Raw genomic sequence first — 56,206 nt, forward strand, 5'->3', positions numbered from 1 at the left:
GGTGCGGAACCTGTTGGCCCTGACGATGGCAATTTTTGCGGTCGGGCCCATCGTGACCGCTGCAGCAAAGAGCCCATCGGGTCCGCTGGCTTTGCTTAGGGACGTTATCCTCAACCCCATCCCAACGTTGGGCCAGCTTGAGAGCAATTGCGGGGGCAGCATCGATGTCTCCTGCCTGGAAGTCGGCCGGCAGGGCTACACAGGTCCCTTCGGCTTGGCACTGGCCATTGTGCCTGTGGTTCTGCTCCTGATTTGCGCCGACGGCATGAGGAGGGGACGACGACTCGCTGTCGGGATCGCCATCGGCGTGCAATTGGTGGTGGTGGCGCTTTCTGCCATATACCTCGGGCTCTTTGCCGCCATCCCGAGGCCCCAGGGGCGCGGCCATGTGGGAATGATGAACCCAGCGGTAGTCCACCTCATCCCGCTGGTACTGGTGCCCTTGATACTGGCGATCCTTCTGTTCGCCTATCGGGGACACTTCCGCGTTGTCTCCTCGGAGCGCCTCCGGCGCAGGGTGTTCTGGTTGGTTGGACTCACGGGCGCGGGACTCGGCCTCGCCTACAGCATCGTATGGTTCTCTTCCGGAGGAATGTCCAGGGACGGTGGACTGCTCGGTTTGGCCGCTGAGCTGGCCAGGCAATATCTGCCGGTTCCGCTGCCGGGTTCTTACCGGAAGGTCTTTGCCGAGCGTGATGTCCTGGAAGTCTTCCTCTTCTCCTATTCAGGCACTGTCTTCTGGCTTGTTGCATTGGTGGGGGTGTGGGTACTTTTCATCCGCGGGCACCACATCGGGGGACGCGACCACCAGGCGCGCGAGCAAGCGCGGAGCCTGGTCAAAGCCGGTGGCGATTCGTTGTCGTGGATGGCGTTGTGGGAGCCAAACAAATACTGGTTCACATCGGACGGCACCGGGGGAGTGGCCTACCAGCAACACGGACATGTGGCGCTGACAATGGCCGGACCGTTTGGGCCAGCCCGGAACCACGTGGCTACGGCCGCGGACTTCCTGGGCTACTGCTCCCGGAATGCGCTGATCCCGTGCCTGTACTCCTGTACCGATGAGTTGTGGCCGATGCTGCAGGCCCGGGGTTTCCGTCGGGTGGCTGTGGCACAGGAGACGCGCTTGCGCATCCGTGGCTTGGAATTTCGGGGCAAGGAGTGGCAAAACGTCAGAACGTCCCTGAACCGTGCGGCGAAGTTGGGCGTCACGGCGCGGTGGAGCAGGTTCTCGGAGCTGCCCCACGGGATACGTGCCCAGATCAGCGAGGTCTCCGAGGAATGGGCTGCGCAGAAGAAGATCCCCGAGATGGGCTTCACGTTGGGGGGCCTTGACGAGCTCGAGGATGACGAGGTTTTGTGCGGTGTGGCCGTCGATGACGCCGGTTTTGTCCATGGCGTGACCAGTTGGCTGCCTGTCTTCGAAGACGGGAAGGTGGTCAGCTGGACGCTGGACTTCATGCGCCGACGCGGCGATGCCTTCCCCGGGGTTATGGAGTTCCTGATCGCCTCTGCTGTTCTCCATCTTCGGGAATCGGTTGAAGTCATTTCCTTGTCCGGTTCTCCGCTGGCCCGGGAGAAGGGGGAGATCGAACAGCAGGCCCAAGGCCTGGCAGGTTTGTTGGATGTGGTTGGACAAGCTTTGGAACCCGTTTATGGATTTAGGTCCCTGGCTTCCTTTAAGTCAAGATTCCAACCCGAGTACCGGACGTTGTACATGTATTACCAAGACCCGCTGCACTTGCCTGCAATGGGGCGCGCACTCAGCCGGGCGTACCTGCCTGGGTTGTCGGTTCGCCATTCCGCCAGGTTGCTGCGGACTTTGGTTGGTTGAATTGACAACGCCTTTATCGCGGCGCATTCTTTGCTTTCTTCATACTTAGTAACGCTTGCTGTTGAAATGGCGGCAAGGCCCCTATTGGCTTCCTAAACGACGTTGACCCCGGCTCGAAAGCCGGGGTCAACGTTTTGTGGTTTCTGCGCTGGCAGAATCCAACGGTTAAGGCTAGACGACGGTAACGCCGGTGGCCTGGGGGCCCTTGGCGCCCTGGCCGATCTCGAACTGAACGCGCTGGTTCTCATCGAGGGTCTTGAATCCACCGGTCTGGATCTCGGAGTAGTGAACGAAAACGTCGCCGTCCGAGTCATCCGGGGTGATGAAGCCGAAGCCCTTTTCAGCGTTGAACCACTTTACGGTTCCCAGTGCCATGTATATCTCCTCATTATGGAACTTCAGTCCGATACACTTCGTACCGGCTTTGTTACTCCGCGAGAAGACCTGAATTCCCTCCAGGCGGGCCTGGTTGGATTCGCAGGAGCTTCACGCTCGCAACTCGTCTTGCGAGCATGAAAACCACCTACACAAAGACTGCTACAACACTTTCATGTGCTCTGCCGGAGGTCAACGGTGTTTTGGGCAATTCTGGAAAAATTTAGGTAAAAAGAAGGTAACGCGGTGCCCCGTGCAATTCACCGGAAGCGCTTCCCTAGGACAACCATTGTCCGTTGCGCATCACGCCGGTAAGTTCGAGGTCCCCATTGGTGACAACGACGTCGGCACGTAGTCCGCGTCGAAGGCCGCCTATTTCATCGGAAAGGCCCAGGACAGCTGCCGGCACTGCAGTTGCGGAACAAATGACGTCGGGAAGTGCGACGCCGGCGGCTGCCGTTTTGCGGACAACGTCCAGAAGGGTGTCGGTGCCGCCCGCGATCGAACCCGTGGCATCCAGCGTGGCCACGCCATTGCTGACGGTCACCGGAGAGGGCCCGAGCATGTAGCTGCCATCGGACAGGCCGGCTGCAGCCATGGAATCAGTGACCAGGACGATGTTGCTTGCCCCCACCAGCTGGAATACGGTGGCCACCGTGCTGGGAGCCAGGTGCGTCCCATCCGCGATGAGTTCCACCACGGCCTTTCCTTCCTGCGCCATGCGCAAGCAAGCGGCGACAGGCCCCGGCGAGCGGTGGTGCATCGGAGGCATCCCATTGAAAAGGTGCGTGACGGTCGGAAGTGAGCTCACGCCGTCGAACCCTGCTGACTCAAGCCCTTCGCGTGCCGCCGCCAGGGACGCCGTCGCAGTGGCGTCGTCGCAGTCGGTGTGGCCCAGGGAGGGCGTCACGCCGTGGGAGGTCATGAGGTCCACCAAGCCTGCGGCTCCCGGGAGCTCGGGGGCGTACGTCATGGTGGCGAGCTTGCCGGACGCAGCGCCCACGAGCTCGTCCATGAGTTGCAGGTCAGGATCAAGCAGGTACTCGGGATTCTGGGCACCGCAGCGTGCATGGGAGAGGAACGGGCCCTCAAGGTGGATCCCCGCCACGAGCCCTTCGTCGACGAGCTTCACGAAAAGCCTTATTCCGCGCAGGAGGTCCTCCCGCGGCGCGGTGACCATGCTGGCAAGGAAGGTGGTGGTTCCGGAGCGGTGCAGGAAGTCGACAGCCTTGCGCGCGGACGCTTCCTCGCCTCCCGGGAAATCGCCGCCGTTGCCGCCATGGCAGTGGACATCCACGAGTCCGGGGATGAGGTAGCTCCCGCTTGGAACGCCGAGCCGAACAGCTCCTTCGAAGCCGTCGAAGGCTTCAGGATCAAAGTCACCGGCCGGACCGGCATACGCAATCCGGTCGCCGTCGATGGCCAGCAAGCCGTCTTCCACCACCTCGCCGTCGCTGACGATGGTTCCCTTGATGATCTGATGGCTTGGCGCGGACGATGTTGCAAAACGGGTTGCGGCAGTCATGTCTTTGATTCTAGTGGCCTGCGGCACACCCGCCCGAGGGGTCCTCAGAACAGGCGTGACTCGCTGTCATCCACTCCGCGCATGGCGTCATAATCCAAGGTGACGCAATCGATGCCACGATCGTTGGCCAGGACCTTGGCCTGGGGCTTGATTTGCTGCGCGGCGAAGATGCCGCGTACCGGTGCCAGGAGGGGGTCGCGGTTGAGCAACTCCAGGTAGCGGGTCAGCTGCTCGACGCCGTCGATGTCGCCGCGGCGCTTAAGTTCGACGGCGACGGTGGAGCCATTGGCGTCGCGGGCCAGGATGTCCACCGGACCGATGGCGGTGAAGTACTCGCGGCGGATCAGGGAGTACCCAGGACCCAGGGTCTCGATCTGCTCAGCCAGCAGGCGCTGGAGGTCCGCCTCGACGCCGTCCTTGATCAGGCCGGGATCGACGCCGAGATCATGTGAAGTGTCATGAAGTTGTTCGTAGATGTTGATGATGAGCCGGTCATCGGTCTTGGCCGACTGCACCGTCCACTGCTCCACCACGCCTTCTTCCACTTCGGTTTCCTCCGGGGAGGTCACACGGAGGGTGGCTGGCGGGCTCATCCAGTTCAGCGGCTTGTAAGAGCCGCCGTCGGAGTGCACCAGCACCGAGCCGTCCGCCTTGACCAGCAGCAGCCTGGTGGCGAGGGGGAGGTGGGCCTTGAGGCGGCCGACATAATCAACAGAACAACGGGCTATCACGAGTCGCACCCGCCCCACATTACCGCCTGGCTCCGGTTCCCTGGGGCAGAATGGAAGTATGCCCCGCTCCAACCGTCCCCGTCGCAACGCCTCCGGCGCACGCTCCGGCAGCGCTGGAGGCAAATGGACCGAACCGGTGCCGGAGCTTGACCTGGAACGGGCGCGGGCAGGGATCGCCAGGCGTGAGAGCGCTCCTGACGGTGACTGGATGGTCCGGACAATGACGGCGAAGAAGGCGGAAAAGCAGTACATCTGCCCGGGCTGCTCCACGGCGATCCTGCCGGGCATCGCCCATCTCGTGGTGTGGTCCGACAACCATCTGTTCGGCCAGGCGGCGGGCTTGGCGGAACGCCGGCATTGGCACAGCAACTGCTGGACGTCACGGACTTACCGCTACCGCTGATGCGGACTTACCGCCACGGCTGATGCCTTTAGGCTTGGATGCATGACTTTCGATCCCGCCTCGTTCGTTTTCACCCCTCAGGACGCGCCATCGGAGATCCGTGCTTCAACGGTGCTTCCCGCCAAGCGCGAAAATGTGGAATTCACCACGGAGGACGGCAAGGTCCTGCTGGGGGAGCTTGCCCTCCCGGAATCAGGAGAGATCACCGCTACCCTCATCACGCTCCACCCACTGCCGACCCACGGCGGCTTCATGGACTCCCATGTCTACCGCAAGGCGTCCTACCGGCTCCCGGCGCTGGCTGGCGTCGCCGTGCTGCGCTTCAACACCCGTGGCACATCATCGCCGCGCGGGACAAGCGACGGGCAGTTCGAAGAAGGCGTGGGTGAGCGCTACGACGTCGAGGCAGCGGTACGTTTCGCCGTTGAACGCGGCCTGCCGAACCGCTGGCTGGTGGGCTGGTCCTTCGGGACGGAACTGGCACTGATGTACGGCGCGGTTGAGCCGGTGGCCAGTGAAATCGAAGGAGCCGTGCTGCTCTCCCCACCGTTGCACCGTGCCACGGACGTCCACCTTAAGGAATGGGCGGAGTCCGGGAAGACGCTCACCGTCCTGGTGCCCGAACATGACGACTACCTGCAGCCGGCCGAAGCCGCCCAGCGGTTCAGCCAGGTCCCACAGGCGCGGGTTGTCGGCGTCGACGGCGCCAAGCACCTCTGGGTGGGTGAGAAGTACGCGGCGCGCGTCCTGGATGAAATCGTCGACGACGTTACTCCGGCGGGTGCCGGGGCGGAAGGCCTGCCGCGTGTATGGGCAGGCCCGGTAGCCAGCGCCTGACCGAACCCGTTGGAGTTTTTGTACAGATAATGCCCCTAAACGACGCGTTTAGGGGCATTATCTGTACAAAAACTCCCTAGAGGGGGAGGGGTTGGTCGGGTGGGTCAGTGCCTGTCTTGCCGGACGATGAAGACTTCCTTGATCAGCAGCATGATGGCCGCCGCGGTGGGGATGGCGATCAGCGCACCCAGGACGCCCAGCAGGCTGCCACCGGCGATGACCGAGATGACGGCCACCGCACCGGGCACTGCCACTGCCCGCTGCATGATGCGCGGGGAGATGAAGTAGGCCTCGAACTGCAGGTAGGCGAAATAGGCAATAGCGTAGATCACAGCTGTCTGCCAGCCTGCGGTGAGGGCGACGAGGATAACCACCACGGCCGCGATCATTCCGCCCACCAAGGGGATGAAGGCGAGCAAGGCCACAACGAAGGCGAGCAGGACGCTGAACGGAATGCCAAGGATGGTCATGACGATGAAGGCGAAAATTGCGTTCAGGAGGGCGACGCAGGCCTGGCCGATCACGTAGTTGCCCACGGAATCGGTGATGGCCTCGGAAAGTGCTTCCACCCTTGGGCGGCGTGAACGGGGTGCCAGCCTGTAGGCCCATTTCTTCATGGAGGGCAGTGCTGCCAGGAAGTACAGGCTGAGGACCAGGACGATCAGTGACCCGAAAAGGCCGTTGGCCACGGTGGATCCGAATCCGACAACACCGCCGAAGATGCCACCCATCGCTTCGGGATCCTTCACGAACTTGTCCAGTTCCGTGGTGATCCGGTCGCGCACGCCGAACTGGCTGTCCACGTTGCGGAAGAAATCCGAGTCGAGGAATCCACGGATCCAATCCGGGGCTTGCCGTACGATTTCGGACACCTGTTCGACGATGGTGGGGATCAGGGTGGCGAAGAAACCGGCCACGGCAAGTACCAGGGCTGAGACTGAGATCAGGATGCCGGCGGGACGCGGGACCTTGTGGGACTCGAGCCAACGGACCACGGGATCAAGTCCCAGGGCAATGAAGAGGGCGGCCACGATCCACAAAATGAGCTGGGTGGTGTTGCTCGCGATGTAGAACACCGCCAGCGCAACTCCGACGCCGGCCGTTCCCATGAAGCCGACATAAAGCGGGTGCTGCGAAGACATCCGGGGGCCGGGTGCTCCGAAGCCATGATCGTCTTCGGGCCGGAAACCGTCGGGGTCGCCGTCGCCGTCGTTTTCCGGGGGCATTTCGAAGCGGACGCGGTTGCGGGCACCTGGGATGGGTTGCCTGAGCCGGCGGCTGATGGCGGCGAGTCGTCCGGTGCGGACGGGAACGGCAGCAGCCGGGCCGTCAGGCGAAGCATCCACCGCAGCTGACCCGGGCTCATCGACGGGACGGGACTCCATGTGGTCTTTCACGCGGTTGTACAGCCTTTTCATTGGTCGTGCAGGGTCAATTCAGGCCATAACTGCCCGGATATCATGATCATCGCCACACTATCAGGAGCGCGGAATCGGGCCACAGCGGCGCCACGGCAGGCTTTTCCGGGTGTCACCGGGATCACCCCGATCTGACTCCTTGATAACAAAACGGTTACCCTTGAAGTTCAACGACCGCTGATGATAGGTGATCCTGTGCGTTTGAAGACTGCAGCCTTGCTGGTGCTGCTGGGCCTGCTGACGATGCTGGCCGGCATTGGCCAGCTGACATTCTGGGCCCCCGCTGAGACCGTAACGGCTTCGGTTCCCAGCGATACGAAAGCCGCCCCGCTGACCGTAATCGACCAAAAATTGATTGCCCTCCACGACGGGCCGGTGAAGATCAAGATCCAAGGTGAAGGCGACTACACCATTTCCACTGGCCGCCCTGACGATGTCAACGCCTGGGTGGGTAAGACGGCCCACACCACGCTGACTGGCGTATCGGAAGACCAGAAGTCACTCGAAGCTGCCTCTGCCGACGGTGAAGCTACTGCGCCTTCCCCGAAGGGTTCGGATCTTTGGGTCAGCACTGAAGACGCGAGTGGAGACTTTGAGTACACCTGGAACCCTCCCGCTGATGGCGAGTGGTCGCTCCTGGTGGCTGCGGACGGAACCAAGCCCGCGCCGTCGGCCATCTCCATGACTTTCCCGAACAAGGCAACCACGCCGTGGGCTGTGCCGCTGATCGTTTTGGGCATCATCATCATCCTGGTCGGTGCGGCGCTGCCGTTCATCGCCAAGGCGCTGAGCAGCCGTCGCAAGGACGGCGAAGGGGACGGACCGCACGACGGCGGGGCAACCACCGCGCTGCCTGTCCAGTCGCCCGCCGGCGATGAGGGTCGTCGTCGTACCGGGGGAGCCGAGGGTCCCGCGCTGCGCGTCACTGCCGTTGCTGCCGCGCTTGCTGCCGTAATGGTGGGCGGGTCCGCCGTGGCTGCCCAAGCCACGTCGTCGCCAAGTGGCTCCTCTACCGCTTCGTCATCTGCCCCTGCCGAGGGCGACGCCGGAACGCCGGTCATGCTCGAATCGCAGCTGCAGCGCATCCTGGAGCAGGTGGCCAGCACTGTTGACGCCGCCGACGCCGCGAAGGACGCAGCCAAGCTGGCGCCGCGCGTCGACAAAATGGAACTTCAGATCCGGACGCAGAACTACAAGATCCGGTCGACTGTCTCGGCGTACGAACCCCGTATGCCGGTCCGCGCCACCAAGCTCCAGAGCAGTGTCATCAGCACCAAGAAGGACTGGCCAAGGACCGTTTATGCCCTGACCCAGGGTGAAGGAAACGTGGTTCCGCAGGTCCTCACGCTGGTTCAGCTCTCGCCCCGCGAGAACTACAAGCTGTGGGGCACCGCGCCTCTGCAGCCGGGCACCAACTTCCCGTCCTTCCCGGTCCCGCGCAAGGGGACCGAACCTGTACCTGCCAGCGATAGCACCGGACTGGCTTACAGCGGAAACCAGGCGTTGGAAATCCTGAGCGAGATGCTGACCAATCCGGACTCGCCGAACCGGAGCAAGCTGGCCGATGGCCAGTCGTCTCCGTACATCGCCGGTGCCCTTGCCTACCAGGCCGACACCGTAAAGAACGGAACCAGCGCCAACTTCAAGTTCACGCACACTCCGGTCACCAACCAGACCGTGGTGCTGAAGACGGCCGATGGTGGCGCTTTGGTAGTGGGTCGCCTGGACTTCTCCTTCGAAGGGACGCCCAAAGCAGCAGGAGACAAGCTCCTGCTTGAGGACGACTCAGCTGTCTTTGCCGGCGGGAAGGAAACAACAACCGGCATGGTCCTGAACTTCGCTGAGTCGGTGGCCGTGTACATCCCGCCAGCGGGATCGTCTGATCCCATGAAGCTGGTGGCCGCCACCCGCGGCCTGGTCGGAGCAAGCTTCAAGTAGCCCAACCAGCAGGTAGGCAGCGGCTAGAGTGGACGGTATGAGTTCGCCCGGATACCGACCCACTCCAGCCGCTGCCAGCCAGCTCAACCTGCGCGGCGCCGTCGACCTCTCGTCGCTGCGCCGCCCCACCCCGCCGCAGGGGCCTCCGGCTCCCGTGTCCGCGGACGTGGACGCACCCCAAGGGGGTGACGCCGGCAAGGCCCCCCTTCGCGTGGACGCGACAGAAACAAACTTCCAGGATCTGGTGCAGTTGTCAGCCCAGATCCCCGTACTGTTCCTTCTCTGGTCCCGGTACGCCGCCGAATCACCCGGCGTCCTTGAGACGGCCCAGCGGGTCGTTGAAAGCTACGGCGGCCGCCTGGTGCTTGCCGCCGCTGACGTTGATGCTTTCCCGCAACTGGCACAGGCCTTCCAGGTTGAGGCAGTTCCCACCGCCGTCGCGGTAATCAAGGGCCAGCCAGTACCGCTGTTCCAAGGCCCCGCCGATGACGCGCAGATTCGAAGCCTCATTGAGGAACTGCTCAAGGTGGCTGCCGCAAATGGCGTCACTGGAAGCATTGGCGATGCCGGAGAGGCTGAAGGCGGCGAACCAGCCCCGCTGCCGCCTTTGCACCAGGCCGCCATCGATGCCATTGAGGCCGGGGACTACGATGCCGCGAAGGCCGCCTACAAGCAGGCCCTCCTTGAACAGCCGGCAGACGCGGACGCTAAAGCCGGCCTTGCCCAGGTCGAGTTGATGGCCCGGCTCGAGAAACTTACGGCACCCGAGGCAGATGCCCTCCGCGAGCGGGCTGCCAAGGAACCGGATGATGTCGAAGCCCAACTGGGCGTGGCAGACCTCGATATTTCAGGTGGCCATATTGAAGACGCGTTCAACCGCGTTATTACCTTCATCGGCCGCAACTTCGGCCCTGAGCGCGAGACCGCCCGTGTGCGGCTCCTGGAGCTTTTCGAGGTCGTAGGCATCCGGGACGAACGGGTGGCCAAGGCCCGTCAGGGTTTGGCAAGGGTTCTCTTCTAGTGGCATCAGCGCTGTTTTCCCCGCTGCAACTGCGTTCGCTCACCATCCCGCACCGCGGCTGGGTGTCGCCCATGTGCCAGTACAGCTGCCATCCGGAAACGGGTGAGGGTGTCCCGAACGACTGGCACCTGATGCACCTGGGCTCCTTTGCCGCGGGAGGCGCGGCGCTGATCATGAGTGAGGCAGCGGCCGTCAATCCGGCGGGCCGGATCAGTCCATTGGACGCCGGCCTTTACAGTGATGAGCAGGCTGCGGGCTGGGAACGCATTGTCCGCTTTGTGCATCAGCACGGTGCGGTGGACTGCAAAATCGGCGCCCAGCTGGCCCACGCGGGACGGAAAGCCTCCACGTACTGGCCGTTCGCCGACCGCTCAGGATCGGTGCCGGAGTCCGACGGCGGTTGGCCCACCGTCGCTCCGACGAACCAGGCCTATGACGGCTACGCAGCGCCGGCCGCCATGAGCGAAGAGGACATCCAGGGCGTGGTGGCCGACTTCGCCAACGCTGCGGCACGGGCCGTGGCCGTGGGCTTCGATACCGTGGAAATCCATGGGGCGCATGGCTACCTCCTGCACCAGTTCCAGAGCCCGCTCATCAATACCCGCACGGACCGGTGGGGTGGGAGCGAGGAAGGCCGGAACCGGCTGATGCTCACGGTGGTTGAGGCCGTCCGGGACGTCATCCCCGACTCCATGCCACTTCTCCTGAGGATCTCCGCTTCGGACTGGGCCGATGGCGGTGTCCAAGTGGAGGACTCCGTCCGCCTGGCCGCCGCAGCCGCAGCACGGGGCGTCGATTTGGTGGATGTCTCCAGCGGCGGAGCGGTAGCCCATCAAAAGATCAACGCGGTGCCCGGGTACCAGGCGGGGTTCGCTGAGCAGATAAAGCGCGACGCGGGTGTTCCCACCGCCGCGGTAGGACTGCTGACCAGCCCCACCCAGGTTGAGGATATTGTTGCCAACGGCCGGGCTGATGCTGTGTTCCTGGCCAGGGCAGCCCTCCGTGATCCGCATTGGTGGCTGCGTGCCGCCTACGAGCTTGGCTACAGTTTGCCCTGGGTTCCGCAGTACCAGCGGGCTGTGCCCCGCCACGGTTTCTAGAACCCCCGCACGCCCGCTGCAGCGAGGTTAGGCTGGTCCCATGACGGAACCACGCCATGAACCCATGCCCTTATCCATGCCGCGACAAGCGTCCGGACCGCAGTCTTCGGACGCCGCAGCCGATCCCACGCAACAGACGGTACAGTCACCACAAGCCCCGGCCGGAGCACCGATATCGGCCTTGTCCATCAGGGGCCTGGCCAAGCGCTTCGGCGAAAAAATCGCAGTCGACGGTGTCAGCCTGGAAGTACCCGCAGGCTCGTTTTACGGGATGGTAGGTCCCAATGGCGCGGGCAAGACGACAACGCTGTCCATGGCAACGGGCTTGTTGCGGCCCGACTTCGGAACCGCGCTGGTGCACGGCGTCGATGTCTGGGCCGAACCACTGGCGGCCAAGAAGCTCATGGGAGTCCTGCCCGACGGCGTGCGCCTGTTCGACCGCCTGACCGGCGAACAACTGGTCACCTACTCCGGCCTTTTGCGCGGCATGGACCGGGACGTTGTGGGCACGAGGGTGTCTGAGTTGTTGGCAGCCCTCGACCTGGAAGCCGATGCCGGCTCCCTGGTGGTTGATTACTCGGCGGGTATGACCAAGAAAATCGCCCTGGCGTCGGCACTGATCCACGCTCCGCGGCTCCTGGTACTTGATGAGCCCTTCGAATCGGTCGATCCGGTTTCAGCAGCCAACATCCGGGGAATCCTGGAAAGCTATGTGGCCTCCGGAGGCACGGTCATCGTGTCCAGCCACGTGATGGACCTGGTGCAGCGTATGTGCAGCCACGTTGCGGTGGTGGCCGGTGGCCGTGTCCTGGCCGCCGGTTCGGTGGACGAAGTACGCAATGGTTCAACGCTGGAAGACCGCTTTGTCCAGTTGGTGGGCGGCGGACACCGGACGGAGGGGCTGGAATGGTTGCGCACCTTCTAGGCCTCAAATGGCAACTGCTTCTTAACGGGTTCAAGCGCAGCCCATGGCAGTTGGTAGGTATGGCGTTGGGCGTGCTCTACGCCTTGGGAATGCTGGTCCTCCTGGTTGGAGGCCTCATAGCGCTGCGGTGGGCCGACCCGGAGGTCGCCCACACCGTGGTGGTATTGGGTGGAGTGGCCACTGTCCTGGGCTGGGCGATTATCCCGTTGGTAGCGTCCGCGGCGGACATGACCCTGGATCCTGCAAGGTTCACTACGTTCGCGATTCCGCCGAAGCAACTCCTGGCGGGCCTGGCGCTTGCCGGATTCATTGGCATCCCCGGCTTGGCTACCTTGATAGCGGCCTTGGGAACGGTAGGGACCTGGTGGCGGAGTGTCCCGTCCGTTATCGGCGCCTTGCTCGGTGCCGTCCTTGGCGCGTTGACCTGCATCGTCGTATCCAAAGTGGTGACGACGGCGACTGCCGGCCTTGCAGCCTCGCGGCGGTTTAAAGACGTCAGCAGCATCATCGTGTTCATTCCCTTGGTCTTGCTGGGACCCATCATGATGGGGATCGTGGAAGGAGTCCGCAACAGTGCCGATTACCTTCCCGGCCTGGCGCGCACTTTGTCGTGGACACCCCTGGGTGCCGCGTGGTCGCTCGGGGGAGATCTTGAAGCCGGGGAAGTGGCGGCCGCTGGACTCAAATTCCTGATTGCGGTGGCGAGCATTGGCGCGCTTCTGCTGTGCTGGCACCTGCTGCTGCGGCGCGCCCTGGTGACGCCGACGTACTCGGGAGGCTCTGCCCGGAAGGGCGGTAAGCTCGGGCTTTTCGACCGGCTTCCCGGCACGCCGGCCGGGGCGGTAATGGCGCGTGCCTTGATCTATTGGATGAAGGATCCGCGCTATGCGGCAGCCTTGGTGATTGTCCCGCTTTTCCCTGTCCTGTTCTTCTTCAGCAGTTCACAGAGCGGCAGCTACGGACTGTTCATGATCCTCGGTCCACTGACCGCGTTCGTCATGGCGTGGTCCATCTGCGCAGATGTTTCCTATGACAACACCGCTTTCGCGCTCCACCTCGCCGCCGGCGTCCGGGGTCTGGATGACCGCTTGGGGCGTGCCCTGGCGTGCATGGCGATTTCGCTGCCCGTGGTTCTGGTTTTCACTGTGGCGCCTTTGTTCATCACTGGGGACTGGCAGTGGCTGCCTAACCTCCTGGGGCTCTCGCTGGGAACACTCTTCACCGGTTTGGGACTCTCGTCGGTGATCTCGGCCCGGTATAACATTGCCGTACCTTTGCCCGGCGACAGTCCTTTCAAGAAGCCGCCTGGAAATGTTGCCCAGACGCTCGCAGTCCAGGGAGTCGGCATGGCTGCTCTGGCATTGCTCCTGGTTCCGGAGCTCGCCTTGGTGGCCGTCCAGGCTGTCAGCGGGGGCCCGGAAGCAGGCTGGATCAATCTGGCGGTGGGTCCTTTGCTCGGCGTGGCTCTGTTCGTCGCGGGTGTTCGTCTCGGGGGAAAGTGGCTGGACGCGCGGGGCCCGGAGATGTTCGCCCAGCTCAGCGTGAACCGCTAGTTCCGTAATAACCGCGGTAGCCATGGCCCACAGATGGGACATGGGATAACCTCTTTGTAAAGTCGATGATCCTCAGAAAGAAAGGCCGTGACGATGGAAGTTGTCATTCTCCCTGGCACCAAGCAGATCGGTGCGCTGGCCGCCGATGCCATTGAGGCGTTGGTGCGGCGCAAGCCGAATGCCGTGCTGGGCCTCGCCACGGGATCTTCTCCTCTGCCGATCTACGACGAGCTGGCCAGCCGCTACGAAGCCGGGGGCCTGGACTTCAGCCAGGCCCACGGCTTTGCCCTGGACGAGTACGTGGGCTTGGAAGCCGGGCATCCGGAGTCCTACCGGGAGGTCATCAGGCGGGAATTCACCAACCGGGTCAACATCAAGCCGGAGAATGTCCACGGCCCGGACGGTGCGGCGGACGACCTTGAGGCGGCATGCCAGGCCTACGAGGACGCCATCAAAGCCGTGGGCGGCGTGGATCTGCAGATCCTGGGCGTTGGCACGGACGGCCATATCGGCTTCAATGAGCCCGGCTCTTCCCTTGCCTCCAGGACCCGGATCAAGACGCTGATTGAGCAGACGCGCAAAGACAACGCCCGCTTCTTCGACAGCATCGACGACGTTCCCCACCATGTGGTGACCCAGGGCCTTGGCACCATCATGGACGCCAAGCATGTGGTCCTGGTGGCTACGGGTGCCCAAAAGGCGCAGGCAGTCCGGGACTTCGTGGAAGGTCCGGTGGCTGCCATCTGCGCGGCGTCCATCCTCCAGATGCATCCGCACGCGACCATCCTGGTGGATGAGGCTGCGGCTTCATCCCTGAAACTGGCTGACTACTATCGGCACACCTACGACAACAAGCCGGAGTGGCAGGGCCTGTAGACGGTAAGATGTTTGGCATGACTACGCTTCCTCCGGATCCATTCGAAAACGACCCCATGCGCGAGCTTTCCGGAGCCGGAACGTCCACTTCCACCATTGAGCGTGAAGAAACACGCCAGGAAGTGGAACCCGGCGACCGTGAGCGTTTTTCCCACTATGTCCGCAAGGAAAAGATCATGGAGTCGGCCCTGACGGGTGAGCCCGTGATCGCCTTGTGCGGCAAGGTCTGGACTCCGGGACGCGATCCGCAGAAGTTCCCGGTCTGCCCGGAATGCAAGGAGATCTACGACGGCCTCCGCCCCGGTAACGACGGTGGAAGCAACGGCGGCCCGGGCAACTCCAAGTAGTGGGTGGGAAGAAAACACAGGCCCCTTCTGAACGTCACCGCTGCGCGGTCCGCTTCGGCGTGCCCGCGCAGCACGAGGCAACCATAACTGCCATCAGGCCGGGGGAGTCAGCATGACAGAAACACTTTTCGGCGGTCCCTCACTGCCTCCTGCGTATCCGGAACGCGCTGCCTGGGGCACGGCTCCCAAGCTGCGCGCCTGGCAGCAGGAGGCGCTTGACCTCTATATGACCCGCAACCCGAAGGACTTCCTCGCCGTGGCTACGCCCGGTGCAGGTAAGACCACCTTCGCCCTGCGGATTGCCACCACCCTGCTGGACAGCGGCGTGGTCAACCGGATCACCATCGTGGCGCCGACGGACCACCTCAAGAGGCAATGGGCCGATGCTGCCGCCAAGGTGGGCATCGCCATCGACCCAAACTTCAAGAACTCCGACGGCCAGCACGGCAGGGGTTTTGTGGGTGTCGCCGTGACGTATGCGCAAGTAGCCAGCAAGCCAATGTTGCACCGCGCCAAGACGGAAGCTGCCCGTACGCTGGTGATCCTTGATGAGATCCACCACGGCGGTGAGGCGCTTTCCTGGGGTGACGGCCTGCGGGAAGCTTTCGACCCCGCCGCGCGACGCCTGTCCCTGACAGGTACGCCGTTCCGATCCGACACCTCGCCCATTCCTTTCGTTGAATACGCCGAGGACAGGGACGGAATCCGCCGGTCCAAGGCCGACTACACCTACGGCTATGGCAACGCGCTGCGCGACCACGTGGTCCGTCCCGTGCTGTTCATGGCCTACTCGGGACAGATGCGCTGGCGAACCAGTGCCGGAGACGAGATGGCGGCTTCCCTTGGCGAAGCCGCAGTCACCAAGGACATCACTTCACAGGCATGGCGGACAGCGCTCAATCCCACGGGTGAGTGGATTCCGGCCGTTCTGGCAGCCGCGGACAAGCGACTCAGTGAAGTGCGGAGGACGGTACCCGACGCCGGCGGCCTGGTCATAGCTACGGACCACGACGACGCCCGGGCCTATGCCGGCCAGTTGAAGAAGATCACGGGCCAATCGCCAACAGTGATCCTCTCGGACGACTCGAAGGCATCGAGCAAGATCGAGGAGTTCTCCGCCGGGGACAAGCGCTGGATGGTCGCGGTCCGCATGGTGTCCGAAGGTGTTGACGTACCCCGTCTTTCGGTGGGTGTCTATGCCACCTCAACCTCGACTCCGCTGTTCTTTGCCCAAGCTGTTGGGCGTTTTGTGCGTGCGCGCAAAAGGGGCGAAACGGCGTCGGTCTTCCTGCCGTCGGTACCGCCGCTGATGATCCTTGCCAACACCATGGAGGCCGAGCGGGACCACGCGCTGGACCGCCCCGAAAAGGACGACGACGGACTTTTCAGCCCCGAAGAGAACCTGATGGCCGAGGCCAACCGCGAGGACAAGGCTTCCGACGAGCTCACCAAGGGCAAGTTTGAGGCGTTGGACTCCCAGGCCTCTTTCGACCGCGTGCTCTTCGACGGCGGCGAGTTCGGTACCGGGGCGGACATCGGTTCCGATGAGGAACTGGACTTCCTGGGTATTCCCGGGCTCCTTGACGCCGAGCAGGTGGGAACGTTGCTTCGGCAACGCCAGCACGAGCAGCAGTCGCGCAAGAAGCGCCAGTCACCCCTGGCCGCAGCAGCATCGCCGGCGATTCCGGACCACCGCATGCTCATGGACCTGCGGAACGAGCTGGCCAAGAACGTTGCCGCGTGGGCTGCCCGGACCGGGACCCCGCACGGCGTGGTCCATACCAAGTTGCGGGAGGTCTGCGGCGGTCCCGCCGTGGCACAGGCCAACGAGGAACAACTCCAAGCACGGCTGAGGAAGCTTCAGGACTGGTTCATCGGCAGGAAATAGCCTGCAGGAATGGGAAAGGGCGCCGCGACTTGCGGCGCCCTTCCTTTTTCCCCGATATCAGCCCATGTCCGGCATCAGCCCAGGTTCGATATCAGCCCTGCTCTGTTCTCAACCGCGGTCGACCTCGACGCCGGCAGCTTCCATTTCGTCGAAGGTCCCGCTGAGGTCTTCAGCGATTCCAGCGGTGAGGTCGGCAATCACCGTGGTGTTGTATCCGGCCTGCACGGCATCCAGGGCGGTGGCCTTGACGCAATAGTCGGTGGCCAGGCCAACGATCACGACTTCTTCGACGTCGTGGCTCTGCAGCCAGTCATCGAGGCCGATCGCGTCCTCGTCGAGGACTTCGGCTACGGGAGCGCCAGCTTTCAGGTCGCCCGAGGGGACATCGTCTTCCGGCGCCAGGATACCTTCGAAGCCCGAGTAGGCGGCGGTGTACTGTCCCTTGCGGAAGTACGCCTGGATGTACTCGGGGTCCAGGTCCTCGTGCAGTTCGGCGCCCCTGGTCCGTGCCCGGCAGTGCGGCGGCCAGGACTCGACCATGTCGGGGTCGTCGGAAAAGTGGTCGCCGGGTTCAATGTGCCAGTCCTGCGTGGCAACGATGTGATCGAAGTGCTGCTGGTTGGCGTCCACGTACTCGGTGATGGCCCCGGCTACGTCTGCGCCCCCTTCGACCGCCAGCGTGCCGCCCTCACAGAAGTCGTTCTGGACATCAACGATGATCAAGGCCCTGGACATCAGTTCTCCTCGTAAATTGTGGGAATGGCCGGCTCGCCGCGCTGCAGGCGGTTCACCACGGGAGGCAGCTCCGCCATGGTGGCCGCGTGCCGCTCCTTGGCGCGGACAACGCCTTCGGGACCTGTCCAGCCCGGGAGGACCTCGCCGTTCTTGACGAATTGATGAAGCAGGGCGCGGTCGTTTCCGTCGTCTTCGGGGCGGTGCCCGATGCCCACCACTTCATGGGTGGCACGGCCCCGTTCGTTGAGTTTGCGGAGGGCATACTTGCGTCCGCCGACGCTCGCCTTGTTCTTGGCAGCCTTCGCTACCGAGATGAACTCTCCGGAATCATTGGTGCGGCTGACCAGCTTGTAGACCATGCTCGCGGTCGGAGCGCCGGAGCCTGTGACCAGCGAAGTTCCCACGCCATAGGAGTCTACGGGGGCGGACTGGAGGGCTGCGATGGCGAACTCGTCCAGGTCCGAGGTCACCACGATGCGCGTGTTGACGTTGCCGAGATCGTCCAGCAACTGGCGGACCCACTGGGCCTGGGCAACGAGGTCACCGGAGTCCAGGCGTACGGCCCCGAGCTTGTCGCCAGCGAGTTCGACGGCGGTCCGCACCGCCGTTTCGACGTCGTAGGTATCCACCAGGAGGGAAGTTCCCGGACCGAAAGCGGCGATCTGGGCTTCGAAGGCTTCCCGTTCGGTGTCGTGGAGAAGCGTGAAGGAGTGTGCTGCGGTGCCGACCGTCTTGATGCCGTAGCGGCGGCCGGCCTCAAGGTTGGAGGTGCTGGCGAAGCCGGCAATAACAGCGGCGCGGGCTGCCGCCGTCGCCGATTCCTCCTGGGTGCGCCGGGAGCCCATCTCGATGCACGGGCGGCTTCCGGCCGCCGAAGTCATGCGTGACGCAGCCGAGGCTATGGCGCTGTCATGGTTGAGGACCGAGAGGACGAACGTCTCGAGGATGCAGGCCTCGGCGAACGTGGATTCCACGATGAGGATCGGGGAGTTGGGGAAGTAGGCATCGCCTTCTGCATAACCCCAGATGTCGCCGCTGAACTTGTAGTCGGCAAGGTAGTCCAGTGTTTCCCTGTTCACTACCTTGTTCTGCTCCAGGAATGCGAGCTCGGCGTCGCCGAACCTGAAGTCCGCGATGCCCTCCAGCAGGCGTCCCGTGCCGCCCACCACACCGTAGCGGCGGCCGTCAGGCAACCGGCGGGCAAAGGCTTCAAACACTGAGCGGCGATGGGCGGCACCCGAGTGCAGGGCGGCCTGAAGCATCGTCAGTTCGTAGTGGTCTGTATACAAGGAAGTTGCGGGGTGGTCCCACGACGCGGCTCTACTCACGAATTCACTCTAGTGCGAGCCGCCATAGAATGGACAGATGAGCCCTAGCGTTGCGTTTGGCACGGACATCGATGAGCGGACGGAAGCTGCAGAGCAAACGTCCACCGATGTCCTGACGGCCCCTGATGTCCCTTGGAACCTTGTGATCTGGAACGATCCCGTCAATCTGATGAGCTATGTGAGCTACGTTTTCCAGAGCTACTTTGGCTATTCAGAGTCGAAAGCACACAAGTTGATGATGGAGGTCCACAAGAAGGGCCGCTCCATCGTTGCGTTCGGAAGCAAGGAACAAGTGGAGCAGCACGCAGTGGCCATGCACGGTTTTGGACTGTGGGCCACTGTGGAAAAGGCCGCAAACGGAAACGAAACACCTGGAAAGGGCGGCCGCCAGCGTGGCTAAGGCATTCAAATATGGGCTTAAGGGCATCACGGGGCACCTTGAGCCGGCCGAGCGTGATCTCCTCCGGGGCTTGCTGGACGACGTCATCTCCATGCTGGACCCCGAAGTACGGGAGAATGAAGACCCGCTGGCTGCTCTCATCGGCCTGGACATGGACGTCAAGCAGCCAAGCGACAGGGCCCTCCTGCGGCTCCTGCCGAACGTATTGAAGGACGACGACGGCGGCTCGCTGGAGTTCAGGCAGCTCACCGAACGCTCTGTCCGGGAGAGCAAGATCGGGGCGCTGCGGGCCACGGCCATGGGCCTGGACAAGGAAGACCTGGTCCTGACCCCGGAAGAGGCGGCCCGCTGGTCCACCGCGCTCAACGACGTCCGGCTGGTACTCGCCGAACGCCTGGACATCCGCGATGAGGCCGATGCCGAACACATCCACAGCATGCAGGACTGGAGCCAAGCAGAGGACGTGGAGAGCTATTTGGCGTTGGTCTACAACTTCACCACGTGGCTCCAGGAGTCCCTGGTGCAGGCCATGATGTCCGCCAGGCAGGCGAAATCCTGACCACCGGGGCCCGGTGCCGCTCCTGCCTTGTGACACATAAGACACGAGGCGGAGGCCACACCTGATGGCCGCACCCCACGGGAAGCCTTATTCTCGAATAATCATGACTTCAGCATCGGGTTCACCAAGCGGCGCTCCGGGCAGTAGCGCTCCCATCGGCACAGGCGGAGCTCCTAACGGCACTGGCGGAATCGTGGGATCGCGCCCGATCGGCATTTTCGACTCCGGCGTGGGCGGCTTGACGGTGGCGCGGTCGATCATCGACCAGCTGCCCAACGAATCCATCCTGTACGTCGGCGATACCGCCAACGGTCCATACGGCCCCCTCCCCATTGCAGAGGTCCGCGCCAATGCCCTGGGCGTCATGGACGAACTGGTGGACTCCGGAGTGAAGCTCCTGACCATTGCCTGCAACTCGGCGTCGGCGGCCGTGCTTCGGGACGCACGGGAACGATACACCGCCAGATACGGCATCCCCGTCATCGAGGTCATCCAGCCGGCTGTGCGTCGGGCGGTTGCGGCAACCCGTTCCGGCAGGATCGGGGTTATCGGAACCTCGGCCACGGTGGGTTCGCGGGCTTACGAGGACACCTTTGCCGCCGCTCCGGACCTCACCATCACCTCGGTGGCCTGTCCGGCTTTCGTGAGCTTCGTGGAGGCAGGCGTGACCACTGGCCCTGAGCTCCTCGCGGCCGCCAACGAGTACTTGGCACCGCTCAAGCACGCAGGGGTGGACACCGTGGTCCTGGGATGCACGCACTACCCACTGCTGACCGGTGTGATCTCCTTTGTCATGGGTGAGGACGTCACGCTTGTTTCCAGTGCGGAAGAAACTGCGAAGGACGTCTACCGCGCCCTGGCAACCCACGGCATCCAGCGCACCGAATCGAGTGCCCCAAGCCACGAATTCATTGCTACGGGAGACGCTGCACAGTTCGAGACGCTGGCCCGCCGCTTCCTGGGACCGGAAGTGCTTTCCGTGAAGCATGTGGACCACGTGGCGGCACAGTATCCAACCGGCAGCCTGGCGCGGATCACGCCCGAAATGCTGGAAGCGGCAAAGTCCGGTGCCGGCCTGGCCCGCCGCTCCTATTTCGTGAGCCCTGACGACACCGCGGATGCGGCCGTGGGGCGTGGCTTGTGAAGCTGACCATCGTTGGATGTACCGGTTCCTTCCCGGGGCCGGGCTCGCCGGCGTCGTGCTACCTCGTGACCGCACACGACGGCGAACGCGAGTGGAAGATCGTCATGGACCTCGGGAGCGGCGCCCTGGGCGCCATCCAGCGGTACACCGACCTGGAGGACATTGACGCGATCTTCCTCACGCACCTGCACCCGGACCACTGCATGGATCTCTGTGGGCTCCACGTCGCTGTGCGTTGGAAGCCGGGCGGCTGGGGACGGGACCGGCTTCCTGTATGGGGCCCTGCGGCCACCGCAGACAGGATGGCTACCGCTTACGGGCTGGACCTGGACCCTGGCATGCACGAGGAATTCGACTTCACCAACTGGACTGAACTCAAACCGGTTACGGTCGGACCCTTCACAGTGACGCCCTTCGCAGTCAACCACCCCGTCGAAGAGGCCTACGCCTTGCGAGTCACAGCCACCGAGACGGGCAAGGACGGCGTCGCCGTCACCAAAACGCTGACGTACTCAGGGGACACCGATTCCTGCCAAGGCCTGGAAGACGCCGCCCGGGGATCCGATCTCTTCCTGTGCGAGGCGGCGTTCGAAGAGGGCCGGGACGACGACATCAAGGACGTGCACCTCACGGGCAAGCGCGCCGGCGAAGCCGCGACAAACGCCGGAGCCAAGCGCCTGCTGCTCACGCACATCCCAGTGTGGACCTCCCAAACCAAGGTGTTGTCCGAGGCCAAGCCAGTATTTGCCGGCGACGTCGCCGTCGCTGTTGCCGGGGTCCACTACACCATCTAGCAGGGGCCGGCGTGGGGAGCACGGCCATCGTCGCTAAGCTTGGAGCATGACTTCTGAAGCTACAGCAACACCCGTCATCCGTGCCGATGGCCGGACGCCCGATCAACTGCGACCCATCAGCATCACCCGTGGCTGGTCCAAGCAAGCTGAGGGCTCGGCGCTGATCGAGTTCGGCAACACCCGGGTTCTGTGCACCGCTTCCCTGACTGAGGGCGTGCCCCGGTGGCTCAAGGGTGAAGGGCGGGGCTGGGTGACGGCCGAATACGCCATGCTTCCCCGCGCCACGAACACCCGCTCGGACCGTGAGTCCGTCAAGGGCAAGATCGGGGGCCGTACCCACGAGATTTCGCGCCTCATTGGCCGTTCCCTGCGGTCCATCATTGACACCAAGGCCCTCGGCGAGAACACCATCGTGCTCGATTGCGATGTCCTTCAGGCCGACGGCGGCACGCGTACAGCCGCGATCACCGGCGCCTATGTGGCGCTTGCCGAGGCCATCCGCTTTGCCCGGGAGAACAAACTCATCGCCCGCAACGCCGAGCCCCTGGTGGATACCATTGCTGCCGTGTCCGTAGGCATCATTGACGGCGTTCCCATGCTCGACCTGCCGTACGTCGAAGACGTCCGCGCGGAGACGGACATGAACGTGGTGGTGACGGGATCGGGCAAGTTCGTGGAGGTCCAAGGCACGGCCGAAGGCGCTCCTTTCGACCGCGATGAGCTCAACGCCCTGCTGGACCTCGCGCTGTTGGGCACAACCCAGCTCGCGGCCATCCAGCGCGAAACGCTGGCGGAAGCTCCGTGAGCGCCGAGGCGGCCGGCACCGAACCGCGCCTCGTCCTGGCCACACACAACAAGGGCAAGCTGAAGGAGCTTCGGGAACTGCTGCGGGGCCAGGTGCCAGGTCTCGACGTCGATACCCAGGTTGTGGACGCCAGTGCAGTGGGTGGGCCGGATGTTGCCGAAACAGGGGTCACGTTTGCCGAGAACTCGCTGTTGAAGGCCCGCGCCGTAGCAGAAGCAACCGGCTTGGTGGCGATTGCCGACGATTCCGGCCTGGCCGTGGATGTACTGGGCGGCGCCCCGGGCATCTTCTCAGCCCGCTGGTCGGGCCGGCATGGCGACGACGACGCCAACCTGAACCTGCTCCTGGCGCAACTCTCCGACGTCCCGGATTCCCACCGTGGTGCAGCTTTTGTCTGCGCCGCGGCCTTGGCGGTGCCCGGAGCTGATGGTGTTGCGCACGAAACCGTGGAGTACGGCCAGCTCGAGGGGACGCTTCTTCGCGAGCCCCGCGGTGAAGGTGGTTTTGGGTACGACCCCGTGCTGCAACCCAACGGAATGGACCGGAGCTGCGCGGAACTGAGTTCGGAGGAGAAGAACGCCATCAGCCATCGCGGCCAAGCGTTCCGGGCATTGCTTCCCGCCATAGTCTCGGCCCTTTCCGTCGCCGGACGGCAGCCGGAGTAGTCCCAGGCATCCGGGCACAGCTGCAATGCAAAAGGCACCCCGCGATGCGGGGTGCCTTTCTGCTGTGGAGCTTTTGACGTGTTGCCGGAGCCTAGTGCCCGCTGGGCTTTCCGTTGTCGTGCTCGTCGATGAACTCTTCCACGGGATCGGTGCCTGTGGCTGCGGCTTTGCGCTTCGCCAGGAACCCGCGGGTGACCTCGATGATGACCGGGATGACGGAGATCAGGACGATGACGATGAAGATGATGTCCAGGTTCTTGCTGACCCACGGGATGCGGTCACCGAGGACATAACCGAGGAAGGTGACGCCACCGCCCCACAGGACTGCGCCGATGACGTTGAAGATGAAGAACTTCCGCTTGTCCATTTGGGCGACGCCCACGATGACCGGGACGAAGGTACGGATGATGGGAACGAACCGGGCGAGGATCAATGCCTTGCCGCCGTGCTTTTCGAAGAACGCGTGCGCGCTCTCGACATTTTCCTTCTTGAAGAGCCTGGAGTCAGGGCGGTTGAAGATCGCCGGGCCGGCCTTTGAACCGATGAGGTAACCCGTCTGGTTGCCGATGATGGCCGAGACGATGATCAGGCCTGCAAGGGCCCAGATGTTGAACTTGATGGTGTCGGTTGCCACCAGGAGGCCAGCGGTGAAAAGCATGGAATCGCCCGGAAGGAAGAAGCCCACCAGCAGGCCCGTTTCGGCAAAGACGATGCCGCACACCAGGAGCACGACCCAGGGCGCCAAGGCGGGGTCGGCCAGGAAGATCTGGGGGTTGAGCCAGTCAGGCAGGAACGAAGCCATAGACGGCTGAACCGGTCCTGCACCCCCGAAAGTGGATACGGCAAGGTCGCTCATCGCAGAAAAGATCACCCAACAAGCCTACTTGACGGCCGTCGTTGTATTTTCAGTGGGTGGACGGCCTGCTATGCCAGTCGAGCTGGCAACGGACGGCCTTTTCCGGCTGTAACCTTGTCCAGTGGCATTGGACTTTACGGCGATCGACTTTGAAACAGCCAACGGCTTCAGGGGGTCCCCGTGTTCGGTGGGCCTGAGCAAGGTCCGCGGGGGAGTCGTAGTGGAGGAAGCCTCGTGGCTGATGCGCCCACCGGAGAACCATGATCACTTCGAATTCCACAACACCCGTATTCACGGCATCCGCGCCGAAGACGTAGCGGGACAGCCAAGGTTCGGAGAGCTTTTTCCGGAAATTGGTGCCTTCATCGGTGACGATATCCTCGCAGCGCACAACGCAGCCTTCGACCTCGGAGTCATCAGGTCCGGGCTGGAAGTCTCAGGCCTTGCCGGACCTGCCTATGACTACGTTTGTACCGTCATGCTTTCCCGCCGCTGCTATTCGCTGGTCTCGAACTCCTTGCCGTACGCGGCCGAGGAAGCCGGAGTACCGCTGGTGAACCATCACGATGCCGCAGAGGACGCCCGCGCCTGCGCCGGAATCCTGGTGGACATTGCCCGGCGGAACAACGCCAACAGCATCGCTGAACTGTATCTTTCCCTGGGCCTGGACCTTCCCAAGCAGCCCGCTTTCGATCCCGCTTACGGATTGTCGAAGGCAACGATGTCGGCCCTGGCTGCCCGAACCGGCGCCATGCTCGAATCGGCCCCGGCTCGGGCTGCCGGGGCGCCCGGCGGTTGGTCGGCTTGGCCGGAAGAAGGCCCCAATCCCTTGCCGAACCCGGCAGCAGAACCCGGGCATCCCCTCTTCGGGCAGACCGTGGTGTTCACCGGGGACCTCGCCATCACCCGTCCGGAGGCGAAGTCGCGGGCTGCGGACATGGGTGCCCGGCCCGAAAGCCGGGTGACCGCCAGGACCACCGTGCTGATAGTCGGGGACGGATTCGTCGCAGGTGACCTTCGCGCCGGGCGCCTGACAGGCAAGGCAAAACGGGTCTTGGAACTCCACGCAAAGGGCCAGCAGATAGAGGTTGTGTCCGAAGGCGAATTCCTGCAGATGGTTGGCGGGGCCTGAGGCCGAACGGTCACAGTGCGCAATAATGCTTCCCGCCGGTGGAACAGCGCTCCTAGCCTTGGTACATGTCCAAGCAACCCGTTCCGGCCACCGTCGCGGCACCACCAGCCAAGGGGCAGGCAGACCGTGGTGTTCAGTGGCGCACTGTTTTCGCCTTCCCGAACCCGGTCAACGAGTACGCAGCCCGGATCACCGCCGGCCTGGTGGTGTTGCTTGCCGTTGTGACCCTCCTGACTGCATGGGGCTGGGGATTGGTCGCCTTGGCAGCCGGTTTTTGGCTGCGAGTGCTGTTTGTCCCCGGATTTCCCCGCTGGCCCTGCTGTCCGTCAAGGTCCTGGCCCCACGGCTTGGCCCGGCAAAGCTCGTTCCCGGTCCTCCGAAGCGCTTCGCCCAAGGCATCGGGGCAGCTTTGACCAGTGCCGCCGTCGTGCTGTTCTTCACCGGCTTCCAGCCGGCGGCATGGGTATTGCTCGCGTTGTTGATCGTGGCAGCTTCGCTGGAATCATTTGTCGGTTTTTGCCTCGGTTGCGCCATTTTTGGATTCCTGCAGCGCCGGGGCCTTGTTCCCGCCGATGTGTGCGAGGCATGCAGCGACATCGCGGTTCGCGCTTCCTAGGGTCCGTCAGCCGGTGGTGACGGCAAGCAACCGGTCTGCCATGCCGCGAATGACCTCGGGCGCTTCCAAGGCGTCCAGCCAGTCCGCGGGCAGGCACTGTTCGCCATAAAAGGCACCCAGGATGTTTCCTGCGATGGAGCCTGTGGAGTCGCTGTCGCCGCTGTGGTTGATGGCGACGGCTACCGCATTCCGGAAGTGGTGGGCGGGGTCCTCGCCGCTGGTGGACAAAACGGCGTAGAGTCCGACGGCGAGTGCCTCCTCAGCGACCCACCCCTCACCGAGCGCCGCGGTCAGCTCTTCGGGACTCAATGCCGTGGGCTGGGCGGACAACTGCAATGCCGCTTCCAGTCGTTCGGCGAGCTCCGCTGCCTTCGTGGGGACATTCTCCAGATAGGCGAGTGCTTCCGTGGCTGCGTTTCGGATGGTGCTTCCGGCAACGATGTTGTGGATCAGCAAGCTGAAGGCGGCGGCGCTGAGTCTCGCCGAGGGATGTCCGTGCGTCAAGGAAGCCGCATCTGAGCTGAGTTTGTAGACGGCATCCGGCGAAATGTGGGGTATCAGGCCGAAGGGTGCCGAACGCATTACTGTGCCGCATCCCTTGGAGTCCGGGTTGACCGGCCTGGCCACCGTTCCCATCTCACCGGAGGCGAGCCCACTCAGGCAGGCGTTGCCCGGTGCGCGGCGATGCCGGAGCACGTCCTGGGCGTCGATCCATCGGGGCTGCGGCGCGGGTGCCGACGAGGAAACCTCGACGTCCTGCGTTGCAAGCCACCGCAGATAGGCGAGCCACAGGCAAGCGATCTCATCGGCCGCCACCCCGTCGTTGGCCCATTCGAGTGCCTCCACCAGGCCGTCCACTGTGTAAAGCGTCATCTGGGTGTCGTCCGAAAAGTGGCTGCCGCCGTCGAGCTGCGCGAAGGAGAGCAGGCCAGCGGAACCGTAGCGTGCCCGAATGGCCGCCATGGAGTCGAACTCCACGGCGTATCCCAGAGAATCGCCCAAGGCCCCACCCAAAAGGCAGCCGTGAACGCGGGAATTGAAGGACGGCGCGGCGGGGGAGATTGCTTCAACACTCATGCCAGTAACTTACCGTGCCTGTGAAGCGCCGCTGATATGGTGGGGACGCTGCCGTGCGCTGAGAAAGTTGGAGAGATAACGTGCGTGAACCTGCTTGGCGACGAACGGGCAAGACTCCTGACTACCGGTTCTCGATGGCCAACGAACGCACCTTCCTTGCCTGGATCCGCACATCGCTGGCTTTGCTTGCCGGCGCCGTCGCCGTCGACCAGTTGGCACCGAATATTGCGCCGACGCCGGTCCGCTTGGTTTTGTGCGTGTTGCTCGCCCTTGTTGGGGCCGGGCTCGCGGCCCTGTCCTACCGCAGATGGGGCCAGATGGAAGCTGCGATGCGGCAAGACCAAGCACTGCCTTTCTCGCGCGTGATGCTGTTCATGACCATCGTGGTTGCCTTGGCAGCTTTCGCTTTTGCCGTACTGATCCTGGTGGCCCGTTGACCCTGTTGCCTGCACTGATTCCGGTGCAACGGTGAACGCCGACGGTCCGGACTTGGCCCGGGATTCCGGACTGCAACCTGAACGGACCACCCTCGCCTGGCGAAGAACCCTTATCTCCTTGGTAGTTGTGGACCTGTTCATTTGGCGGAGCTGGCTCACGTCCGAGCCAACGCGCGCCATCATCGTCGCCGGCCTGCCCGGGCTCGACTATCAAGGGATCTGCGCCCTGGTGGCTGCGGCGGCAACGATTGTCCTCGCCGCAGTGGTGTGGGTGCGCTCGCGGCAACTTCAAGCCGGTTTCGAGGCGGCCTCCGCGCGGCTGGTTTTGGCCAGCACGCTGGCCGTCCTGGGGCTTGGTGCAGCTGCAATCGCGGCCATCGCCCTGGGCGGATAAGCTCAGGGGTAGCTTTGAACACTTCCGGTCCGCACCAGGCCAAGGCGTCGTTCCCCGCCCCATCCAGCAACCGTCCAGACTTGGCTGGCAAAATGCCCAAGGTGCCCGGCGAGTTTGAAGGCGCTCGCCAAGTGACCCCGGGCACTGCCACACCAGCTTCCATTCCGACCGTAAGGACCCGTTCCACATGACCTCTTCTGTGCAGGCCGCTCCCGATTCCCAGCCGGGACTCCTGACCCGGTTGTCGGCTGAAGCCCTGGGATCGTTGTTCGTGGTGCTCGTGGCTGCGGGTGTATCGATTTTCTCGAACCCTTCCGGGGCACCCTTGCCTGCGGCCCTCGCCACTGGGCTGACCGTTACTGTGGCCATGCTGGCGTTCGGCCACGCCTCCGGTGGACATTTCAACCCGGTGGTCACTCTGGGCAACCTCATTGCCGGACGCATCCGGCCCGTGGCCGCGGTGGCGTACATCGCAGCGCAGGTCATCGGCAGTGTGGTCGGTGCGGCCCTGGTCTACATCGTGGTGACAATGGTGCCCGTACTCACTGATGCGCGTGCGGCCTTCGGGTCCGCAGCAGCCGGCTTCGGGGAGCACGCTGTGGCGCAGACCCAGATGGCTGGGGTGCTGCTGGTTGAAGTTGTTGGCTCCGCCCTCCTTGTTGCGGTCTTCCTGGGCGCCACTGCCGGACGCCGCGCGGTCCCATCCATGGCGCCGTTCGCAGTCGGACTCACTGTCGCCGTATTGCTGCAGTTCGGCCAGGTTCTCGGCAACCTCCCGTTCAACCCGGCGCGCGCAACCGCCCAAGCTTTCTTCAGCCCCTCATGGGCCCTTGAAGGACTGTGGCTTTTCTGGGTGGCTCCCCTGATGGGTGCGTCCTTGGCAGGACTGGCTTTCCGGGGTTTCCAAGGGTTGTCCCAGGCACCTGCTGCAGAGCCCCAGAGCGGAACTGATGCCATCAACGATGACTTTGACGCTGGATCCGGGGTCCCGGAGGAAGCTAAGGACGCCGAAACCGGAACAGCCCCGCAACCGCTTCCGGCGACGCCGGCGAACGACGATGCCCGCGACTTCTTCGACGGCAGGAAGGGCTAGCCAACCCTAAGGGCCCGACGGCGGACGGCTTGCCTCCGCTTTTTTGTCGGTGCCCCCGGTTAGCTTGGAAATATGCGGTTACTCCATACCTCGGACTGGCATTTGGGCCGGTCATTCCACGGCGTGGGCATGCTTGATGCCCAACGCGGCTTCGTGGATCAACTGGTGGCTTTCGTCGAGGCCGAATCAGTGGACGCGGTGCTCATAGCCGGGGATGTTTATGACCGTGCCCTGCCGGGGCTGGACGTCGTGAAGCTGCTCGATGACGCTCTTGTCCGTATCACCCGTGCAGGTGCAACCGTAGTCTTGACCAGCGGTAACCACGATTCCGCCATCAGGCTGGGATTTGCGTCCAGGCTTCTGGAACGCGGAGGAGTCCATGTCAGGACCCGGGTGGAGGAGCTGGATGTCCCGGTACTCTTGCCTGCCGGTCCGGGTTCACAGGCCGAGGTCGCCATTTATGGGATTCCCTACCTCGAGCCCAGGTTGGTGGCAGAGCGGCTGGGCGTGGACAACGCCAGCCACTTCGATGTCACTCAGGAAGCCGTGGAGCGTATCCGGCGCGACCTCGAGCGGCGCCGTGAATCCGGTGATGTCCATCCTGTTGTCCTGGCGCACACGTTTGCCAGCGGAGGTATTACGTCCGAAAGCGAACGGGATATCAGCATCGGAGGTTTGGGCGCAGTACCCCTGGACCTGTTCGAGGACTTCACCTACACAGCGCTGGGCCATCTTCATGGAAGGCAGGAGCTGGCTGCCAACGTCCGGTATTCCGGTTCGCCGTTGGCCTATTCGTTCTCCGAAGCCAAGCACCGGAAAGGCGCGTGGTTGGTGGACATTGGCCTGGACGGAGCCACCAATGTTCAGGAAGTCCACTGGGAGGCACCCAAGGCCCTGGCCGTCTTGAGGGGAAAGCTGGAGGATTTGCTGGCCTCGGATGACTACGCCTGGGCAGAAAGTGCTTATTGCCAGGTCACCCTCACCGATGCCGAGCGGCCGCCCCAGGCCATGGAGAAACTCCGCTCACGGTTCCCGGAAACGCTGGTCCTTGCCTTTGACCCGGAAGGCTTCGAGGCAAAAACGCGGACAAGTTACAGCAATCGCCTTGCCGAAGCTGAAAGCGACCTCGACGTATGCTGCGGCTTCCTGGAACATGTCCGGGGTCGAGAGCCGGCCGAGGCAGAGGTAGCTGCGATGCGCGAGGCCCTTGAAGCCGTGCGTTTGGAGGAGGCGGAACTGTGAGAATCCATCGCCTGGAAATCGAAGCATTTGGGCCATTCGCCACACCGCAGCACATCGACTTCGACCAACTGAGCGCGCAGGGCCTGTTCCTGCTTAATGGTGCAACCGGAGCCGGCAAAACGAGCATTCTGGATGCCATCTGCTTCGCCCTGTACGGATCCGTGCCCGGCGCCAGGCAGGAAGGTAAGCGGCTTCGCAGCGATCATGCCCTTCCTGGTGCCGAACCCCGTGTCGTTTGCGAATTTTCAGCGCGGGGGAGGCGCTTCGAGGTCACCCGTTCACCGGCGTGGGAACGCCCGAGTGCCCGCGGCCGGAAAGGCTTCACCACCCAGCAGGCCAAGACGCTCCTTCGGGAACGGGTGGCTGGCAGTTGGGAAGAAAAATCCTCCAGGAACGATGAAGTCGGAGCCGAGCTTTCGGATGTCCTTGGCATGGACCGCGACCAGTTCACACGGGTAGTGATGCTGCCCCAGGGCGACTTCGCGGCATTCCTGAGGTCCAAGGCGAGTGACCGCCTGGATCTCCTCCAGAAGCTCTTTGGCACCGAACGCTTTGAAGCTGTGGAGCGGAAACTCGCCCTTCAGGCCGCAGACGCGGCCAAGGCTGTGGAGGAAAACGCCGCGGAACTGACCATGCTCTTGGACAAGGCGGCTTCCGAGCGGGACCAGCTCGGTCTGCCTGATGCCGGTGACGGGGCAACGGTGGCGGACCATGACGTTGCTTCGCCCTCCCCGATCGAGCCCGGGCTGTGGCTGGCTGGCCTGGAAGCCCAGGTTGACGCGGAATGGAGCCGTCGTCAGGAACTCGCCGGGGAGGCAGAGTTGCTGTCCACCCGACTCAGCGCAAAGCTGAGGGAGGACCAGGAGAAAATGCTGCGGCATGGACGCTTGGCTGCAGCCACACAGAGACGCGTCTTGCTTGAACTTGCTGCCCCGCGTGCTCTGGAGAACAGGGAATTGCTAGAAAAGCACCGTCGCGCTGCTGCTCTGAAGGGCCAGCTCGACGCCGTCGATGCGACAGAGCGCAAGTACAAGGCGGCCGATGCCCAGGTGGCCCGGCTTCGGGAGCGGTTGACCGAAGCCAGCCTTCAAACGGCAGATCCGATGGCGGCCTTGGAAAGAGTCAAGGCATCGGTGGCCGTTCTAGAGGCGAGGCTTCCCGATGAGCAGCACCTTGAGGAAGTCGCTTCACGGCTGGCTTCGCAGCAGGAGGAAGCCGCTCGTCAGCGGACGGCAGCTGAAGCGGCGGCAGCCGCCCTCAAGCAACTGCGCGAGGACGCCGCGCACCTGGAAGCCCGGATGGAACCCCTGGCTTCCGTGGCGGGCCAGGTGGCTGAGGCGGAACGCGCTGCTTCGGCAGCCGCAGAGCTGGTGCGCATCGTATCGCGCTACTCGTCGGCCGCTGCTGAGCTGGAAGATCTGACCGCGAGGCATCTCGAAGCGCGGTCGGCCGCCCAGGATTCCAGGCAGGAGTGGCTCGACGTCCGGGAACTGCGGCTGGCCAATGCTGCCGGTGAACTGGCAGCCTCGTTGGAAAGCGGAGAGCCCTGTGCGGTTTGTGGAAGCAAGGAGCACCCGGATCCAGCGTCCGCAGTGCGCACTGCCCTTACCCTGGCACAGGAGGAAGAGGAAGCAAAAGCCCGCTTTGAAGCCAGTGAGGAGACGCTGGCCGGCTTTGCTGAACAGCTTTCCTCTGCGGCCCGGATTGTCGCGGGCCTGGAAGCCCAGGGCGGCTCGATGGATGCCGCGGAAGCCGATGATCGCTTGGCCGGCGCCCAAGCCGCCGCCACTGCCGCCAAGGAGGCCGCCGCACTGTTGGACGAGCTCCGGAGCCGCCATGGGCAGGTCGCCAAGCGACTGCTCTCAACGCAGGAGGAACACGCAGAACTCCTGAGGGCCGAAGGCCAGGCTGCGTCCAGCGTCCTGCTGCTGCAGGAACAACACACAGCGCTTGAAGCCGGGTTATCGGCCTTGCGGGACGGTTTTCCCAGCCTGCGCGATCGTTTGGCGGCTGTGTCAGCGGACTGCGACCTTCTTCAAGCCGCAGCCGACGCCAAGGCCGGGCTGGCGCATGCGGAAGAAGCCAAAAACGATGCGTTGGCCTCCTTGGAAAATGCCCTCGGCGAGGCCGGTTTTTCCACAGCCGCCGAAGCCCGCCGCGATCTTCTTTCCCCTGGGGACGTTGTGGGCCTTGAGAAAGACGTGGCAGATTTCGACGCCGAAGCCGCCCGGCTGGATGAACTGTTCGCCAATGAGGAGCTGGCCTTGGCAGCCAAGGAAGTCAGTATTGGCGAACTTCCGCTTCCTGAGGCGGAGCTCGCGGAGTCAGGCCGGCAGGCAACCACCGCTGCCGGGGATGCCCGCGCGGCGGCACTTGCAGCAGGCATGGCCGGCAAGTCGGCGGAAGCTGTGCGGAAAATACGTGCAGCGTACGAAGCCCTCGCGGAGGCCGGGAAGGAACCGCGGAATCGTGCCCGTATTCTGGCAGAGCTGGCCTATACGGCGCGGGGATCAGGCGATAACGGATACCGGATGAGCCTGAATACCTACGTCCTGGCCGCTCGCCTTGAGCAAGTAGCCCTCGCTGCCTCCGAACGTCTCGTGTCCATGAGCGATGGCCGCTATACCTTGCAGCACACGGATGCCAGGGCCGCCCGTGGCGCGAAGTCGGGCCTCGGTCTGGAAGTCGTGGACGAATGGACCGGCCAGCGGCGCGACACCTCCACGTTGTCCGGCGGGGAGTCCTTCATGGCCTCGTTGGCCTTGGCACTTGGCTTGGCGGACGTCGTGCAGCAGGAGGCCGGCGGCGTTGACATCGAAACGTTGTTCGTGGACGAAGGCTTCGGAAGCCTCGATGAGCAGGCGCTGGAGCAAGTGATGGACGCCTTGGAGGGACTGCGCGACGGCGGCAGGGTAGTAGGCCTGGTCAGTCACGTGGCGGAGATGAAGCAGCGCATCACCAGCCAGCTTCAGGTGGTAAAGGGGCGCCAGGGTTCCACCGTGCTGTTCGCTGAAGCTGTTCCCGCCTGACGGTGATCCGATAGACTTATTCCGTTACACCGGGTCACGCGCATCGGGAGGAGGGACGATGCGCACACTTTAGCGAACCCGGATTAATGGAAAAATCTACTTTGGCCTCCAAGCCCGATTCCCTGGCGACCCCTCGCCGCTCACGTTTGCCAGGCCGTTTCGCGCGGCTTCCGGAATTGGCCGGACCTGGCTTCCTGCCCTTGGGGCTGTTCGCCCGGCTGCCACTTGCCATGTTGACCGTGGGCACTCTGACCCTGGTCACGGCAGTCAGCCATTCATACGCCATTGGTGGCATGGCCGCTGGAGCTGTTGGTATTGGCTCCGCCCTTGGGGCGCCGGTCCTGGGTTCACTGGCGGACCGCGCAGGGCAGCGGGTTGTACTTCTTGTCGCAGCAGTGGTCAACACGCTCGCCGTTGCCGGACTTCTTGCCGCGGCCTACCTCACCCCAGGCTACGGTTCAGTTGCCGACGCCGTCGGAGTTCTCATTGCCGCCTTCCTGGCTGGCGCCAGCTGTCCCCAAGTGGGCCCTATGGCCCGTGTCCGTTGGATGGCGTTGACCACCAGAAATCTTTCACCGGCAACAGCCGGGGGCGGCAGGAGTGTTGCCGCCAACCGGGCGGACCTTGATACTGCCCTGTCATATGAAGGCACTGCGGATGAAATCACCTTCGTCCTGGGGCCGGCCCTGGTGGGGCTGCTTGCCAGCGTGGTGGCGCCTTGGCTGCCGCTGGCATTGGCAGCCGCATTGACCATCACCCTTGTTCCTGCCTTTGCCGTCCACCCCAGCCAGCAAGCCGTGGTGCCGGCACCACGCCGGCCAGTGTCCGGCGTCGAAGGCTCCGGAGAACAAACAACAGCGCTGCGGCGCCGCGAGCGTTGGGCCGGCGCCGTAGTGGCCGTGCCCGTGGTTGCAATGGTGTGCATGGGCACCTTCTTCGGGGCCACCCAAAATGCGCTTAGTGCCTACTCCGCGCAGTATGCAACGGCCGAACTCGCGGGACTGCTGTACGCGGTGATGGGCCTCAGCTCAGCCGTTGCGGCCCTGTCCGTCGCATTCTGGCCACAACGCTTCAGCCTGGCGTCGCGGTGGGTGGCCGCCGCACTCGCGATGACCGCATTGTCTGTGTTGTTGATCCTCCCTGCCGGCATCTGGCCGATGGTGGCAGTCCTGCTGCTCCTTGGTATCCCGGTGGGGCCGGTGATGGTCACGGTCTTCAGCATCGGTGGTGTGGTGGCTCCGGCCGGGCGGATGGCAACGGTCATGACCGCCCTCGCCAGTGGAATCGTCGCCGGCACGGCGTTGGGCGCCTATTTGGCAGGTCAACTCGCGCAAACCCAAGGGTCCGCTGCGGCCTTTACCGTTTCCATGGCGGCCGCGGGCTCTCTCTTGCTGCTGGGCCTGGTCACGGCCCTTGTGATGAAGCGCCGGCCTCAGTCGTAGCCGTTAGTGGTTGTTGCGGTACCCGGTGGGGGAGTTCCCGAACGCGGCGCGGAAGATCCGGCTGAAGTGGGCTGCATCCGTAAATCCCCACCGGGCCGCGATCGCCGTGACCGGTCGGTCTGCAAGTACGGGGTCCATGAGGTCGCGCCGGCAGCGTTCCAAGCGCCTTTGCCTGATGGAGGAAGCCACCGTGGTGCCGATTTCCTGGAAGAGGTCGTGCAGGTGCCGGGTGGAAATGTAGTGCGCCGCCGCGATGGTGCCGGGGGAGAGACCGGGATCGCCGAGATTGGCCTCGATGTAGTCGTGGATGCGACCCAAGAGAAGTAGGTGGGGGTCACGCCCTGTTTCGATGAGTTGGTCGAGTTCGCCGTTGAACAGCGTCGTCACCAGGTCAAGGGCATTATGAACCAGCCGCAGGCCGTTGGTGCCCGAGAGGGCTTCAAGGTTGTCCGCCAGCCTCACCAGGAAGGGGCTGATGAGTTCGCCCAGGCCCTCGTCGCCCGGTATCCGAAGAGCGGTCACGTGGCCCATCGCCTCTGCCGGCAAATCGAGCAGAACGTGGGGGAACATCAGCACCAAGGTGCGGAAGTCGTCGTCGAAAGTGAGCTGGTAGGGACGGGAGGTGTCGTAGATGGAGAGATCGCCCGGGCGAAGCACGGCTTCCCGTTCGTCCTGGACCAGCCGACCCGATCCCGCGAGTTGGATGCTGAGCTTGAAGAAGCGTCCGGTGGATCCGGCGATCAGTTCAGGCGTGCGGTGGACTGTATGGGGACCCGCCGTTATTTCCACCACTGAGATCTGGCCCAGCACACGGGCCCGCATCACGCCATGGAAGGATGCGTGCTTGGGCCCTGTGGCCGCAAGGGGAACAAAGGACGCCGAGATGGCCCGGCTCCACTCCTGGAACGAGTCCGCCACGACTGTTTGGACTGTTGCGGGGTCCGTGTGAGCTGCGACGGTCATCGGACTCCCTTCGTGAGCTTGCCCACGATTCTACACCGGTCCCATGCGTCGGAAGGGGCATGCGTGCACTGACAAATACCCTGCCGTGTGAGACAAGTCACGCGATGATCCCGCGGTGGAAGATTGCTGAAACACTACGTGCCGCGCAATCTCCCGTGGCACCGAGGCAGGAGCACACTATGAGCGTGGACAACCCCGTAAAGGGCAGGACTGCACGGACCGTCAGCACCAAGCGGCGGCTGGGCGTACCGGCAGTGACCTTCATGATTATCGCGGCCTCGGCGCCGCTGACAGTTCTGGCAGGTGGCGTAACCACCACATTCGCCGTCACAGGAGTAACGGGGGTGCCGCTCTCATTCCTGGTGTTGGGCGCAATCCTGGCGTTGTTTGCCGTTGGCTACGCGGCCATGAGCCGCTATGTCACCAACGCCGGAGCCTTCTACGCCTACATTGCGCAGGGCATTTCCAGGCCCGCAGGCGTCGGTGCTTCCTTGGTGGCCCTGATGGCCTACAACCTGATGCAGGTGGGCATCTACGGCCTGTTCGGATTCACCGTCTCCTCCCTCCTTTCCGCCCGACTTGGCATCAGCGTTCCGTGGTGGATTCCCGTGCTGGTGTGCATCGCGATTGTGGGATGGCTGGGGGTGAACACGGTGGACCTGTCCGCAAAGGTGCTAGGGGTCCTGGTTGCCCTTGAGTTCCTTGTGGTCATCGTCTACGACGTCATCAGCCTCGCCGTTGCCCCCGAAGGAGTCAGCGCCGTGGCGTTCAGTCCAGAGAGCCTGTTCGTCCCGGGCATCGGCGCAGTTTTGTCCTTTGGCATCGCCGCCTTCATGGGTTTTGAATCAGCTGCCATCTACGGGGAGGAATCCAAGGACCCGCAGCGCACCGTCGCCCGGGCCACCTTCGCCGCCGTGGCAATCATCGCCGTGTTCTACGCGGTGTCGGCTTGGGCCATGACGGTAGGAGCGGGCCCATCGGCGGTCATCGAGACAGCCGTCACCAGCGGCCCGGACATGATTTTCGCCTTCCTGGGCACCAACGGTGGCGTACTGCTTAGTGACATCGCCCAGATCCTCTTCGTTACCAGCCTCTTTGCCGCACTCGTCAGTTTCCACAATGCCGTGGCGCGCTACTTCTTCTCCCTCGGCCGTGAAAGCGTGCTGCCCGCTGCCCTGGCCAAGGTGCGCACCGACAGCGGTGCACCGTACGCAGGATCGTTGGCGCAGACGGTGATCGCCGCCGTCGTGACCATCGGCTTTGCCCTCGCCGGTTCCGGATCCGAACTTGGCGAACTGTACCCGGTGCTGACCATGTTCACCTGGCTGACCAACAGCGGGGCCATGGGGCTGGTGCTGTTGATGGCAGTAGTGTCCGCGGCCGTGATCGGCTTCTTCCGCCGGAACAACCACGGCGCAAGCCTGTGGGTGAGGGTCATCGCTCCTTCGTTGGGCCTTGTGCTGTTGGCTGTGGTGTTGGTTCTGATCGTGACCAACTTCAACGTGTTGCTGGGGCAGACCGAGTCCACAGCCGCAACGTTCGTCCTCCCCCTTCTGGTTCTGCTTCCCGGAATGGTTGGCATCATCTGGGGTTTGCGTCTCCGGCGGACCCAACCGGCGCTGTACGCCCGGATCGGCCACGGCGCGGAGGACTGATACCCGTTACCCAGGGAAAACAAGGAAAGCCCCGGCATCCGCCGGGGCTTTCCTTGTGCCAGCGCTGGATCAGGCGTGCCAGTGCTGGATCAGCTGGCCGGGTCAAATCCCGGGGCGTGCTGGGTGATGCTGATCAGCCGGCCGTGCGCCCCGAATGTGAAGTGTACGGGGGTGGTGCCGGCCTCGTCCCAGCCAAAGAGGCTGCCGTGGGACCGGATGGCGTGGGGATCGCGGTGGTCGGCGATGGTGACCGAGCCGCACGGAATGACTTTCTCCCGCCACGTGAAAACGAAGATTCCCGGCCGGACCTGGAACACGGTGTTCGAGTCTGTATCTGCCAGCCCGCGTTCCGGGCCTGCAAGGCACTGCCAGGTGTACCAGGTGGGGCTGAGGTAGATGTGCTCGTAGGCGTGCGATTCACTGTAGACCCATTCGACCCGGCGGCCGATGAGCCCGGTGCTTTCTGCTATTTCCGTGCCTGTAGCGTTGAACCCGTCCAGTGTTCCGGCGCGGAAGTCATGCTGGACGGCCACGCTGGAAGGCGTGGCCCTGCCGAGCGTTGCGCCAATGTAGAGCGCCCTTCCATTGGCAAGGTCCAGAATCAGGGAAACGGCCTGGTCCGGCTCCACCGGGCTGTGCCATTGGGCGTAGTACAGGTCTTCGGCAACGGCAAAGGCCTCGTACGGTGCCGTTCCTGCGTGGCCGGCGGCAGCCCACTGGACTTCTTCGTCATCGAAGCTGAACGTCATGGGGCCCCCTTCGCTGCGTACGGCGAACTGCTGTCCGGCAAGGTCTTGCACGGCAGGGGCTTTGTTGGCATCGAATCCGGGCGCCAGCCCGTCAAGCGGAAGCCAGTTGGCGGTGTCAAGGAGATTCAGGCTCATGGGTTCCTTCTGGTGCTCTCAGAAGGACCGGACGGGGTGTCCGGTCCCTTCCTTCGAGTATTCAGTTCCCGTAGCCGGCGGTCTTGTGCTGTGGGGCACGTTGCTTGACCTGGAAGGAAAGATTCAGGCCAGCTGGCTCTCTATCCGTGCTGCGCTCGCCGCCAGTGCCGCTCCCACGGCGTCGGCGTCCTGGTCCAGGCGGATATAGACGACGGCGATCGCTGCCGGACGTCCGCCCGGAACCTTGATGGGCGCGGCGATGGAGGACAGGCCCGCGACGACTTCGTCGTGGCTGGTGGCGTAGCCGATGCGGCGGGCTTCGTGGGCTTCGGGCCGGTAGGGGTTCCCAGCGCCCACCTGCTGCCAGCGCTCTTCGGTCATGGTTGATTGGATGGCGATGCCTGGGGCACCTGTGCTGACCGGGTGGCGGCTCCCCGGGTGCTGGGCCAGGGCCGCGCCTGTGTGGCGTGGTTCAACGGTGACCAGGGTGACGCATTCCTGGTGGTCCCACACCGCGATGAAAGCCGTCATATGGAGGGTGTTTGCCAGTTGCGTAAGTTCTGGAAGGGCAGCGGTTTGCAGGTTCCGGGAGACGCCGCTGGCCAGGACCGAGAGCCCGGGGCCGGGCTGGACCCGCCCGGAGTCGTCACGGACCAGCAGGGAGTGGTCTTCCAGGGTCCTGAGTATCCGGTACGCGACGGAGCGGTGCACGCCCAAGGCCTCGGTGAGTTCCCCGATGCTGAGCGGACGGTCGGCGGCAGCCAGGATCTCCAGGGCGCGGATGCCCCGGGAGAGTGTTTGCGACGGCGGGACTTGCGCCCCCGCTTCCTGCTGGCCCTTGACGCCGCTGCGTGGATTCATGCGAACCATCCTATGTTGGCGGCGTGGCGGAGGGGCTGTGCTTTGGATCACAAGCTGTAGTATTGTTTCCTAACTGACCGTTCTGTCGGTTAATGCACCCATGCACCGCCCAGTCACTCACCCCAATGGAGTTCCAATGACCGCAACTTCCACTGTCGACTCGCCGTCGGGCCCAAGCAGCAAGCGCGAAGAGCGCCGGGTTCTGGCCGGGACCCTGGTGGGCACCACCATCGAGTGGTACGACTTCTTCATCTTCGCCCAGCTCACCGCCACGCTGCTGGCGCCGTTGTTCCTCTCGCCCCTTGAAAAGTCCAACCCGGGGGTTGCCCAGCTCCTGTCCTTCGCGACCATCGGCATCAGCTTCCTGTTCAGGCCTCTCGGTGCGTTCGTGGCAGGACACCTTGGGGACAAGATGGGACGCAAGGCGGTGCTTGTCATGACGCTGGTCATGATGGGAGCGGCCACCGCGCTCATCGGTGTCCTCCCCACTTACGAGACAATCGGGCTCTGGGCGCCGGTGCTGCTGATCTTCCTGCGTGTTGTCCAAGGGTTCTCCGCCGGTGGCGAATGGGGCGGAGCGGCCCTCATGGCCGTGGAGCACGCACCCATCAAGAAGCGTGGCCTCTTCGGTGCCTACCCGCAGATCGGCGTGCCCATCGGCATGATCCTGGCAACCGGGCTCCTGTTCTTCCTGCAGTCCGGCATGTCAAAGGAGGATTTCGCCTCATGGGGTTGGCGCGTGCCCTTCCTGCTGTCCGTGGTGTTGATCGTGGTCGGTTACCTGATCCGTCGCGCTGTCGGCGAGAGCCCCGTCTTCAAGGAACTTGCCCAGCGCAAGGCTGAGAGCAAGGCACCCCTGGGTGAGCTCTTCCGCAGGAACAAGAAGGAAGTTGTCCTGGCCGCATTGATCTTCATCGCCAACAACGCCGCAGGCTACCTGCTGATTGCCTTCTTTATCTCCTACGCCACCAAGGCGCTGAAGATGCCCACCCCGCAGGTTCTGCTGGCCACCACCATCGCATCCTTCGGCTGGCTCATCTTCACCATGGTGGGCGGTTGGCTCTCGGACAAGATCGGGCGCGTGAAGACGTTCCTGATCGGCTATGGCCTGGTCTTTGCCTGGATGATTCCGATGTTCGCGCTCATCGATTCCAAGGACATCCTGCTCTACGGAACGGCATTGTTCGTGCTGACCATCGGCTTGGGGCTTTCCTACGGACCGATGTCCGCAATGTACGCCGAGATGTTCCCGGCGCAGGTCCGCTACTCGGGCATTTCCATCGGCTATGCCCTCGGTGCCATCCTGGGCGGTGCATTCGCGCCGCTGATCGCCCAGGCTCTACTCGATGCCACCAAGTGGTCGGGGTCGGTGGGCCTCTACATCATGGGCCTGTGCATCATCTCCGCAGTCGGCGTGATCCTGGCCAAGGAGACCCGCGGCAGGCCCTTGGGTTACAGCGTCCACCACTAAAGGCGGTTAACAACAGCGGGTGCGGTCCGGTAGGAGCGCACCCGCTGCTTTTAAGCAGCTGCGTGAGGGGGTCCGACGCCGGCTACTTGCCTCCGGCGGGCCGGGAGCCTTCCAGCATGCTCACGACGTCGGCGTCGGTCAGCTGCTCGAAGCTTTGGTAGAAAGCGCCCACGGCGTGAAATTTACCCGGGGTGTGCAGCGCCATGACAACGTCGCACACCCGTGCCAATGACGTTGACGCTTCCAGGGAGGCCACCGGAACTGCTGCCACCACGGTGCTTGCTCCGCCTGCACGCACGGCCTCCACGGCGGCGCGCATGGTGGCTCCGGTGGCAAGCCCGTCATCTGCCAGGACGACGGTTTTCCGGCGGAGATCGTGGTCGGTGCCCGGGTATTCCTTGGCCCGGCGAAGCAGCTCGGTGCGCTCGTGGGCTTCCACGGCATCGAGCGCGGACTGGGTGATTCCGCGGGTAAGAATGAGGTCCCTCAGGGGTTTGTTAACGATCCGGAGGACATCGCCCCGGGACCACGCCAGTGCACCGAAGGCAGTTTCGTCCCTGCCGGGAATACCCAATTTGCGTACCAATACGGCGCCGAAGGGCAGGTACAGTTCCGCGGCAGCCGCAGCGGCCACAGGGACACCTCCCCGGGCAAGGCCGAGGACGATGGTGTCCGGACGCTCCCTGAGCTGGGGGAGTCCTTCAGCCAGGCGTCGACCGGCTTCTGCCCGGTCCTTGAAACGCATGCCCATCTGCTCCACTTCCACGTCTTCCGTTGCACTCCCAAGCCTACCGTCCACACCTTGCCCGTCGCCGCCGCCACTGAAAGCATGGGTGTGTGAACAAGCCCATCGGATACTGGATCAAAAGGCTGGACGCTGCGCTGGAGATTCAGCTGGATCGCACGTTGGCGCGGATCAAGCTCACCCGCCGCCAGTGGCAGACACTTGCCACGTTGGCTGATGGTGCGATGCTTCCGGACCAGCTCGAGGAAGCGTTGCAGCCTCTGTGGGGAGGCGATGTCCGCCTGCGCGAGCGGGAACTCGCTGCCCTGGTTGGCCATGGCATGATCACCATGATCGATGACCGCCTGGCGCTCAGTGATCGTGGGCGGGAAAAGTACCATGAGGCCCAGCGGCTGGTGGAAGACGCACGCCATGACCTTTCAATGGGCATCGGCATCGATGAGTACGCCATGGCCCTGAGCGTCCTGGAGCGCATGAGCCTCAATGCTGAGCGGCTGGCCCGCTAAGAGGCCGGCCGCCCAGCATCGGAGAGGGTTAGACCCCCAGGAATTCGATGGCGGCGTCCTTGAACGCCCGGCTGGTGATCACGTTGGTATGCGTGCGCCCCGGAATGACCAGGGTCTCCACCATCCCGCCGCCCGTGGCAGCCATGGAGGCCAAATCCGGCATGGTTGCCGCCCGTTCGTCCTTTTCGCCGGCGACAAGCAGCAGCGGCATGCGGGGCGCCGCCTCTGCAGGGTCGAAGGGTTCGCCCTTGATGGCTTCAATGAGCGACAACATGGCGAACAAATTGTTGCTGGGCAGCATCTGTGCCATCTTCAACAGCCCGTTCGTGGATTCGTCGTCGATGGGCGTGCCATCGGCGAGGTGCCGTTGGGCGGCCGCGAGGTCGAAGGCCGCCAGCGGATCCTTCGCGCTTGGTCCGCCCAGGACGATCCTGTGGACAAGGTCCGGCTGCGTCGCACCAAATTCCCATGCCAACCGGGAGCCGAGCGAATAACCGATCACGTCAAGGCCAGTGGAAGGGTCCCCGTTGCGCAAGGGGCGGGCGCCGGCGTCGCTCACTATTTGCAGGAGGTCCGCGCGGATCCTGCTGGGCGTGTACGAGTCCAGGTCCTCAGGGGAGTGGCTCCGGCCGTGGCCGGGCAAATCCACCGTGATGACCCGGCGTCCGGCGTCCTGGAGGGTAGTGATCCACCCGCTGTCGGCCCAGTTCAACTTGCTGGAGGAGGAGAAGCCGTGGATCAGCAGGACGGGCCGCAGTCCGGCGTCGGCGGTTGGCTCATGAACCTCGACGAACAGTCCGGGGTCCGTGCCTTCCACGGTGTGCCTCTGTTCCACGGTGTGCCTGCCGGTCATCATGTCAGTCCTCATCGAGTACGGCGCTCAGGCGGACCCGGCGCTTGGGTGCTTCGTCCTTCGGAACGGTGCCCACGATTCCGGCGGTGTCATCCGGAACCTCGAACACGATCAGCGGTGCGCCAACGTTGATGGTTTCACCCGGCGCACCGTGAATACGGACCACTTTACCCGCCTGGGGGCTCGGCAATTCGAGTGCCGACTTGCTGGTTTCCAGCTCAACGATGGGTTGGTTGCGTTCCACCTGCTGTCCGGGCTCCACCAACCAGTCCAGCACCGTGGCCTCGATGAGGCCTTCGCCCAAATCCGGAAGCGGGAAGGAAATTTCAGCCACGGCGGTACTCCAATACGCGTTGGATCCCAAAGAGGATGCGGTCGATGTTAGGGATGTATTCGTCCTCCAGGTCACCGGAGGGGTAGGGGACGTCAAAGCCGGTGACGCGCTCCACTGGCGCCTTCAGCGTTGCGAAGCAGCTTTGCGTAATCAGCTGGGCGATTTCGGCGCCAAGGCCTGAGGTCAGGGGCGCTTCATGGACGACGACGGCGCGCCGCGTCTTTCCCACGGACCTCGCCAGGGCCTCGGTGTCGATGGGCTTGAGCCAGCGCAGGTCAAGGACTTCGACGTCGATGCCGTCCTCGGCGGCGAGCTCGGCCACCTGCAGGCAACGGGACACCATGGCACCCCAGGCCACCAGCGTCAGGTGCCGGCCTTCCTTGGCCACGCGGGCTCCGGTGAGGGATCCGTCGTCGGCCGGGGTGGCGTCCATCGGTCCCTTTTGCCAGTAGCGCGACTTGGGTTCCATGAAGATCACGGGGTCCGGGCGGGCGGCCGCGTACTTGAGCAAGTGGTAGGCGTCGTGCGGGTTCGAGGGGGAGACCACCTTGAGTCCCGGTACGTGCGCAAACAAGGCTTCGAGGCTTTCGCCGTGGTGTTCGGGGGCGCGGATGCCGCCAAAGCTGGGCACACGCAGGGTGATGGGCATGGGCAGGGTCCCACGGCTGCGGTAGTTCATCCGGCCAATCTGGCAGACGATCTGGTTGATGGCCGGATAGGCGAAGCCATCGAACTGAACCTCGGGGATGGGGTGGAAACCGGCCATGGCCAGGCCCACGGACATGCCAAGGATGCCCGACTCCGCCAGCGGGGTGTCGAAGGCGCGGTCCTCCCCGTGCTTGGCCTGGAGGCCGTCCGTGATGCGGAAGACGCCGCCCAAGCGGCCGCAGTCTTCGCCGAAGATGACGGACTTGGGGTTTTCGGCCAGCACTTCGTCCAGGGCGCGGTTTAGCGCCTGCTGCATGGAAAGCTGTTCAATCTGTGATGCCGCGGTTTCGGTGCCGGGAACTGCGGTCATGGTCTTAGACATGTTCGGACTCCTCGCGCCACGCGGTGGCCTGGGATTGAAGGGCAGGAGTTGGTTCCTGGAAGACCATGCTGAACATTTCGGCGCCTGGACGGGGGCCCAAATCCTGGATCCCCTTACGGATGGCTTCCACCTCTTCCTCTGCCTGCCGCTGGGCCTGGGCAAAGAAGTTCTCGTCGGCCACGCCGTCGGACAGGAGTCGCTTCCTGAACTGCTCAAGAGGGTCTTCGCCGGCGTCCAGGCGTTCCTCCTCCAGGGTGCGGTAGCGGCCCGGGTCATCCGCGGTGGAATGTGGCCCACGCCGATACGTCATGGCTTCGATAACTACGGGCCCGTTGCCGTGACGGCAGTGGGCGAAGGCTGAGCGGGTGGCTTCAAAGACGGCCACCACATCGTTGCCATCAACCTGCAGGGCAGGCATGCCGTATCCGGCAGCCCTGGCGGCAACCGATCCTCCTGCCACCTGGCGTTCGGTGGGGACGGAAATGGCCCAACCGTTGTTCTGGATGAAGAACACCACGGGTGCCTTCATGACGGCGGCGAAGTTCATGGCCTCGTGGACGTCGCCCTGGGAGGAAGCGCCGTCGCCGAAGTAGGTCATGGCCACACCCGTCTCCCCACCAGTGCCGGCAAGCGTCTGGCCGTGTGCCCAGCCAACGGCGTGGAGGACCGAGCCGGCCACCACGGCCTGGATCGGGGCGAACCGGGATTCCACCGGGTTGTACATTCCGCCATGCCATGTGGCCTTGTGGGTGGACATGTAGCCCACCATGTCCAGGTCCATGGCCCGGGCGACACCCATCTCACGGTAGGTGGGGAACACGAAGTCCCGGGAGCGGTCCACGACGTAGCCGCTGCCAACCTGGGCTGCTTCCTGGCCCAGTTCCGGCGCGTAACCCGGGATGATGCCCTGGCGCTGCCATGCCACCGCTGAGGTGTCCAAATGCCGGACCGCTGCCATCAGGGTGTAGAGCTCGCGGAGTTGATGGTGGTTGAGCGGGGCAGCGTCGTCATCGACGGCTGCCAGTGCGGGTTTGGTCGTCATGGCTGTGACCCTAGTCACCGAAGTAGTGCCTTCGCAATAAGCACAGTCTCGACGGAACACTTTGTACAAGTTGAATAAAAGAAGAAGCCCTGCACAGTACAAACTGTGCAGGGCTTCTCAAATGTTAGTAGCAGGAGGTTAGTCCACGCGGTGCTCTGCTTTTCCCGCCTTGGCCTTGGCGTTGAGGAAGCAACCCGCGGCGATGACCAGGATGAGGATGAAGGTACCGATCAGCTGGCCGGCGCTCTCAGGGTTGGCGAAGCCCACCACGAAGATGATGCCCAGAAGGACCAGCCCCAGGATGGTGAGGTAGGGGAAGCCCTTCATGCGCAGGGGCAGCTCCGTACCCTCGCGGTCGGCCCTGCGGCGCAGGATGAACTGGGAAACCAGCGCGGTGCCCCAGACCACGAGGCAGGTGGAGCCCACCAGGTTAAGGAGGGCGGGCAGGATCTTCTCCGGGAACAGCAGTTCCAGGATGGTGGCGATGAAGCCGAAAGCCACTGAGATTACGACGGCGGCAACGGGCACCTTGGCGCCGTTCAGCTTCGAGAGGAGCCGGGGCGCCTCTCCGCGCTCGGAAAGGGAGAAGATCATTCGGGAAGCGCCGTACAGGTTGGCGTTCAGGGCAGAGAGCAGCGCCACCACAGCCACCAGGGTGATGGCTGTTCCTGCGCCGGGAATCCCGGCGATGTCGAGCACTCCGGCGAACGGGGACTTCAAGCCGTCCGAGCCCACGGGGAGAATCGCAGCAATGACGAAGACGGAGCCGATGTAGAAGACCAGGATGCGCCATACCACCGTGCGGATGGCCTTGCCCACGCTGTGCGCGGGGTTCTCGGTCTCCGCAGCTGCCACACTGACGATTTCCGTTCCGCCGAATGCGAAGATCACAACGAACAGGGCCGCCGCCATTCCGCCGATGCCGTGGGGTGCGAAGTCACTGAAAGCCGAGAAGCCGGGGGAGGGGACGTTTGGAAGCCAGCCAAAGAGCAGGGCCGCGCCGATGAGCAGGAAGATGACGATTGCCGCAACCTTGAGGATGGCGAACCAGAACTCGAATTCGCCGAAGTTCCGGACGCCCACCAGGTTGATTCCGGTAAAGACCACCATGAAGACAAGTGCCAGGACCCAAACGGGGATGACTGGCCAGACGGAGAAGAGCAGCCCTGCCGCTCCCAATGCTTCTGCGGCGATGACGACCACCAGTTGGAGCCACCAGAGCCAGCCGATGGTTCCACCCGCGGTCTTGCCCATGGCCTTTTCCGCATAGACGGAAAAAGCGCCGCTGTTCGGGTTGGCGGCCGCCATCTCACCAAGGGCCCACATCACCAGGATGATGAGCGTGCCCGCAATGAGGTAGGAAATGAGGACGGCAGGCCCTGCGGCCTGTACGCCTGCGCCTGAGCCCAGGAAGAGGCCCGCGCCGATGGCGCTGCCGAGCCCCATCATGGTCAATTGCCGCGGTTTGAGCGAATGGCCGAGGCCTGAAGTTGCTGCAGGAGCCGCGATGGACTTCGTTGTCATACGTGTCTACCTTCTATGGATTGCATGCTGGTTTGGCGTGCCCGCTTCATGGGCTGGGCAAGCGGGCGTCGACGACGCAGCAAGAGCCGTGGAATAATTCTCGCAGTTTGTAAGATACATCACTTTTTGCTTAGGCGATGTGATGGGTAGGGATCCCCGGGGACAGGAACTTTGATGCTGGTCGATGCGCTTGATGCAAAAATTGTACGTTTCTTCACTGATTCGCCGCGATCTTCCGTGCTGGAGGCCTCCCGCGTACTCAGGGTTGCGCGGGCCACGGTGCAGTCCCGGATTGACCGGATGATAGAAAACGGGGTCATCGGTTCGTGGGTTCCGCAACCGGACCCCGCCAACTTCGGCTTCCCGGTAGTGGCGTTCTGCTCCGTCACCATTACCCAGGAGATTGGCCACGACGCCATCATCGAGAGCCTCAGCGCCATCCCGGAAATCATCGAAGTCCACACGGTGACAGGGAATTCCGACCTCATGGTCCGGATTGCTGCGCGCTCCAATCCAGACATGCAAAGGGTCCTGGATGCCATGATCGCCACCAAATCCGTGGTCCGCTGCTCCTCGGTGATAGTGCTCAACAGCCACATCCAGGGACGCACCCTGCCCCTGCTGGAGGCGGCGGCAAAGTCGATGTGACGCAAGGCATTTTGCCAAGCGCCTTCCGAGTCGTACCATTAGTTCTAGTCAACATGACTTTAACTACTGCGGTCCCGGTCCAAGGGATCGTTACAGACGGCGACGAAGCGAGGTGAACGCCGTGAATCCCAGCTCCGCCAACGTCGCCGAAAGGCGGCTCGCACCGCCGTCGCTGGCTATTTCCACGGTGATTTTCGCCCTCCGCCCCAGCGAGAAATCCGGGCGTCCCACCCTCTGGCTTCCTTTGGTCCGAAGGATCCGTGAGCCCTACAAAGACATGTGGGCCCTCCCGGGAGGCCCCCTGGCCCATGACGAATCGCTGCAGGATGCCGCATCCCGCAACCTGCGCGAGACTACCGGCCTGACACCCCATTACCTCGAACAGCTCTACGCCTTCGGTGGACTCCACCGTTCACCCACCCAGCGGGTCGTCTCCATTGTGTACTGGGCCCTGGTCCAGCCCACCGAAGCTGCGCTCGCCGACGAATCCGAGAATGTGCGCTGGTTCCGGGCAGACAAGGTGGGCGAGCTCGCCTTCGACCACAACGCAATCGTCGAGTACGCCTTGTGGCGGCTGCGCAACAAGATGGCCTACGGGTCCATTGCCTACCACCTGCTGGGGGAGTACTTCACCCTCGCCCAAGTCCGCGAAGTCTACGAAGCGGTGCTGGACCGCCAACTCGACCCCGCGAACTTCCGCAGACACATCAAAGCTGCACCGGAAATAGAAGAAACCGGTGAATACCTCCAGGGCGGAAAACACCGTCCCCCACGCCTCTACCGCTTTACCGGCACACCCGGCCTCGGGCCAGATAACAGGAGCACACCATGAGCAGCGTCAACACCGCCGTCCAGCTGATCACCCGCGAGGAAGCCGAGAAGGGCCTCTCCCGCGCGGGCTCAACCTGCAGCCCGGCATTGGCCAGGGGCCCATGGGAGTACGACCTCGCCGAAGCCCTTGCCGGCCAGCCTGCCTACGGCCCGGGTGCCTCCAGCAGCGACGTCGCGCCCAAAGCCACGCCGCGCCAGGGCCAGTTGCCGGAGGAGTACAAGAAAGCCAGCGATGCCGAACTCGACATCCGCATCCGCGCCGCCAAAGCGACACTCGGGGACCGCGCCGTCATTCTGGGCCACTTCTACCAGCGCGATGAGGTCATCCAGTACGCCGATTTCGTCGGCGACTCCTTCCAGCTGGCCAACGCGGCCCTCACCAAGCCGGACGCCGAAGCCATCATCTTCTGCGGCGTGCACTTCATGGCCGAGACCGCCGACATCCTCTCCACTGTGGAGCAGGCGGTGATCCTGCCCAACCTCGCGGCCGGATGCTCCATGGCAGACATGGCGGACGAGGACTCGGTAGAAGAGTGCTGGGAGCAGCTTGAGGAAATCTTCGGCACTGAACCTGACGCATCAGGCCGGGTACCGGTCATCCCGGTGACCTACATGAACTCTTCTGCGGCGCTGAAGGCGTTCTGCGGACGCAATGGTGGCATTGTCTGCACGTCATCGAACGCCAAAGTGGTCCTGGAATGGGCCTTCGAGCGGGGCCAGCGAGTCCTGTTCTTCCCTGACCAGCACCTGGGCCGCAACACGGCCAAGGCGTTGGGCGTTCCGCTCGAGCAGATGCCCATGTGGAATCCCCGCAAGGAACTGGGCGGCAATGACGAACAGACCCTGCTGGACTCCCGCGTCATCCTCTGGCACGGTTTTTGCTCCGTCCACAAGCGCTTCAACGTGGGCCAGATCGAGAAAGCCCGCCAGGACTTCCCCGGCGTCAACGTGATCGTGCACCCTGAATGCCCCATGGAGGTAGTGGACGCGGCCGACTCCGCGGGCTCCACCGACTTCATCAAGAAGGCCATAGCTGCCGCCACCGAGCCCACCACCTTTGCCATCGGCACCGAGATCAACATGGTGAACAGGTTGGCCGCGGAAAACCCGCAGCACACCATCTTCTGCCTGGATCCCGTCATCTGCCCGTGCTCCACGATGTACCGCATCCACCCCGGCTACCTGGCATGGGTGCTTGAGGAGCTGGTCGAGGGCCGCATCGTCAACCGCATCACCGTGGACGACGCCGTACAGGACAACGCCAAGATTGCCCTGGAACGCATGCTGGCAGCCAAGCCGGCCTAGCCAGTCCGGCACACCACACTTAGCCGAATCGAGCCCCACATGACTACAGAGAGCCTGACCGAAGGTCCCGCGCGCGGGCGTTTGATCGTCGTCGGAAGCGGCATTGCCGGCCTATACTCTGCCCTGCTCGCTGCGGAGGCCGGTACGGAAGCGGTGCTGCTGACCAAAGGCGCGCTGGCAGAGAGCAATACCTATTACGCACAGGGAGGGATCTCCGCTGTGCTGGATGAACCAGCTCCCGGTGACACCGTGGCTGCCCACATCGCCGATACCCTCCGCGCTGGCGCCGGCCACTGCAACGAAGAGGCAGTGCGCGTGCTCTGCACGGAAGCGCGGTTGGACATCGCCGGGCTGGGGCGGTTCGGCGTGCGTTTTGACCTTGACGACGACGGCGACCCGGCACTTGGGCTCGAAGCCGCACATTCGGCTCCCCGGATCCTGCATGCGGGCGGCGACGCCACAGGCGCAGCAGTTGCCGCCGCGCTGATCAGGACCGTGCTCGACTTCCAGGCCCAGGGCAGGATCCAAGTGGTCGGACACGCCCATGTCACAGCCCTTGCCCACGATGCCGGCCGCGTCGTGGGGGTCAACTACCTTCACGAGGGGCGGGCGCTCGATGTCCGCGGTGACGCCGTGCTGCTTGCCACCGGAGGGGCCGGGCAGTTGTTCGCCCAAACCACCAATCCCTCGGTGGCTACGGCGGACGGACTTGCACTTGCCTGGCGTGCCGGAGCTGCCGTGGCGGATCTCGAGTTCTTCCAGTTCCACCCCACTTGCATGGTTCCTGGCGGAGCCGCACGCGCAGCCGAGGGCGGCGCCCACCCGCTGCTGATCTCCGAGGCCGTCCGCGGCGAAGGCGCCATCCTTGTTGACGCCAACGGTTACCGCTTCATGCCCAGTTACCATCCCGATGCCGAACTTGCCCCGCGTGACGTCGTGTCCCGCAGCATTGCCCTGCACCTGGCCGGGCTCGGCGACCCCAACGGTCACGTGTTCCTCGACGCCACCGTCATTGAGGAACTGCGCGGCGCGGGATTCCTGGAGAAGCGCTTCCCGACGCTGAGCCACCACACCCGCCAAGCCGGGGTGGACTGGACCAGGGAACTGGTTCCCGTGGCACCGGCGGCACATTATTGGATGGGTGGGGTGGCCACGGATCTCTTCGGCCGGACTTCCGTGCCCGGACTGCTGGCTGCAGGCGAGGTTGCCTGCACCGGAGTCCAAGGCGGCAATCGGCTGGCCAGCAACTCCCTGCTTGAAGGGCTCGTGTTCGGGCGCCGGGCTGTGAGTGCGTTCCTGGGGTCGGCGGACGCGCTCCCTCTGCGTGCTGGCTCGGCCGCGGGCGGCCTCCCTCTTACGCACGCTGCCGGGACCCCGACCGCCGCTAAGGCGACAACGGCGGTGTCGGGAACTCTGAAACTGCCGAAAGATCCGGCACCTGCGGCCGGGTTCTCGAGGGCGGCCATGCAGCGGCTGATGACCGCAAAGGCCGGGGTGCTCCGCAGTGGGGTCTTGCTGGCGGAAGCTGAGGCTGCGCTGGAGGCGTGGGCCGAGGGCGGGTTGTCCTTGGACGTTCCTGATTCCCTTGAGGTGCGCGAGCACGAGGATGCCGACCTTCTTCTGGCGGCCCGGTTGCTCGTGTGTGCGGCGCGGGAGCGGCGTGAGTCCCTGGGGGCGCACTACCGCAGCGACAGCGTGCCCGAAGCAGCCGCCGTCGACGATTTTGACAAGCGTTACACCATGAGCCCGAAAGCGAGCCTCGTCCATGACTAACCTGACCCTCCCCGCGGCACCTGTACGGGACATCCTGGAAAGGGCCTTTGCCGAGGACGCGCCCAGTGGGGACATTACTTCCCAGCTGCTCATCCCGGCCGGAGCACGGGCCGTTGCCGTCCTCAACGCGCGCGTCCCGGGCGTGTTCAGCGGCGGGACCGTCTTCCGCGACGCCATGAAGACCGTAGACCCGGACACTGACGTCGAGTTACTGCTCGCCGATGGCGAGGCTTTCGACGCCGGAACACACCTCGCCCGCGTCAGCGGCACTGCGCGTTCGGTGCTGATGGCCGAACGGGTGGGGCTGAACCTGGTCCAGCGCATGAGCGCGATCGCCACCAAGACCGCGGAATTCGTCAGGCTGGTGGAAGGAACCCGTGCCCGGATCACGGACACCAGGAAGACCACCCCCGGGCTGCGGGTGCTGGAACGCTACGCAGTGCGCTGCGGTGGGGGAGCAAACCACCGCTACAGCCTTTCCGACGCCGTGCTGGCCAAGGACAACCACCTGGCCGTCATGACCGGTGGGGACGCAGGCAAACTGACCGAACTGCTGATTGCTGCCAAGGCGCAGCTTGGCCACACAACACACTTCGAGGTGGAAGTGGACAGCGCGGAACAGATCGAACCCGTGCTGGCCGCAGGCGTGGACACCATCATGCTGGACAACTTCACCCTGGAAGAGCTCCGGGCCGGCGTGAAGCAGGTTGATGGCCGGGCCATCGTGGAAGCCAGCGGCAACGTCACCCTCGAGACCGTCACCGGCATTGCCGCGGCAGGGGTGGACGTCATTTCCATCGGCGGCCTGACCCACAGCGTGAACGCCCTGGACCTTGGCCTGGACATCGAACTCACGCAGGGACTGTACTGAAAGCCCTCCTGACATGATCTTCCTCGACGCCGCCGCAACCACGCCCGTCCGCCGCGAGGTACTCGAAGCCATGTGGCCGTACCTGAGCGGTGAGTTCGGCAACCCCTCGAGCCACCACACCCTGGGCGAAGCAGCGGCGACGGCGCTGGCCGAGGCACGTGCCGGCGTCGCGAAGGTCTTCAACTGCCGTCCCGGAGAGGTCACCTTCACCTCCGGCGGCACGGAGGCGGACAACCTTGCCGTCAAGGGCATCGCCTTGGCCCGGCAGGAGGCGGATCCCACACTGAACCGCGTGGTGATCAGCGCCATCGAGCATCCTGCAGTGGAGGAGTCGGCGCGATACCTGGAAAGGGTCCACGGCTTTGCAGTGGACGTGGTGCCGGTAGACGGGGACGGACTGGTGACCGTGGAGGCCTTGCGCAGCCTTCTTCGGCCTGAGACCGCGCTGGTCAGCATCATGTACGCGAACAATGAGATCGGGACAGTTCAGCCCATCGCTGCGCTCGCGGCCGTCGCACACGCGTCAGGCGTTCCCTTCCACACCGATGCAGTACAGGCCGCCGGATGGTGTCCGCTGGACGTCAAGGAACTTGGCGTGGATGCCCTGAGCATCTCCGCGCACAAGCTGGGCGCGCCCAAAGGTTCCGGTGCCCTCTTCGCCAGAGGCCGCCTGCGGATCGAGCCGCTCATGCACGGTGGAGGGCAGGAGCGGGGCAAACGCTCGGGGACGGAGAACGTGGCAGGGGCAGTTGCGCTATCCACGGCACTGGCACTCTCCAACGCCGAACAGCCTGAACAGGCGCCCCGGGTAGCTCAGCTCCGGGACAAGTTCATCAGGGGCGTCCTGGACGCTGTGCCGGACGCCGTGCTGACAGGACACCCCAGCCGCCGCCTGCCATCGGTGGCATCCTTCTGCTTCCCGGGAACCAGCGGTGAATCCGTGCTGCTCGAACTTGAGCGGCTGGGAGTCGTGTGCTCCAGCGGTTCGGCATGTGCTGCTGGATCCGATGCACCATCGCCGGTATTGGTGGCGTTGGGCATCGCCCCCGAAACGGCCCAGACGGCGGTTCGTTTCAGCTTCACCTCAAACATTTCCGACGCCGACCTGGAGGCGGCCGCCGCAGCCGTGGAGACCGCCGTCGGGCGTGTCAGGAACCTGGCAGCCCCCCAAGCGGGCTGACGTCAGGAACCGGCGTCTGCTAAACGTGCCGCGCCCTGCGGAAAATCCAGTGGCGCAGCAGCGTAAAGCGGACGGCGGTAGCCACAAAGCCGGACAACGTGGTGGTCCAGAGTTCCTCGGCAACGCTGGCTTCCGGCTTGAACAGATGCAGCACGCCCAGGCTGCCGCCGGTGATGAGCAGCGCAATGCCAATTACCATCAGCCCGCTCACGTGGTCACGGGCACGTTTCTTGCTGCCTGTGATCTTGAACGTCAGGCGGCGGTTCAGAGCCGTGTTCATCAGTGACGTCAGGATCAGCGCCACGGCGTTCGCCAGTTGTGGATCGATCAAGGGGCGCAGCAGGGCGTAGATGGCCAGGGAGGTTCCCGTGCAGACGATTCCGACGCCGGTGAAGCGGATCAATTGCCGCACCACGGGGTATTTCAGGAGGCCGCGATGCCGTTTGCGGGGTGGCTTTTGCGGGGGAGACGGCAGCAGCCCTGTGGCATCCGCAGCTGTCTCCATGGGCTTAAGCCTGACACACTATCCCGGCAGTTCCTCCCAGGAAGCGCCTGTGACGGGGTTGCTGAGCTCGCCGATTCCCTCTACGCGGCACACCACGGTGTCGCCGGGATGGAGGCGTGCGCTTTCGGCCGGGAAGCCTGTGAGGACCAAGTCGCCGGGCTGGAGCGTCATGAACGAGGTCAGGTAGACGAGGATCTCATCCACCTTCCAGCCAAGATCGGCGGTACTGGCGCTCTTCAGTGCTCTTCCGTTATGTACGATCCCGATTCCCAGCTGTGAGTGGTCCACGTCAGTAACGATCCACGGGCCCGCAGGGGTGAAAGTGTCCTGGCTCTTGGCGCTGATCCACAGTTCATCGCTTTTCTGCAGGTCTCTGGCGGAGACATCATTGCCGATGGTGAACCCCAGGATCGCGGAGCCGGCGTTCTCCAGGGTCAGGCCCCGTGCAGCACGGCCCACCACGATGGTCAGTTCGGCTTCAGGATCCACATGGCCGATGTTTCTGCTGAGCTGGATCGCCGCATCGGGGCCGATCACGCTTGAAGCCGCTTTGTGGAAAGCCTGCGGAGGCAGCTCACGCCCGGGCTGCCCGGTGTTGTGGGCCATGCCCAGGACATTGACGGGCACCGAGGGCGCAAGGAACGTGAAAGCTTCCTCGGGAACTTCCGCGCCCAGCTCCCATCCGGTGCGCTCCGGGCTGGAGGCATTGGCCCGGGAGGAGGGAAAGGGGGAGTCAATGAGGGACCACGTTTTTCCCTTCTCCGAGCTGAAGTCCAAGGCATCGTTCGCGACGAAGAAGTGCTCGTCCGGGGAAGCGTGATCGAGCGGGCGGACACGGGCGATACGGCGGGGAAGGGAGACAGTCATGATGACATCCTACGTCCTGCCCCCTCGGGCCTCCCAGGTAAGCATGCACGGTGACGCGTGATCCCGTGCCGCGGCGGGAACCCCACAGGCGCGGGGCTTAGAATCCGTCTCATGCGTCTGGCGATTATTGGATTGGTTCTTCTCATTGCGGGCGGGGTGACCGTGGCCACGGGTGTCCTGCCGTGGCATGAAGTCATGGTTCTTGTGGACCGTGTTGCACCTATCCTGGCGTTCGTGGTTGCCATGACCGTGGTGACCGAGCTCGTCAGCGAAGCCGGCACGTTCGGATGGATTGCCCGGCGGCTGCGCATCTGGGGGCGGGGGCGCAGTGTCCTGCTGTGGTTGCTACTGGCGCTGTTCGCCACCTTGAGCACCATCTTCCTTTCATTGGACACGACGGCGGTCCTCCTCACCCCCGTGGTGGTCACCGTGGCCCGGCAGGCAGGCCTCCCGGTCCTGCCGTTCGCACTGACCACGGTATGGCTGGCAAACACGGCCAGCTTGCTGCTCCCTATCTCCAACCTCACCAACCTGCTGGCGCAGCACAATCTGGGTGGCATAACTCCGGCCCGGTTTGCCCAATTGATGTGGGCCCCCTCGCTGGCCGCCATCATTGTGCCCCTTGCTTTCATCGCATTGGTTTTCCGGCGCGAACTGCGAAAGACCTATGGGCTGGATGCGTCCCGCCCCGCCGCGGCTTCCTCGGCAAAGGCGCCGGACAGGCTGCTGCTGGCGGGCAGTGCAGTGGTTCTGGCGTTGCTGCTGCCGGCATTGGTGTCAGGAGTGGCGATATGGATCCCGGCCTCCGTGGCAGCGGCGGTCCTGGCGGTCTTATTCATCGTGCGCCGGCCGGCGGTCCTGAAGATCACGCTCATTCCGTGGTCGCTCCTGCTGTTCACCTGTGGACTCTTCCTGGTTGTCGCGGCCACCCAATTCCTGGGGGCGTCGGCCCTGCTCGGACAGGTCGCAGGCCAGGGCAGCGGCTTTATGGACCTCCTGAGGCTGGCCTTGACCGGGGCGCTGGGTTCGAACGTCGTCAACAACCTGCCGGCCTACCTCCTGGCCGAACCGTTGGCGGGAACTCCGGAGCGGATGGCGGCCCTCCTGGTGGGCGTCAACGCCGGTCCCTTGATTGCACCGTGGGCATCGCTGGCTACTTTGCTGTGGCATGACCGGCTGATGCGCATGAACGTCCTGGTGAAATGGCAGGGGTACGCAGTAATGGGCTTGCTGGTGGCGCCGCTGACCATTGTTGCCGCCGTCGCAGCGCTCGCAGCGTTTGGTCCTGGCGGGTTGTTTGGCTAGCCGGCGTACAACTCGCCGACCGGAACATCGGCGGCCAACCTGTTGGCCGGGCCGGCAAGCGGGCACGCCCAGGCCTCGTTGTAGGCGCACGACGGGTTGTAGGCAAAGTTGAAGTCCAGGACGAACTCCTGCCCGGCCCCTGAGCCCCGGGTTCCATGGAACGAGCCCTTGACCGTGTCCAGCAGGTAACGGCCTGCGCCGTAGCTGCCGCCCGGCTTTCCGGCCGTCGCGTCACGGAAGGGCACAAAGATGCCGCCGCCATAACTCCTGAGCCGCCACACAGCCAAGGAGCCAAGTCCGGGCAGCTCGAAGGTGCCGATCCGCGTGAAGGGGACAACGCCGTCCGTTCCTGTCTGGACGTTCATCTCCTGGCCCACGCCCTCCGGCAGGAGTTTGGCGTACAAGCGGGTACGCGGGATCATAGCCGGCCGTTCGCAGGCCGGAAAAGGAAGCCTTCATTTCCGGCGTCAGGGCAGAGGCCGGATGCGTGGCAAACATCAGGTCCCGCTCCTGGCGCCAGTAGACATGTGCATC

General features: G+C 64.0%; 53 protein-coding genes and 2 pseudogenes (2 of these 55 cut by a window edge). 35 read left to right on the forward strand and 20 right to left on the reverse strand.

The genetic code is table 11. The features are described 5' to 3' along the window. Positions 1-1,834: the 3' portion of a DUF2156 domain-containing protein gene (locus tag AB0N72_RS12150; protein WP_363930639.1), read on the forward strand. 668 nt of this gene lie to the left of the window's left edge; only the last 1,834 of its 2,502 coding nucleotides appear in the window; its start codon lies beyond the left edge, outside the window; its stop codon occupies positions 1,832-1,834. Between the two features lie 171 nt (positions 1,835-2,005). Here the strand turns inward: AB0N72_RS12150 and AB0N72_RS12155 are convergent, their stop codons facing one another. From AB0N72_RS12155 to nucS, 3 genes are all read right to left on the reverse strand, one after another. Then, positions 2,006-2,209, reverse strand: a complete 204-nt coding sequence (locus AB0N72_RS12155) for a cold-shock protein (RefSeq protein WP_018776337.1) — start codon at positions 2,207-2,209, stop codon at positions 2,006-2,008. 277 nt (positions 2,210-2,486) lie between these two features. Beyond that, a complete protein-coding gene (locus AB0N72_RS12160; protein ID WP_363930640.1) occupies positions 2,487-3,734 on the reverse strand; it encodes an amidohydrolase family protein in 1,248 nt (415 codons plus the stop codon). Positions 3,735-3,778: 44 nt separating this feature from the next. Further along, a complete protein-coding gene (nucS, locus tag AB0N72_RS12165) occupies positions 3,779-4,474 on the reverse strand; it encodes an endonuclease NucS (RefSeq protein ID WP_363930641.1) in 696 nt (231 codons plus the stop codon). A gap of 49 nt (positions 4,475-4,523) precedes the next feature. Here nucS and AB0N72_RS12170 point away from each other — a divergent pair, with 49 nt between their 5' ends. Together AB0N72_RS12170 and AB0N72_RS12175 are read left to right on the forward strand one after the other, a co-directional pair. Next, entirely contained in the window at positions 4,524-4,868 is a 345-nt protein-coding gene (locus AB0N72_RS12170; RefSeq protein WP_363930642.1) for an ATP/GTP-binding protein, read from the forward strand. A gap of 42 nt (positions 4,869-4,910) precedes the next feature. Further along, entirely contained in the window at positions 4,911-5,705 is a 795-nt protein-coding gene (locus AB0N72_RS12175; RefSeq protein WP_363930643.1) for an alpha/beta fold hydrolase, read from the forward strand. A 104-nt stretch (positions 5,706-5,809) separates the two neighbouring features. Here AB0N72_RS12175 and AB0N72_RS12180 read toward each other — a convergent pair whose 3' ends face one another. Beyond that, positions 5,810-7,102: an AI-2E family transporter gene (locus AB0N72_RS12180; RefSeq protein ID WP_363930644.1), complete on the reverse strand. Its 1,293-nt coding sequence runs from the start codon at positions 7,100-7,102 to the stop codon at positions 5,810-5,812. 201 nt (positions 7,103-7,303) lie between these two features. On the opposite strand from AB0N72_RS12180, the gene AB0N72_RS12185 reads away from it, so the two are divergent. From AB0N72_RS12185 to AB0N72_RS12220, 8 genes are all read left to right on the forward strand, one after another. After that, on the forward strand, positions 7,304-9,061 hold the full coding sequence (locus AB0N72_RS12185) for a hypothetical protein (protein WP_363930645.1): 1,758 nt from the start codon (positions 7,304-7,306) through the stop codon (positions 9,059-9,061). Positions 9,062-9,098: 37 nt separating this feature from the next. Further along, complete coding sequence (locus tag AB0N72_RS12190) at positions 9,099-10,082, forward strand: tetratricopeptide repeat protein (RefSeq protein ID WP_363930646.1); 984 nt, start codon at positions 9,099-9,101, stop codon at positions 10,080-10,082. Continuing rightward, positions 10,082-11,182, forward strand: coding sequence for an NADH:flavin oxidoreductase/NADH oxidase (locus AB0N72_RS12195; protein WP_363930647.1), 1,101 nt, complete (start codon positions 10,082-10,084; stop codon positions 11,180-11,182). Before AB0N72_RS12190 ends, AB0N72_RS12195 begins: the two co-directional genes overlap by 1 nt. A gap of 40 nt (positions 11,183-11,222) precedes the next feature. Further along, a complete protein-coding gene (locus AB0N72_RS12200) occupies positions 11,223-12,107 on the forward strand; it encodes an ABC transporter ATP-binding protein (protein WP_363930648.1) in 885 nt (294 codons plus the stop codon). Next, the gene (locus AB0N72_RS12205) at positions 12,089-13,660 is read left to right on the forward strand and encodes a transporter (protein ID WP_363930649.1); all 1,572 of its coding nucleotides are present in this window, start codon (positions 12,089-12,091) and stop codon (positions 13,658-13,660) included. The genes AB0N72_RS12200 and AB0N72_RS12205 overlap by 19 nt, the downstream gene beginning before the upstream one ends. A gap of 93 nt (positions 13,661-13,753) precedes the next feature. Then, positions 13,754-14,536, forward strand: a complete 783-nt coding sequence (gene nagB, locus AB0N72_RS12210; RefSeq protein WP_363930767.1) for a glucosamine-6-phosphate deaminase — start codon at positions 13,754-13,756, stop codon at positions 14,534-14,536. Positions 14,537-14,544: 8 nt separating this feature from the next. After that, the gene (locus tag AB0N72_RS12215) at positions 14,545-14,883 is read left to right on the forward strand and encodes a DUF3039 domain-containing protein (RefSeq protein WP_363930650.1); all 339 of its coding nucleotides are present in this window, start codon (positions 14,545-14,547) and stop codon (positions 14,881-14,883) included. 112 nt (positions 14,884-14,995) lie between these two features. After that, positions 14,996-16,771 (forward strand): DEAD/DEAH box helicase, encoded by a 1,776-nt coding sequence (locus AB0N72_RS12220; protein ID WP_363930651.1) that lies wholly within the window; start codon positions 14,996-14,998, stop codon positions 16,769-16,771. 108 nt (positions 16,772-16,879) lie between these two features. Here the strand turns inward: AB0N72_RS12220 and AB0N72_RS12225 are convergent, their stop codons facing one another. Together AB0N72_RS12225 and AB0N72_RS12230 are read right to left on the reverse strand one after the other, a co-directional pair. Next, the gene (locus AB0N72_RS12225; RefSeq protein WP_363930652.1) at positions 16,880-17,506 is read right to left on the reverse strand and encodes an isochorismatase family protein; all 627 of its coding nucleotides are present in this window, start codon (positions 17,504-17,506) and stop codon (positions 16,880-16,882) included. After that, positions 17,506-18,834 carry a nicotinate phosphoribosyltransferase gene (locus AB0N72_RS12230; RefSeq protein WP_363930653.1) on the reverse strand — a complete coding sequence of 443 codons (1,329 nt, stop codon included), beginning with the start codon at positions 18,832-18,834 and terminating at the stop codon, positions 17,506-17,508. Before AB0N72_RS12230 ends, AB0N72_RS12225 begins: the two co-directional genes overlap by 1 nt. A 37-nt stretch (positions 18,835-18,871) precedes the next feature. On the opposite strand from AB0N72_RS12230, the gene clpS reads away from it, so the two are divergent. The 6 genes from clpS (at position 18,872) to rdgB (ending at position 23,201) form a co-directional block, all read left to right on the forward strand. After that, the gene (gene clpS, locus AB0N72_RS12235; protein ID WP_363930654.1) at positions 18,872-19,234 is read left to right on the forward strand and encodes an ATP-dependent Clp protease adapter ClpS; all 363 of its coding nucleotides are present in this window, start codon (positions 18,872-18,874) and stop codon (positions 19,232-19,234) included. Beyond that, positions 19,227-19,793: a DUF2017 domain-containing protein gene (locus AB0N72_RS12240; protein ID WP_363930655.1), complete on the forward strand. Its 567-nt coding sequence runs from the start codon at positions 19,227-19,229 to the stop codon at positions 19,791-19,793. Before clpS ends, AB0N72_RS12240 begins: the two co-directional genes overlap by 8 nt. A gap of 64 nt (positions 19,794-19,857) precedes the next feature. Continuing rightward, positions 19,858-20,937 (forward strand): glutamate racemase, encoded by a 1,080-nt coding sequence (murI, locus tag AB0N72_RS12245; RefSeq protein ID WP_363930656.1) that lies wholly within the window; start codon positions 19,858-19,860, stop codon positions 20,935-20,937. Further along, entirely contained in the window at positions 20,934-21,731 is a 798-nt protein-coding gene (locus AB0N72_RS12250; protein ID WP_363930657.1) for an MBL fold metallo-hydrolase, read from the forward strand. Before murI ends, AB0N72_RS12250 begins: the two co-directional genes overlap by 4 nt. Before the next feature lie 46 nt (positions 21,732-21,777). Continuing rightward, positions 21,778-22,536, forward strand: a complete 759-nt coding sequence (gene rph, locus AB0N72_RS12255) for a ribonuclease PH (RefSeq protein ID WP_315973348.1) — start codon at positions 21,778-21,780, stop codon at positions 22,534-22,536. After that, a complete protein-coding gene (gene rdgB / locus AB0N72_RS12260) occupies positions 22,533-23,201 on the forward strand; it encodes an RdgB/HAM1 family non-canonical purine NTP pyrophosphatase (RefSeq protein ID WP_363930658.1) in 669 nt (222 codons plus the stop codon). Before rph ends, rdgB begins: the two co-directional genes overlap by 4 nt. 91 nt (positions 23,202-23,292) lie before the next feature. Here rdgB and AB0N72_RS12265 read toward each other — a convergent pair whose 3' ends face one another. Beyond that, positions 23,293-24,057: a VTT domain-containing protein gene (locus AB0N72_RS12265; RefSeq protein ID WP_363930768.1), complete on the reverse strand. Its 765-nt coding sequence runs from the start codon at positions 24,055-24,057 to the stop codon at positions 23,293-23,295. 121 nt (positions 24,058-24,178) lie between these two features. On the opposite strand from AB0N72_RS12265, the gene AB0N72_RS12270 reads away from it, so the two are divergent. Both AB0N72_RS12270 and AB0N72_RS12275 read left to right on the forward strand, forming a co-directional pair. Beyond that, positions 24,179-25,189, forward strand: coding sequence for an exonuclease domain-containing protein (locus AB0N72_RS12270; RefSeq protein WP_363930659.1), 1,011 nt, complete (start codon positions 24,179-24,181; stop codon positions 25,187-25,189). A 65-nt stretch (positions 25,190-25,254) separates the two neighbouring features. Then, a pseudogene (locus AB0N72_RS12275) lies at positions 25,255-25,805 on the forward strand (DUF4395 domain-containing protein). A 6-nt stretch (positions 25,806-25,811) separates the two neighbouring features. Here AB0N72_RS12275 and AB0N72_RS12280 read toward each other — a convergent pair. Further along, positions 25,812-26,882 carry an ADP-ribosylglycohydrolase family protein gene (locus AB0N72_RS12280; RefSeq protein ID WP_363930660.1) on the reverse strand — a complete coding sequence of 357 codons (1,071 nt, stop codon included), beginning with the start codon at positions 26,880-26,882 and terminating at the stop codon, positions 25,812-25,814. A gap of 80 nt (positions 26,883-26,962) precedes the next feature. On the opposite strand from AB0N72_RS12280, the gene AB0N72_RS12285 reads away from it, so the two are divergent. The 6 genes from AB0N72_RS12285 to AB0N72_RS12310 all read left to right on the forward strand — a co-directional run bounded on the left by AB0N72_RS12285 (position 26,963) and on the right by AB0N72_RS12310 (position 34,519). Next, the gene (locus tag AB0N72_RS12285; protein WP_363930661.1) at positions 26,963-27,319 is read left to right on the forward strand and encodes a DUF202 domain-containing protein; all 357 of its coding nucleotides are present in this window, start codon (positions 26,963-26,965) and stop codon (positions 27,317-27,319) included. Positions 27,320-27,350: 31 nt separating this feature from the next. Next, on the forward strand, positions 27,351-27,713 hold the full coding sequence (locus tag AB0N72_RS12290) for a DUF202 domain-containing protein (protein ID WP_363930662.1): 363 nt from the start codon (positions 27,351-27,353) through the stop codon (positions 27,711-27,713). A gap of 187 nt (positions 27,714-27,900) precedes the next feature. After that, positions 27,901-28,806 carry an aquaporin gene (locus AB0N72_RS12295; RefSeq protein WP_363930663.1) on the forward strand — a complete coding sequence of 302 codons (906 nt, stop codon included), beginning with the start codon at positions 27,901-27,903 and terminating at the stop codon, positions 28,804-28,806. 72 nt (positions 28,807-28,878) lie between these two features. Beyond that, positions 28,879-30,048 (forward strand): exonuclease SbcCD subunit D, encoded by a 1,170-nt coding sequence (locus AB0N72_RS12300; RefSeq protein ID WP_363930664.1) that lies wholly within the window; start codon positions 28,879-28,881, stop codon positions 30,046-30,048. Then, a complete protein-coding gene (locus AB0N72_RS12305) occupies positions 30,045-33,077 on the forward strand; it encodes an SMC family ATPase (RefSeq protein WP_363930665.1) in 3,033 nt (1,010 codons plus the stop codon). The genes AB0N72_RS12300 and AB0N72_RS12305 overlap by 4 nt, the downstream gene beginning before the upstream one ends. A gap of 86 nt (positions 33,078-33,163) precedes the next feature. Then, a complete protein-coding gene (locus tag AB0N72_RS12310; RefSeq protein WP_363930666.1) occupies positions 33,164-34,519 on the forward strand; it encodes an MFS transporter in 1,356 nt (451 codons plus the stop codon). Positions 34,520-34,522: 3 nt separating this feature from the next. On the opposite strand, the gene AB0N72_RS12315 is transcribed toward AB0N72_RS12310, so the two are convergent. Further along, the gene (locus tag AB0N72_RS12315; RefSeq protein WP_363930667.1) at positions 34,523-35,482 is read right to left on the reverse strand and encodes a helix-turn-helix domain-containing protein; all 960 of its coding nucleotides are present in this window, start codon (positions 35,480-35,482) and stop codon (positions 34,523-34,525) included. A gap of 179 nt (positions 35,483-35,661) precedes the next feature. Between AB0N72_RS12315 and AB0N72_RS12320 the strand changes: the two genes are divergently transcribed. Then, a complete protein-coding gene (locus AB0N72_RS12320) occupies positions 35,662-37,137 on the forward strand; it encodes an APC family permease (RefSeq protein WP_363930668.1) in 1,476 nt (491 codons plus the stop codon). A gap of 89 nt (positions 37,138-37,226) precedes the next feature. Here the strand turns inward: AB0N72_RS12320 and AB0N72_RS12325 are convergent, their stop codons facing one another. Together AB0N72_RS12325 and AB0N72_RS12330 are read right to left on the reverse strand one after the other, a co-directional pair. Further along, complete coding sequence (locus tag AB0N72_RS12325; RefSeq protein WP_363930669.1) at positions 37,227-38,021, reverse strand: MoaF C-terminal domain-containing protein; 795 nt, start codon at positions 38,019-38,021, stop codon at positions 37,227-37,229. Between the two features lie 123 nt (positions 38,022-38,144). Beyond that, positions 38,145-38,882 (reverse strand): helix-turn-helix domain-containing protein, encoded by a 738-nt coding sequence (locus AB0N72_RS12330; protein ID WP_363930670.1) that lies wholly within the window; start codon positions 38,880-38,882, stop codon positions 38,145-38,147. A gap of 136 nt (positions 38,883-39,018) precedes the next feature. On the opposite strand from AB0N72_RS12330, the gene AB0N72_RS12335 reads away from it, so the two are divergent. Beyond that, positions 39,019-40,353: an MFS transporter gene (locus AB0N72_RS12335; protein WP_363930671.1), complete on the forward strand. Its 1,335-nt coding sequence runs from the start codon at positions 39,019-39,021 to the stop codon at positions 40,351-40,353. A gap of 82 nt (positions 40,354-40,435) precedes the next feature. On the opposite strand, the gene AB0N72_RS12340 is transcribed toward AB0N72_RS12335, so the two are convergent. After that, positions 40,436-41,104, reverse strand: coding sequence for a phosphoribosyltransferase family protein (locus AB0N72_RS12340; RefSeq protein ID WP_363930769.1), 669 nt, complete (start codon positions 41,102-41,104; stop codon positions 40,436-40,438). Positions 41,105-41,190: 86 nt separating this feature from the next. Between AB0N72_RS12340 and AB0N72_RS12345 the strand changes: the two genes are divergently transcribed. Then, on the forward strand, positions 41,191-41,604 hold the full coding sequence (locus AB0N72_RS12345; protein WP_363930672.1) for a MarR family transcriptional regulator: 414 nt from the start codon (positions 41,191-41,193) through the stop codon (positions 41,602-41,604). Between the two features lie 28 nt (positions 41,605-41,632). Here AB0N72_RS12345 and AB0N72_RS12350 read toward each other — a convergent pair whose 3' ends face one another. The 5 genes from AB0N72_RS12350 to AB0N72_RS12370 form a co-directional block, all read right to left on the reverse strand. Beyond that, positions 41,633-42,460: an alpha/beta fold hydrolase gene (locus tag AB0N72_RS12350; RefSeq protein ID WP_363930673.1), complete on the reverse strand. Its 828-nt coding sequence runs from the start codon at positions 42,458-42,460 to the stop codon at positions 41,633-41,635. A 1-nt stretch (position 42,461) separates the two neighbouring features. Then, the gene (locus AB0N72_RS12355) at positions 42,462-42,791 is read right to left on the reverse strand and encodes a biotin/lipoyl-containing protein (protein WP_018776287.1); all 330 of its coding nucleotides are present in this window, start codon (positions 42,789-42,791) and stop codon (positions 42,462-42,464) included. Next, positions 42,784-43,821, reverse strand: coding sequence for an alpha-ketoacid dehydrogenase subunit beta (locus AB0N72_RS12360; RefSeq protein WP_363930674.1), 1,038 nt, complete (start codon positions 43,819-43,821; stop codon positions 42,784-42,786). Before AB0N72_RS12360 ends, AB0N72_RS12355 begins: the two co-directional genes overlap by 8 nt. Beyond that, the gene (locus AB0N72_RS12365) at positions 43,814-44,863 is read right to left on the reverse strand and encodes a thiamine pyrophosphate-dependent enzyme (protein WP_363930675.1); all 1,050 of its coding nucleotides are present in this window, start codon (positions 44,861-44,863) and stop codon (positions 43,814-43,816) included. The genes AB0N72_RS12360 and AB0N72_RS12365 overlap by 8 nt, the downstream gene beginning before the upstream one ends. 138 nt (positions 44,864-45,001) lie before the next feature. Further along, entirely contained in the window at positions 45,002-46,387 is a 1,386-nt protein-coding gene (locus AB0N72_RS12370; RefSeq protein ID WP_363930676.1) for an amino acid permease, read from the reverse strand. A gap of 174 nt (positions 46,388-46,561) precedes the next feature. Here AB0N72_RS12370 and AB0N72_RS12375 point away from each other — a divergent pair, with 174 nt between their 5' ends. From AB0N72_RS12375 to AB0N72_RS12400, 6 genes are all read left to right on the forward strand, one after another. After that, positions 46,562-47,035, forward strand: a complete 474-nt coding sequence (locus AB0N72_RS12375; protein WP_363930677.1) for an Lrp/AsnC ligand binding domain-containing protein — start codon at positions 46,562-46,564, stop codon at positions 47,033-47,035. A gap of 112 nt (positions 47,036-47,147) precedes the next feature. Next, complete coding sequence (locus AB0N72_RS12380) at positions 47,148-47,867, forward strand: NUDIX domain-containing protein (protein WP_363930678.1); 720 nt, start codon at positions 47,148-47,150, stop codon at positions 47,865-47,867. Continuing rightward, positions 47,864-49,171, forward strand: coding sequence for a quinolinate synthase NadA (gene nadA / locus AB0N72_RS12385; RefSeq protein WP_363930679.1), 1,308 nt, complete (start codon positions 47,864-47,866; stop codon positions 49,169-49,171). The genes AB0N72_RS12380 and nadA overlap by 4 nt, the downstream gene beginning before the upstream one ends. A gap of 39 nt (positions 49,172-49,210) precedes the next feature. Next, entirely contained in the window at positions 49,211-50,944 is a 1,734-nt protein-coding gene (locus tag AB0N72_RS12390) for an FAD-binding protein (protein WP_363930680.1), read from the forward strand. Beyond that, the gene (gene nadC, locus AB0N72_RS12395) at positions 50,937-51,815 is read left to right on the forward strand and encodes a carboxylating nicotinate-nucleotide diphosphorylase (protein ID WP_363930681.1); all 879 of its coding nucleotides are present in this window, start codon (positions 50,937-50,939) and stop codon (positions 51,813-51,815) included. Before AB0N72_RS12390 ends, nadC begins: the two co-directional genes overlap by 8 nt. Before the next feature lie 13 nt (positions 51,816-51,828). Then, entirely contained in the window at positions 51,829-52,995 is a 1,167-nt protein-coding gene (locus AB0N72_RS12400) for a cysteine desulfurase family protein (protein WP_363930682.1), read from the forward strand. A gap of 19 nt (positions 52,996-53,014) precedes the next feature. Here AB0N72_RS12400 and AB0N72_RS12405 read toward each other — a convergent pair whose 3' ends face one another. Both AB0N72_RS12405 and AB0N72_RS12410 read right to left on the reverse strand, forming a co-directional pair. Beyond that, positions 53,015-53,500 (reverse strand): GtrA family protein, encoded by a 486-nt coding sequence (locus AB0N72_RS12405; RefSeq protein WP_363930683.1) that lies wholly within the window; start codon positions 53,498-53,500, stop codon positions 53,015-53,017. A gap of 18 nt (positions 53,501-53,518) precedes the next feature. Then, positions 53,519-54,367 carry a fumarylacetoacetate hydrolase family protein gene (locus tag AB0N72_RS12410; RefSeq protein WP_363930684.1) on the reverse strand — a complete coding sequence of 283 codons (849 nt, stop codon included), beginning with the start codon at positions 54,365-54,367 and terminating at the stop codon, positions 53,519-53,521. A 111-nt stretch (positions 54,368-54,478) separates the two neighbouring features. On the opposite strand from AB0N72_RS12410, the gene AB0N72_RS12415 reads away from it, so the two are divergent. After that, positions 54,479-55,672 (forward strand): SLC13 family permease, encoded by a 1,194-nt coding sequence (locus AB0N72_RS12415; RefSeq protein WP_363930685.1) that lies wholly within the window; start codon positions 54,479-54,481, stop codon positions 55,670-55,672. On the opposite strand, the pseudogene AB0N72_RS12420 reads toward AB0N72_RS12415, so the two are convergent. Next, positions 55,669-56,206: pseudogene (locus AB0N72_RS12420) on the reverse strand (DUF1684 domain-containing protein); it runs 132 nt beyond the window's last position. The gene AB0N72_RS12415 and the pseudogene AB0N72_RS12420 overlap by 4 nt on opposite strands.

Origin of the sequence: Paenarthrobacter sp. NPDC089307 (genome assembly GCF_040685055.1) — a bacterium.
Classification (GTDB): Bacteria; Actinomycetota; Actinomycetes; order Actinomycetales; family Micrococcaceae; genus Arthrobacter.

Excerpts from the sequence above, each read along its gene's own strand:
- AB0N72_RS12390 (WP_363930680.1), top strand. The coding sequence starts at position 49,211 with ATGACTACAGAGAGCCTGACCGAAGGTCCCGCGCGCGGGCGTTTGATC.
- AB0N72_RS12215 (WP_363930650.1), top strand. The coding sequence starts at position 14,545 with ATGTTTGGCATGACTACGCTTCCTCCGGATCCATTCGAAAACGACCCC.
- AB0N72_RS12405 (WP_363930683.1), bottom strand. The coding sequence starts at position 53,500 with ATGGAGACAGCTGCGGATGCCACAGGGCTGCTGCCGTCTCCCCCGCAA.
- clpS (WP_363930654.1), top strand. The coding sequence starts at position 18,872 with ATGAGCCCTAGCGTTGCGTTTGGCACGGACATCGATGAGCGGACGGAA.
- AB0N72_RS12310 (WP_363930666.1), top strand. The coding sequence starts at position 33,164 with ATGGAAAAATCTACTTTGGCCTCCAAGCCCGATTCCCTGGCGACCCCT.
- AB0N72_RS12280 (WP_363930660.1), bottom strand. The coding sequence starts at position 26,882 with ATGAGTGTTGAAGCAATCTCCCCCGCCGCGCCGTCCTTCAATTCCCGC.
- AB0N72_RS12190 (WP_363930646.1), top strand. The coding sequence starts at position 9,099 with ATGAGTTCGCCCGGATACCGACCCACTCCAGCCGCTGCCAGCCAGCTC.
- AB0N72_RS12415 (WP_363930685.1), top strand. The coding sequence starts at position 54,479 with ATGCGTCTGGCGATTATTGGATTGGTTCTTCTCATTGCGGGCGGGGTG.
- rph (WP_315973348.1), top strand. The coding sequence starts at position 21,778 with ATGACTTCTGAAGCTACAGCAACACCCGTCATCCGTGCCGATGGCCGG.
- AB0N72_RS12330 (WP_363930670.1), bottom strand. The coding sequence starts at position 38,882 with ATGAATCCACGCAGCGGCGTCAAGGGCCAGCAGGAAGCGGGGGCGCAA.
- AB0N72_RS12360 (WP_363930674.1), bottom strand. The coding sequence starts at position 43,821 with ATGTCTAAGACCATGACCGCAGTTCCCGGCACCGAAACCGCGGCATCA.
- AB0N72_RS12225 (WP_363930652.1), bottom strand. The coding sequence starts at position 17,506 with ATGTCCAGGGCCTTGATCATCGTTGATGTCCAGAACGACTTCTGTGAG.
- AB0N72_RS12170 (WP_363930642.1), top strand. The coding sequence starts at position 4,524 with ATGCCCCGCTCCAACCGTCCCCGTCGCAACGCCTCCGGCGCACGCTCC.
- AB0N72_RS12315 (WP_363930667.1), bottom strand. The coding sequence starts at position 35,482 with ATGACCGTCGCAGCTCACACGGACCCCGCAACAGTCCAAACAGTCGTG.
- AB0N72_RS12350 (WP_363930673.1), bottom strand. The coding sequence starts at position 42,460 with ATGATGACCGGCAGGCACACCGTGGAACAGAGGCACACCGTGGAAGGC.
- AB0N72_RS12335 (WP_363930671.1), top strand. The coding sequence starts at position 39,019 with ATGACCGCAACTTCCACTGTCGACTCGCCGTCGGGCCCAAGCAGCAAG.
- murI (WP_363930656.1), top strand. The coding sequence starts at position 19,858 with ATGGCCGCACCCCACGGGAAGCCTTATTCTCGAATAATCATGACTTCA.
- AB0N72_RS12185 (WP_363930645.1), top strand. The coding sequence starts at position 7,304 with ATGATAGGTGATCCTGTGCGTTTGAAGACTGCAGCCTTGCTGGTGCTG.
- AB0N72_RS12400 (WP_363930682.1), top strand. The coding sequence starts at position 51,829 with ATGATCTTCCTCGACGCCGCCGCAACCACGCCCGTCCGCCGCGAGGTA.
- AB0N72_RS12375 (WP_363930677.1), top strand. The coding sequence starts at position 46,562 with ATGCTGGTCGATGCGCTTGATGCAAAAATTGTACGTTTCTTCACTGAT.
- AB0N72_RS12300 (WP_363930664.1), top strand. The coding sequence starts at position 28,879 with ATGCGGTTACTCCATACCTCGGACTGGCATTTGGGCCGGTCATTCCAC.
- nadA (WP_363930679.1), top strand. The coding sequence starts at position 47,864 with ATGAGCAGCGTCAACACCGCCGTCCAGCTGATCACCCGCGAGGAAGCC.
- AB0N72_RS12220 (WP_363930651.1), top strand. The coding sequence starts at position 14,996 with ATGACAGAAACACTTTTCGGCGGTCCCTCACTGCCTCCTGCGTATCCG.
- AB0N72_RS12410 (WP_363930684.1), bottom strand. The coding sequence starts at position 54,367 with ATGACTGTCTCCCTTCCCCGCCGTATCGCCCGTGTCCGCCCGCTCGAT.
- AB0N72_RS12370 (WP_363930676.1), bottom strand. The coding sequence starts at position 46,387 with ATGACAACGAAGTCCATCGCGGCTCCTGCAGCAACTTCAGGCCTCGGC.
- nadC (WP_363930681.1), top strand. The coding sequence starts at position 50,937 with ATGACTAACCTGACCCTCCCCGCGGCACCTGTACGGGACATCCTGGAA.
- AB0N72_RS12160 (WP_363930640.1), bottom strand. The coding sequence starts at position 3,734 with ATGACTGCCGCAACCCGTTTTGCAACATCGTCCGCGCCAAGCCATCAG.
- AB0N72_RS12325 (WP_363930669.1), bottom strand. The coding sequence starts at position 38,021 with ATGAGCCTGAATCTCCTTGACACCGCCAACTGGCTTCCGCTTGACGGG.
- AB0N72_RS12155 (WP_018776337.1), bottom strand. The coding sequence starts at position 2,209 with ATGGCACTGGGAACCGTAAAGTGGTTCAACGCTGAAAAGGGCTTCGGC.
- AB0N72_RS12340 (WP_363930769.1), bottom strand. The coding sequence starts at position 41,104 with ATGGGCATGCGTTTCAAGGACCGGGCAGAAGCCGGTCGACGCCTGGCT.
- AB0N72_RS12205 (WP_363930649.1), top strand. The coding sequence starts at position 12,089 with ATGGTTGCGCACCTTCTAGGCCTCAAATGGCAACTGCTTCTTAACGGG.
- AB0N72_RS12365 (WP_363930675.1), bottom strand. The coding sequence starts at position 44,863 with ATGACGACCAAACCCGCACTGGCAGCCGTCGATGACGACGCTGCCCCG.
- AB0N72_RS12265 (WP_363930768.1), bottom strand. The coding sequence starts at position 24,057 with ATGAGCGACCTTGCCGTATCCACTTTCGGGGGTGCAGGACCGGTTCAG.
- AB0N72_RS12320 (WP_363930668.1), top strand. The coding sequence starts at position 35,662 with ATGAGCGTGGACAACCCCGTAAAGGGCAGGACTGCACGGACCGTCAGC.
- nagB (WP_363930767.1), top strand. The coding sequence starts at position 13,754 with ATGGAAGTTGTCATTCTCCCTGGCACCAAGCAGATCGGTGCGCTGGCC.
- AB0N72_RS12200 (WP_363930648.1), top strand. The coding sequence starts at position 11,223 with ATGACGGAACCACGCCATGAACCCATGCCCTTATCCATGCCGCGACAA.
- AB0N72_RS12295 (WP_363930663.1), top strand. The coding sequence starts at position 27,901 with ATGACCTCTTCTGTGCAGGCCGCTCCCGATTCCCAGCCGGGACTCCTG.
- AB0N72_RS12175 (WP_363930643.1), top strand. The coding sequence starts at position 4,911 with ATGACTTTCGATCCCGCCTCGTTCGTTTTCACCCCTCAGGACGCGCCA.